Annotated in this window: 56 protein-coding genes and 1 pseudogene (1 of these 57 cut by a window edge); 27 read left to right on the top strand and 30 right to left on the bottom strand. The window is 66.6% G+C overall.

The genetic code is table 11. The annotated features are described in order from the left end of the window. Positions 1-205: the beginning of an MFS transporter gene (locus ABFP37_RS19790; protein ID WP_078028458.1), read on the bottom strand. Its footprint begins 1,187 nt before the window's first position; only the first 205 of its 1,392 coding nucleotides appear in the window; the start codon lies at positions 203-205; its stop codon lies beyond the left edge, outside the window. A 138-nt stretch (positions 206-343) separates the two neighbouring features. On the opposite strand from ABFP37_RS19790, the gene ABFP37_RS19785 reads away from it, so the two are divergent. After that, positions 344-1,030 (top strand): DUF2848 domain-containing protein, encoded by a 687-nt coding sequence (locus tag ABFP37_RS19785; RefSeq protein ID WP_078028278.1) that lies wholly within the window; start codon positions 344-346, stop codon positions 1,028-1,030. A 124-nt stretch (positions 1,031-1,154) separates the two neighbouring features. On the opposite strand, the gene ABFP37_RS19780 is transcribed toward ABFP37_RS19785, so the two are convergent. The 3 genes from ABFP37_RS19780 to ABFP37_RS19770 form a co-directional block, all read right to left on the bottom strand. Next, positions 1,155-1,982: a sulfurtransferase gene (locus ABFP37_RS19780; RefSeq protein WP_347034657.1), complete on the bottom strand. Its 828-nt coding sequence runs from the start codon at positions 1,980-1,982 to the stop codon at positions 1,155-1,157. Between the two features lie 99 nt (positions 1,983-2,081). Continuing rightward, complete coding sequence (locus ABFP37_RS19775) at positions 2,082-3,356, bottom strand: pyridoxal phosphate-dependent aminotransferase (protein WP_347034656.1); 1,275 nt, start codon at positions 3,354-3,356, stop codon at positions 2,082-2,084. 50 nt (positions 3,357-3,406) lie between these two features. Next, positions 3,407-4,126 (bottom strand): matrixin family metalloprotease, encoded by a 720-nt coding sequence (locus ABFP37_RS19770; RefSeq protein WP_260681100.1) that lies wholly within the window; start codon positions 4,124-4,126, stop codon positions 3,407-3,409. Between the two features lie 552 nt (positions 4,127-4,678). On the opposite strand from ABFP37_RS19770, the gene ABFP37_RS19765 reads away from it, so the two are divergent. Both ABFP37_RS19765 and ABFP37_RS19760 read left to right on the top strand, forming a co-directional pair. Continuing rightward, the gene (locus ABFP37_RS19765; RefSeq protein WP_347034655.1) at positions 4,679-4,894 is read left to right on the top strand and encodes a hypothetical protein; all 216 of its coding nucleotides are present in this window, start codon (positions 4,679-4,681) and stop codon (positions 4,892-4,894) included. Positions 4,895-5,390: 496 nt separating this feature from the next. Next, the gene (locus ABFP37_RS19760) at positions 5,391-5,657 is read left to right on the top strand and encodes a hypothetical protein (protein WP_347034654.1); all 267 of its coding nucleotides are present in this window, start codon (positions 5,391-5,393) and stop codon (positions 5,655-5,657) included. Between the two features lie 78 nt (positions 5,658-5,735). Here the strand turns inward: ABFP37_RS19760 and ABFP37_RS19755 are convergent, their stop codons facing one another. Beyond that, positions 5,736-6,377: an NAD(P)-binding domain-containing protein gene (locus ABFP37_RS19755; protein WP_347034653.1), complete on the bottom strand. Its 642-nt coding sequence runs from the start codon at positions 6,375-6,377 to the stop codon at positions 5,736-5,738. Between the two features lie 143 nt (positions 6,378-6,520). Between ABFP37_RS19755 and ABFP37_RS19750 the strand changes: the two genes are divergently transcribed. The 3 genes from ABFP37_RS19750 (at position 6,521) to ABFP37_RS19740 (ending at position 9,284) form a co-directional block, all read left to right on the top strand. Then, positions 6,521-7,057: a GNAT family N-acetyltransferase gene (locus tag ABFP37_RS19750; RefSeq protein WP_347034663.1), complete on the top strand. Its 537-nt coding sequence runs from the start codon at positions 6,521-6,523 to the stop codon at positions 7,055-7,057. A 732-nt stretch (positions 7,058-7,789) separates the two neighbouring features. Then, entirely contained in the window at positions 7,790-8,395 is a 606-nt protein-coding gene (locus tag ABFP37_RS19745) for a DUF1992 domain-containing protein (protein ID WP_347034652.1), read from the top strand. A 28-nt stretch (positions 8,396-8,423) separates the two neighbouring features. Then, positions 8,424-9,284: an HNH endonuclease gene (locus ABFP37_RS19740; RefSeq protein ID WP_078028271.1), complete on the top strand. Its 861-nt coding sequence runs from the start codon at positions 8,424-8,426 to the stop codon at positions 9,282-9,284. 63 nt (positions 9,285-9,347) lie between these two features. Here ABFP37_RS19740 and ABFP37_RS19735 read toward each other — a convergent pair whose 3' ends face one another. Genes ABFP37_RS19735 through ABFP37_RS19725 form a run of 3 tightly spaced genes read right to left on the bottom strand, consistent with a single transcriptional unit; the run spans position 9,348 to position 12,469 of the window. After that, positions 9,348-9,671 carry a DUF6221 family protein gene (locus ABFP37_RS19735; RefSeq protein ID WP_078028270.1) on the bottom strand — a complete coding sequence of 108 codons (324 nt, stop codon included), beginning with the start codon at positions 9,669-9,671 and terminating at the stop codon, positions 9,348-9,350. Positions 9,672-9,722: 51 nt separating this feature from the next. Further along, positions 9,723-10,646, bottom strand: a complete 924-nt coding sequence (locus ABFP37_RS19730) for an NUDIX domain-containing protein (RefSeq protein ID WP_347034651.1) — start codon at positions 10,644-10,646, stop codon at positions 9,723-9,725. Further along, entirely contained in the window at positions 10,643-12,469 is a 1,827-nt protein-coding gene (locus tag ABFP37_RS19725) for an ABC transporter ATP-binding protein (protein ID WP_078028268.1), read from the bottom strand. Before ABFP37_RS19725 ends, ABFP37_RS19730 begins: the two co-directional genes overlap by 4 nt. Positions 12,470-12,782: 313 nt before the next feature. On the opposite strand from ABFP37_RS19725, the gene ABFP37_RS19720 reads away from it, so the two are divergent. Continuing rightward, a complete protein-coding gene (locus tag ABFP37_RS19720; protein WP_078028267.1) occupies positions 12,783-13,118 on the top strand; it encodes a hypothetical protein in 336 nt (111 codons plus the stop codon). Between the two features lie 68 nt (positions 13,119-13,186). On the opposite strand, the gene ABFP37_RS19715 is transcribed toward ABFP37_RS19720, so the two are convergent. Further along, the gene (locus ABFP37_RS19715; protein ID WP_078028266.1) at positions 13,187-13,486 is read right to left on the bottom strand and encodes an antibiotic biosynthesis monooxygenase family protein; all 300 of its coding nucleotides are present in this window, start codon (positions 13,484-13,486) and stop codon (positions 13,187-13,189) included. A 124-nt stretch (positions 13,487-13,610) separates the two neighbouring features. On the opposite strand from ABFP37_RS19715, the gene ABFP37_RS19710 reads away from it, so the two are divergent. Further along, entirely contained in the window at positions 13,611-14,666 is a 1,056-nt protein-coding gene (locus ABFP37_RS19710) for an LLM class flavin-dependent oxidoreductase (RefSeq protein ID WP_347034650.1), read from the top strand. Positions 14,667-14,713: 47 nt separating this feature from the next. Here the strand turns inward: ABFP37_RS19710 and ABFP37_RS19705 are convergent, their stop codons facing one another. From ABFP37_RS19705 to ABFP37_RS19695, 3 genes are all read right to left on the bottom strand, one after another. Next, a complete protein-coding gene (locus tag ABFP37_RS19705) occupies positions 14,714-14,932 on the bottom strand; it encodes a hypothetical protein (RefSeq protein ID WP_078028264.1) in 219 nt (72 codons plus the stop codon). A 146-nt stretch (positions 14,933-15,078) separates the two neighbouring features. Then, positions 15,079-16,944 (bottom strand): Na+/H+ antiporter, encoded by a 1,866-nt coding sequence (locus tag ABFP37_RS19700; RefSeq protein WP_347034649.1) that lies wholly within the window; start codon positions 16,942-16,944, stop codon positions 15,079-15,081. 122 nt (positions 16,945-17,066) lie between these two features. Beyond that, complete coding sequence (locus ABFP37_RS19695) at positions 17,067-17,210, bottom strand: hypothetical protein (RefSeq protein WP_347034648.1); 144 nt, start codon at positions 17,208-17,210, stop codon at positions 17,067-17,069. Positions 17,211-17,448: 238 nt separating this feature from the next. Between ABFP37_RS19695 and ABFP37_RS19690 the strand changes: the two genes are divergently transcribed. Continuing rightward, positions 17,449-18,060, top strand: coding sequence for an NADPH-dependent FMN reductase (locus ABFP37_RS19690; RefSeq protein WP_078028262.1), 612 nt, complete (start codon positions 17,449-17,451; stop codon positions 18,058-18,060). 55 nt (positions 18,061-18,115) lie between these two features. Here ABFP37_RS19690 and ABFP37_RS19685 read toward each other — a convergent pair whose 3' ends face one another. The 3 genes from ABFP37_RS19685 to ABFP37_RS19675 form a co-directional block, all read right to left on the bottom strand. Continuing rightward, on the bottom strand, positions 18,116-19,648 hold the full coding sequence (locus tag ABFP37_RS19685) for a carboxyl transferase domain-containing protein (protein ID WP_347034647.1): 1,533 nt from the start codon (positions 19,646-19,648) through the stop codon (positions 18,116-18,118). A 2-nt stretch (positions 19,649-19,650) separates the two neighbouring features. Further along, the gene (locus ABFP37_RS19680) at positions 19,651-20,910 is read right to left on the bottom strand and encodes a CoA transferase (RefSeq protein ID WP_078028260.1); all 1,260 of its coding nucleotides are present in this window, start codon (positions 20,908-20,910) and stop codon (positions 19,651-19,653) included. Positions 20,911-20,978: 68 nt separating this feature from the next. Further along, positions 20,979-22,370, bottom strand: a complete 1,392-nt coding sequence (locus tag ABFP37_RS19675; protein WP_078028259.1) for an SLC13 family permease — start codon at positions 22,368-22,370, stop codon at positions 20,979-20,981. Positions 22,371-22,503: 133 nt separating this feature from the next. Between ABFP37_RS19675 and ABFP37_RS19670 the strand changes: the two genes are divergently transcribed. After that, on the top strand, positions 22,504-23,205 hold the full coding sequence (locus ABFP37_RS19670; protein ID WP_078028258.1) for an FCD domain-containing protein: 702 nt from the start codon (positions 22,504-22,506) through the stop codon (positions 23,203-23,205). A gap of 4 nt (positions 23,206-23,209) precedes the next feature. Further along, positions 23,210-23,941, top strand: a complete 732-nt coding sequence (locus ABFP37_RS19665; RefSeq protein ID WP_078028257.1) for a glutamine amidotransferase — start codon at positions 23,210-23,212, stop codon at positions 23,939-23,941. 61 nt (positions 23,942-24,002) lie between these two features. On the opposite strand, the gene ABFP37_RS19660 is transcribed toward ABFP37_RS19665, so the two are convergent. From ABFP37_RS19660 to ABFP37_RS19650, 3 genes are all read right to left on the bottom strand, one after another. Then, on the bottom strand, positions 24,003-25,169 hold the full coding sequence (locus ABFP37_RS19660; protein WP_347034662.1) for a cyclase family protein: 1,167 nt from the start codon (positions 25,167-25,169) through the stop codon (positions 24,003-24,005). Between the two features lie 5 nt (positions 25,170-25,174). Beyond that, complete coding sequence (locus ABFP37_RS19655) at positions 25,175-26,827, bottom strand: cytosine permease (protein WP_347034646.1); 1,653 nt, start codon at positions 26,825-26,827, stop codon at positions 25,175-25,177. A 300-nt stretch (positions 26,828-27,127) separates the two neighbouring features. Beyond that, entirely contained in the window at positions 27,128-28,129 is a 1,002-nt protein-coding gene (locus ABFP37_RS19650) for a DUF6454 family protein (RefSeq protein ID WP_347034645.1), read from the bottom strand. Positions 28,130-28,460: 331 nt separating this feature from the next. On the opposite strand from ABFP37_RS19650, the gene ABFP37_RS19645 reads away from it, so the two are divergent. After that, positions 28,461-28,859, top strand: coding sequence for a cupin domain-containing protein (locus tag ABFP37_RS19645; RefSeq protein ID WP_078028254.1), 399 nt, complete (start codon positions 28,461-28,463; stop codon positions 28,857-28,859). A 51-nt stretch (positions 28,860-28,910) separates the two neighbouring features. Here the strand turns inward: ABFP37_RS19645 and ABFP37_RS19640 are convergent, their stop codons facing one another. After that, a complete protein-coding gene (locus ABFP37_RS19640) occupies positions 28,911-30,887 on the bottom strand; it encodes an amino acid transporter (protein ID WP_078028253.1) in 1,977 nt (658 codons plus the stop codon). 146 nt (positions 30,888-31,033) lie between these two features. Beyond that, positions 31,034-31,651, bottom strand: a complete 618-nt coding sequence (locus ABFP37_RS19635) for a hypothetical protein (protein ID WP_139362818.1) — start codon at positions 31,649-31,651, stop codon at positions 31,034-31,036. 260 nt (positions 31,652-31,911) lie between these two features. On the opposite strand from ABFP37_RS19635, the gene ABFP37_RS19630 reads away from it, so the two are divergent. Together ABFP37_RS19630 and ABFP37_RS19625 are read left to right on the top strand one after the other, a co-directional pair. Continuing rightward, complete coding sequence (locus tag ABFP37_RS19630; RefSeq protein ID WP_347034644.1) at positions 31,912-32,928, top strand: magnesium and cobalt transport protein CorA; 1,017 nt, start codon at positions 31,912-31,914, stop codon at positions 32,926-32,928. 656 nt (positions 32,929-33,584) lie between these two features. Continuing rightward, positions 33,585-35,666 (top strand): Ig-like domain-containing protein, encoded by a 2,082-nt coding sequence (locus ABFP37_RS19625; RefSeq protein WP_347034643.1) that lies wholly within the window; start codon positions 33,585-33,587, stop codon positions 35,664-35,666. Between the two features lie 100 nt (positions 35,667-35,766). On the opposite strand, the gene ABFP37_RS19620 is transcribed toward ABFP37_RS19625, so the two are convergent. Together ABFP37_RS19620 and ABFP37_RS19615 are read right to left on the bottom strand one after the other, a co-directional pair. Then, positions 35,767-36,261: a hypothetical protein gene (locus ABFP37_RS19620; protein WP_139362817.1), complete on the bottom strand. Its 495-nt coding sequence runs from the start codon at positions 36,259-36,261 to the stop codon at positions 35,767-35,769. 346 nt (positions 36,262-36,607) lie between these two features. After that, positions 36,608-37,444: an alpha/beta hydrolase gene (locus ABFP37_RS19615; RefSeq protein WP_078028248.1), complete on the bottom strand. Its 837-nt coding sequence runs from the start codon at positions 37,442-37,444 to the stop codon at positions 36,608-36,610. Positions 37,445-37,610: 166 nt separating this feature from the next. Between ABFP37_RS19615 and ABFP37_RS19610 the strand changes: the two genes are divergently transcribed. Beyond that, the gene (locus tag ABFP37_RS19610; protein ID WP_078028456.1) at positions 37,611-38,666 is read left to right on the top strand and encodes an LLM class flavin-dependent oxidoreductase; all 1,056 of its coding nucleotides are present in this window, start codon (positions 37,611-37,613) and stop codon (positions 38,664-38,666) included. A gap of 88 nt (positions 38,667-38,754) precedes the next feature. Then, positions 38,755-39,447, top strand: a complete 693-nt coding sequence (locus ABFP37_RS19605; RefSeq protein ID WP_347034642.1) for a hypothetical protein — start codon at positions 38,755-38,757, stop codon at positions 39,445-39,447. Between the two features lie 332 nt (positions 39,448-39,779). On the opposite strand, the gene ABFP37_RS19600 is transcribed toward ABFP37_RS19605, so the two are convergent. The 3 genes from ABFP37_RS19600 to ABFP37_RS19590 form a co-directional block, all read right to left on the bottom strand. Beyond that, the gene (locus ABFP37_RS19600; protein WP_347034641.1) at positions 39,780-40,445 is read right to left on the bottom strand and encodes a nucleoside/nucleotide kinase family protein; all 666 of its coding nucleotides are present in this window, start codon (positions 40,443-40,445) and stop codon (positions 39,780-39,782) included. A gap of 95 nt (positions 40,446-40,540) precedes the next feature. Next, the gene (locus ABFP37_RS19595) at positions 40,541-40,984 is read right to left on the bottom strand and encodes an ATP-binding protein (RefSeq protein WP_347034640.1); all 444 of its coding nucleotides are present in this window, start codon (positions 40,982-40,984) and stop codon (positions 40,541-40,543) included. 167 nt (positions 40,985-41,151) lie between these two features. Then, positions 41,152-41,388 (bottom strand): hypothetical protein, encoded by a 237-nt coding sequence (locus ABFP37_RS19590; RefSeq protein WP_078029201.1) that lies wholly within the window; start codon positions 41,386-41,388, stop codon positions 41,152-41,154. A 164-nt stretch (positions 41,389-41,552) separates the two neighbouring features. Between ABFP37_RS19590 and ABFP37_RS19585 the strand changes: the two genes are divergently transcribed. Beyond that, on the top strand, positions 41,553-42,167 hold the full coding sequence (locus ABFP37_RS19585) for a TetR/AcrR family transcriptional regulator (protein WP_078029202.1): 615 nt from the start codon (positions 41,553-41,555) through the stop codon (positions 42,165-42,167). A 29-nt stretch (positions 42,168-42,196) separates the two neighbouring features. On the opposite strand, the gene ABFP37_RS19580 is transcribed toward ABFP37_RS19585, so the two are convergent. The 3 genes from ABFP37_RS19580 to ABFP37_RS19570 form a co-directional block, all read right to left on the bottom strand. Next, entirely contained in the window at positions 42,197-42,691 is a 495-nt protein-coding gene (locus ABFP37_RS19580) for a hypothetical protein (RefSeq protein ID WP_078029203.1), read from the bottom strand. Positions 42,692-42,854: 163 nt separating this feature from the next. Beyond that, positions 42,855-43,307 (bottom strand): hypothetical protein, encoded by a 453-nt coding sequence (locus ABFP37_RS19575; protein WP_139362879.1) that lies wholly within the window; start codon positions 43,305-43,307, stop codon positions 42,855-42,857. Continuing rightward, on the bottom strand, positions 43,297-43,770 hold the full coding sequence (locus ABFP37_RS19570; RefSeq protein ID WP_347034639.1) for a hypothetical protein: 474 nt from the start codon (positions 43,768-43,770) through the stop codon (positions 43,297-43,299). The genes ABFP37_RS19575 and ABFP37_RS19570 overlap by 11 nt, the downstream gene beginning before the upstream one ends. A 338-nt stretch (positions 43,771-44,108) precedes the next feature. On the opposite strand from ABFP37_RS19570, the gene ABFP37_RS19565 reads away from it, so the two are divergent. Next, a complete protein-coding gene (locus ABFP37_RS19565; protein WP_078029206.1) occupies positions 44,109-44,561 on the top strand; it encodes an Hsp20/alpha crystallin family protein in 453 nt (150 codons plus the stop codon). Positions 44,562-44,594: 33 nt separating this feature from the next. Here the strand turns inward: ABFP37_RS19565 and ABFP37_RS19560 are convergent, their stop codons facing one another. Then, positions 44,595-45,338 (bottom strand): GAF and ANTAR domain-containing protein, encoded by a 744-nt coding sequence (locus tag ABFP37_RS19560; protein ID WP_078029207.1) that lies wholly within the window; start codon positions 45,336-45,338, stop codon positions 44,595-44,597. Between the two features lie 370 nt (positions 45,339-45,708). On the opposite strand from ABFP37_RS19560, the gene ABFP37_RS19555 reads away from it, so the two are divergent. Further along, positions 45,709-46,581: an NAD(P)-dependent oxidoreductase gene (locus ABFP37_RS19555; protein WP_078029208.1), complete on the top strand. Its 873-nt coding sequence runs from the start codon at positions 45,709-45,711 to the stop codon at positions 46,579-46,581. Positions 46,582-46,656: 75 nt separating this feature from the next. Beyond that, a complete protein-coding gene (locus ABFP37_RS19550; protein WP_347034638.1) occupies positions 46,657-47,688 on the top strand; it encodes an aldo/keto reductase in 1,032 nt (343 codons plus the stop codon). 81 nt (positions 47,689-47,769) lie between these two features. Here ABFP37_RS19550 and ABFP37_RS19545 read toward each other — a convergent pair whose 3' ends face one another. Then, positions 47,770-48,519: an FCD domain-containing protein gene (locus ABFP37_RS19545; RefSeq protein ID WP_078029210.1), complete on the bottom strand. Its 750-nt coding sequence runs from the start codon at positions 48,517-48,519 to the stop codon at positions 47,770-47,772. Positions 48,520-48,653: 134 nt separating this feature from the next. Between ABFP37_RS19545 and ABFP37_RS19540 the strand changes: the two genes are divergently transcribed. The 7 genes and pseudogenes from ABFP37_RS19540 to ABFP37_RS19510 all read left to right on the top strand — a co-directional run. Next, the gene (locus ABFP37_RS19540; protein ID WP_078029211.1) at positions 48,654-49,934 is read left to right on the top strand and encodes a sugar ABC transporter substrate-binding protein; all 1,281 of its coding nucleotides are present in this window, start codon (positions 48,654-48,656) and stop codon (positions 49,932-49,934) included. A 91-nt stretch (positions 49,935-50,025) separates the two neighbouring features. Next, positions 50,026-50,964 (top strand): sugar ABC transporter permease, encoded by a 939-nt coding sequence (locus ABFP37_RS19535; RefSeq protein ID WP_347034637.1) that lies wholly within the window; start codon positions 50,026-50,028, stop codon positions 50,962-50,964. After that, the gene (locus ABFP37_RS19530; protein ID WP_078029213.1) at positions 50,961-51,842 is read left to right on the top strand and encodes a carbohydrate ABC transporter permease; all 882 of its coding nucleotides are present in this window, start codon (positions 50,961-50,963) and stop codon (positions 51,840-51,842) included. Before ABFP37_RS19535 ends, ABFP37_RS19530 begins: the two co-directional genes overlap by 4 nt. 9 nt (positions 51,843-51,851) lie before the next feature. Beyond that, on the top strand, positions 51,852-53,000 hold the full coding sequence (gene dgoD, locus ABFP37_RS19525; RefSeq protein WP_078029214.1) for a galactonate dehydratase: 1,149 nt from the start codon (positions 51,852-51,854) through the stop codon (positions 52,998-53,000). Between the two features lie 53 nt (positions 53,001-53,053). Then, positions 53,054-53,743, top strand: a complete 690-nt coding sequence (locus ABFP37_RS19520; protein ID WP_078029215.1) for a bifunctional 4-hydroxy-2-oxoglutarate aldolase/2-dehydro-3-deoxy-phosphogluconate aldolase — start codon at positions 53,054-53,056, stop codon at positions 53,741-53,743. Beyond that, a complete protein-coding gene (locus ABFP37_RS19515; RefSeq protein WP_347034636.1) occupies positions 53,740-54,756 on the top strand; it encodes a sugar kinase in 1,017 nt (338 codons plus the stop codon). Before ABFP37_RS19520 ends, ABFP37_RS19515 begins: the two co-directional genes overlap by 4 nt. A gap of 79 nt (positions 54,757-54,835) precedes the next feature. Then, a pseudogene (locus tag ABFP37_RS19510) lies at positions 54,836-55,117 on the top strand (hypothetical protein); the annotation flags it as partial.

Raw genomic sequence — 55,117 nt, 5'->3', positions numbered from 1 at the left:
GGATGGTGCCGGTCAGGGGATCGGATGACGGGAAGAAGACGACGGGAAATACGACGGCGGCCGCCGCCGAGTAGACGGCGAAGTCGTACCACTCGAGCGCGGTGCCCGTGAGGCTGGCGGCGAAGGCCTTGAACAGGCCCTTGGGATGAATCGGCTTGTCCGGATGCGGCGTAGTGCCGGAAGCCGGAACTGGGACGTTTGCCATGGTGTTGTCCTCCACGAGTCTTTTATGGTGACGCCTGTCACGCTGGCGTTAAATGTATACATTACGCATACTGGATGTACATTGGCGACTGTTTCAGGTTTCCGGTTTGTAATTTTTCAGCAAAAGGATGGATCCACCATGACGACTCTGAGCTTCGAACTTCCCGACGGCAGCACCAAGGACGTACAGGTAAAGCGCCTCCTGAACGCGGGCTACGCAGGGCGGGAGCAGGATGAAGTGCAAGCCCACATTGCCGAACTGGCTGAACTTGGCGTTCCCGGTCCCACCACCACGCCGGCCCTATATCCAGTGTCCCCCTATCTGGCCCAGCAGGTATCGGAAGTGAGCGTGCAGCATGGACGAACTTCCGGCGAGGCCGAGTGGGCGATGGTGATCACCGACGACGGCGTGCTGCTCACCGTCGCCTGCGACCATACGGACCGCGAACTGGAGGTCCACGGCGTGGCCTGGAGCAAGAATGCCAGCCCGGATGTGCTGGGGCGGAAGGCCTGGCGCCTGGACGACGTGCGGGACCATCTGGACCAGATCACGCTGAAGGGCTGGGTGGGGGAGGGCGACACCGCCGACACCCTGATCCAGGACAGCTCGCTGGCCGCCCTGCTGACCCCGGACTACTGGCTGGACGTCCTCACGGAACGCGGGCTGAACGCGCCCGGAACCGTCCTTATTTCCGGCACGGTGGCCATGACCCACGGCGTGAACCAGTTCGCCCGCAGCTGGAAGGTCGAGATGACAGATCCCGTCACGGGCGCCTCGGTGGATGCCCAGTATGTGGTGGAGCAGATGCCCGAGCCGATCGGCTGATTCGGCCCCTGAGCGGCGAACGGAAGCGGACGACGGCGGGAGGTTCCCGCCGTCGTCCGTTCTGCGTTGGGGAGGTGCCCGGACCGGCGGTCAGCACGCCAGCCAGCCGCGGGAAGATGCCAGGTTAGACGGTTTCGACAGGCCTGTCCGTGGCGTGTCCATACTGGGACCAGCCGCCGACGAACAGTCTGCCTTTGCCTTTTCCGAGTTGCTCCAGAACCAGCAGGTTGTGGCAGGCGGTCACTCCGGATCCGCAATATGCAATGGTGTTCTGGGCGGAGACGATGCCGGCCCGCTCGAAATTCTCGCGTAGCTGTTCCTCTGGGATCAGTCTTCCCGAGGAGTCGAGGTTCTCGCGGCAGGGGACATCTACGGCGCCGGGTATGTGCCCTGGGCGGGGGTCAACAGGGTCTCGGCGCCCCTCGAAGCGGTCACGATTCCTCGCGTCCACGACCCTGAATTGATCGGAAGACGCCTCGGCGATACCGGCAAGCAGGCTTTCAGGCCAGACCTGGGCTGAGAAGTCTCCTTCCAGCCTTTGCCGGGACTCGGTAGCGAGCTCTCCCGGGTAACTGGCGATGCCGCCGTTCAGGATCGCGGCGCTGCGGCCCGTCGATCGGAGCATCCACACCATTCGGGCCGCGATGACTCCACCTGCGTCGTCATAGGCGATCACGACGTCAGAGTCACTGATTCCGGCTTCCTGCATCCCCTGGGCAAACACTTCAGGATCGGGCAGCGGGTTCCTCCCGGCTTTCTTCGAAGCCGCCCCCGAGAGCCACCGATCCATGTCGACGAAGACGGCATCCGGGATATGACCAGCGTTGTAGGCGTCCCTTCCCGAGGTCCCATCCAGATACCAGCGGGTATCCACCAGAACGAACCGCCCCAAGTTGCCCGCGCACCAGGTCCAGTCAACAAACGGCTGCAAGTCCGACTCGCTATTACTCATAATCCGGAGTCTAAAGCGAGGATCCGTATGTTGAGATGTCCATCTCAACATACGAACCCGAGCGTCCGGGAATCGGCGTTCCGCTCCGGGGCCCTGAATCTATTGGGGTGACAGGTCCGGCAGGACCGGCGCGGGCTGCGCGGCGCGGGTGCGGCCCGCCCGGGCGCGGTAGGCGGCCAGGAAGGTGGCGATGCGGCGTACGGCCTCCCGGATTTCGTCCACGGGCGGCAGGATGACGAACCTGAAGTGATCGGGGGAGGGCCAGTGGAACGCCGAGCCGTGGGAGACCAGGATCTTCTGCTCCTGCAGCAGGTCAAGCACGAACTGCTCATCGTCCGCGAAGGGGTACATCTCCGGGTCCATCTTCGGGAACAGGTACATCGCCCCGGCCGCGGGCACGCAGGTGATTCCCGGAATCTCATTGAGCAGCCGCAATGCGAGGTCGCGCTGTTCGCGCAGCCGGCCGCCGGGTTTGATCAGGTCTTCGATGCTCTGGTAGCCGCCCAGTGACGTCTGGATGGCGTGCTGTGCCGGAACGTTCGGGCAGAGCCGGAGCGAGGCCAGCAGTTCGAGGGATTCCCGGTACGCCGCGGTGGCCGAGCGCTGTCCGGTGACGGCAACCCAGCCGGCCCGGTAGCCAGGCATCCGGTAGGCCTTGGACAGGCCCGAGAAGGTCAGCACGGGCAGGTCGCCGGCCACGGAGGCGGTGTGGATGTGGAGGGCGTCCTCAAACGTGATTTTTTCGTAGATCTCATCGGAGAACAGCACCAGATCGTGCCGCCGGGCGATCTCGACGAACCCGGCCAGGATGTGGCGCGGATAGACGGCCCCGGTCGGGTTGTTGGGGTTGATGATGACGATGGCACGGGTGCGGTCGGTGATCTTCGCCTCGACGTCGGCCATGTCCGGCCACCAGTTGTTCTGCTCGTCGCAGGCGTAGTGCACGGCTTCGCCGCCGCTGAGGACCGTCGCTGCCGTCCAGAGCGGGTAATCGGGCGAGGGGATCAGCACCTCGTCGCCGTTTTCCAGGAAGGCCTGGAGGGTCATGGAGATCAGCTCGCTGACCCCGTTGCCGATGAAGATATCCTCGACGCCGATCTGCATCAGGCCCTTGGTCTGGTAGTACTGCGAGATGGCGGTCCGGGCGGAGAAGATGCCCTTGGAGTCGCTGTACCCCTGCGCCTCGCGCAGATGGTGGATCATGTCCACCACGATGGACTCGGGGGCGTGCAGCCCGAACGGCGCCGGATCGCCGAGGTTCATGCGCAGGATGCTGTGGCCCTCCCCTTCCAGCTTCTTCGCGGCATGCTGCACCGGGCCCCGGAGGTCGTACCGGACATCTTGCAATCGGCTGGAATTCTGCATGGCGCGCATGAGGCATATTTTCATAGCCGCACTGCCGGAAACAACGTGGGCCGGTTCCGTCACAGCTCCGGGACGCACTGACCCGTGCCGAGCAGCGCCAGGCCGGCGAGGTCGCCGGCGGCGAACTCCGTGACGTCGGTGCCCTCAGGGTGCATCAGCTGGGTCGGATCGTCCACATGGTCCAGTCCCACCACATGGCCGAGTTCATGCATGATCACTGCGCGCACATAGTCCGGTCCGTCCGGCCAGTGCATCATCTCGGTCAGATCGGGAGCGTCCAGTGCCACCTGCCCGGCCACGAGGACGTAAGGGCGCCCGGTGGTGTACGCGTACGAGCTGCCGCCCAGGCCGTCCACGTCCCCGGCCAGGTCCGGACTCTCCTGGGGCGTGGACCACGCGATGAGGACCGGCGCCCACCTCTTGCCGTAACGGTCCGGCTGGTAGCTCTCCCGTTCGTCGCGGGGAGCCTCCGACGTGTAGCCGTCGAAGACGAACCGCAGACCGGTGGCAGCCGAAACCTTGGCGACGGCCTGTTCCATGAGCTGGTCGGCGCCCGGCGGCGCATTGTAGGGACGGACCACGTAATGCACCGGACGGCAGGGATCATAGGCGGCGAACGGCTGGCCGGGGTCGGGAGATTCCTGCAGCGCGTAGGCCTTGGAGCCGGTGCCGCCCGGCGGGTGCCCCAGCGGGGTGTCCGATGCCTCGAACCCGGGCGGCGGCACGGGAGCTCCCGGAAGGTAGGGCAGGACCGCCGGGAGCACGAAACGTTCGAACACAGCGGGAACGGAGTAGAGGCTGGCGAGCAGTGCAATGCCCGCAGCGATGGCCCACTTCCTGCCACCGCCTATTCCGCCACGCCTTTTGCCACCAGGCTGCGGATACCAGATCTGAGGGGAAGCGTGCCCTGGCGGCTGCGGAGGAAATGCTGCCTCGGAACGCCATGGAGCGGCGCCCTCCGCTGTCCCCATGGCCTCATCAATTGCCCACTGCGGAATGCGCCCGCTGGCAGAGCGTCGGACACCCGGCGGCAGGTCCTCGTCCGTCATCGGCAAACGCTCTGCAGGCGGATCGTCCCGCCAATTAGATGTCGAACGCAACAGTGTCCCCCAACAGTGTCCCTCTGGTTGCCACGCCATCTTGAGTGATGGACCACCCCAGCATAGGGGACGACGGCGGTGTCTTCCCGCCGTCGTCCCCCGCCTTGGCTGTGACTGTCGACATCTGGAGCCGGCTCCGGACTAAGCTGCCCTTCTCCGGTTATTATTTGGGTAATTTCAAGGGCCCGCAGAGCTGGCCCAAAGGCAGGATCCCGGAAGGTGGAGATAGGAATGAACAGGGCCGCGAACAAGGTGCACGCTCGGGAGGCATTTAGCCGCGCGGAGAAGCGACTCCGGTCGGGCGGGCGGGCCTCCAGGACAGCGTGGCTGGTCCTCGGTATTTTGGCGGCCGCCGTCACCGGATCGGTGATCGTGTGGCAGGTCCTGGAGCGCGGCGAAGAACCGAACAGTGCACCCGATGAAGAACCCCGCACGGAAAACATGTGACGGGCTAGCCCTTCCGGAGGCGGCGACGGCGGAACCTCCCGCTGTCGCCGCCTCCGGCAGTTCAGCGTCAGGATGTGACACCGCCGCGTCCTCCGTAACCGCAGGTAGGCCGTTATTTTGAGTCAGTCAAAATAACGGGTATAGTTGGTCATGCCAGCTCAATAGCGAGCTGCCGGGCTCAGCCCGGGCAATCCGCGGAATCCCTTCCGCCTCCGCCGGCCTGGTCGAGTGCTTCAGACTCGCCAAGGCGGCCCTCCTCAAAGCGCCGGGTGGGTAACAACCACCGCCACACTCCATGTGTGAGCCGCGCGGAAAACCAGAGACATCGACTGCGTCGTCGCAGCGGCCCCCGCCTTACCATCCGATCCTCAGGGGTCCGCTGGTTCATGCCGCCGTGCCGTCTACGCCGCTTGCCCGGACCCGCTGGCCCGGAGACACCTGCCCAAAAACCACCGCCTACCTGCCACACCGCAGGCACCAACGAGGAGAACAAACCATGACTTTGCAGACTGAACGATTCACGCCCCGCAGCGCCGCAACCGCCGCCGCAACCATCCTTCGGACACCCCGCGGCGGCAGCTACGTGACGCCGACCAGCCACGCGGCGCCCGGCGGCAACCGCGGTGCCGGGCGCACCGAAGGGTCCTACATCACCACTCCCGGTGGCGGCCACGGTAACGGCAACCGCGTCCAGGGACGCTATGTCACGCTCGCTGGCGGGTACCCGGACGACACCGAGGGAAGCTACGTCACCGGCAGCTGACAACATCCGGAGAAACTCCAGAGGACGACGGCGGGAACCTCCCGCCGTCGTCCTCTTGTGTCCCGGCATGGGCAGCCGTCAGGTGGTGCGCGGCGCTTTGGCGAGGTTCTCGGCCAGCTGGGCCGCGTTTTGCCGCACGACGTAGGCGGGGCGGTCCCGTTCCGCGCGCCAGCTTTCGGACAGCGGGCCGATGTTGACGGTATCGAAGCCGAACTCGTCATAGAGCTTCGTCACCAGGGCGCTCGCTTCCGCGTAATCACTGGCGGTGGCCAGCGCCCTGCGGTTGGGCGTGCCCGCAGGGGTGCCGTCGGTGGTGATCTGCCTGGCCATGATGTGGTTGAAGCCCTTGGCCACCTTCGACGCGGGCAGGTGTTCCTGCAGTAGCCCCGACGTGGTGGCTTCGCCGCTGTCCAGGGCCGGGAAGCGGCCGTCGCGCTCCCAGTAGTAGTTGTTTGTGTCGATCACGACCTTGCCGGCCAGTGGCTCCACGGGGATGTCCCGGTAGTTCCTGAGCGGGACGGTGACGACGGCGAAATCACCCGTCGCTGCCGCTTCGGCCGGCGTCGCGGCGCGCGCCCGCGGCCCCAGTTCCGCCACCAGCTCCGCCAGGGTTTCCGGTCCCCTGGAGTTGCTGATGACCACGTCATAGCCGAGCTGCACCGCCTTGCGCGCAACCTGGCTGCCAATGTGTCCTGCACCGATGATTCCAATTGTTGTCATGTCCGGGCCAACAGCGCCGCCGGTGCAGATATTTCGTGCGTTGCGCCGGAGGACGGCGGCGGATCCCGCCGCCGCCCGCCCTGCCGCCCGCCCCGCCGGTTGAAGCCTCCCCGTGCGGTCAGTAGAGTCGCCCGGTGACTTCAATGCTGCATTCCCTGGTTGGCGACGTCGGCGTGAGACTGCTGCATTCCTCTGATGCGGACGCCCAGGCGGCGGCGTACCGGCGCAACCGTGAGCACCTCGCCCCATGGGAGCCGGTCAGGCCGGAGGACTTTTTCACGGTGGCGGGCCAGCACCAGGAAATCGAGACCAGGCTCGCCCAGTACGACTCCGGCCTGTCGGTCCCGTGGGCTCTCGTCGACGGCAGTGGCCGAATCGTTGGAAACATCACCCTGAGCCGCATTGTCCGCGGGCCGCTGCTCAGCGCGCACCTGGGCTACTGGGTGGACCGGGAGGTCAACGGCCGCGGAATCGCCTCCGCCGCCGTGGCGTTCGCGCTCGCCTCCGCACGGGACGGCTACGGGCTGCACCGGGTCCAGGCCGGGACTCTCGTCCATAACGCGGCCTCCCAGAAAGTGCTGGCCCGCGCGGGCTTTGAGAAGATCGGCCACGCCGCGTCGTACCTCAGGATTGCCGGCCGCTGGCAGGACCACATACTCTTCCAGCGCATTCTGGACTGATGTGCCGGTCCCGAGTGGACAAGTAGCCAGCGTAGAAAAAACTCGGGTAATTGATACGGATGCTTCTGCCGCTCGGCGGCCATAGTGTTATTGCATTGGGTGGTTGTGAGGGCAGGGACATGCACGATGGGCCTGCACCGCTGGGCTGGGACGGCCGCCACGGTCGCTGTCGGAGTGGCAAATCCAGGTCTGCTTCTCCGGCACCACGATGATCGACGCCGCCAATTGGGCCGGCCGGTTGCAGCGCTGCACCAGCCCGCCCGCATGACGGCACGGACATCGTTCACGAGTCCCATGGTTCCGGCTTTCAGTGGCCGACGATATGCGAGGGTACCTATGAATCTTCCGAGGTCTGAGCTTGCAGCCGCCTCTGAACCCGTGCACACGCCGCCCAGCGGGGTCGCGCCTGGCCCCGGCGGCCCAGCCTCACCCGTGTCCGTCGGCCCGGCAACGCCCGAAGCTGAAGGCCCGTCCCGTCCCGGCGCACCTGCCGCCGGGGATGCCCCCGGCCCTGCCGCCCCGGTCCGCGCGGCCATCGGAAACTGGCCTGACCCGATGTAAGCAAACGCAGGGTTACGACGGCGGGAGGCTCCCGCCGTCGTACCCTGCCGTCCCGTTCGGCGGCAGTCGGTTTCCCCGGTGCGCGCTGGGCCGGGGCGGTTGAAGAGCAACGCCCCCGGCGGAATACTGGAAATCGGGTTTATGGATTCCAGACGGGCAAAGGCGTGGTGGATGATGGGCAGCGGGGCGGCGGGCGAGTTCAAACGGCGGATGGAACGGGGCGCGGAACTCCGCGCCGTCCTGGCCTCCGGCGGAACGGCCCAGGAAGATGCGGAGCTTGCCGCGGCCGAGGAGGAAGACCGGCAGAAACGCAAGAAAATCGATGACGCCGCCCGCGTTGAGTACCTGATCCGGGACGCCATGGCGCAGGGGAAGTTCGACAACCTGAAGTACGCCGGCAAGCCGATTCCTGGGCTGGGGGAGGGCTACGATCCTGATTGGTGGGTCAAGGGCCTGATTCAGCGTGAACACCTCACCGGGCTGGGGCCGAAGGCAATTCTCCTGCGCACCGAGGACGCCGAGCTCGACTCCAGGCTCGATGCCCAGCACTCCGAGAAGCAGGTGCGGGACCTGGTGGCGGACTTCAATGCACGGGTGATTGATGCGCGGCGCCAGCTCCAAGGCGGTCCGCCCGTGATCACCAAAACCCGCGACGCCGACGCCGAAGTGCAGCGCTGGAAGGAGCGGCGGGCAGCCAGGGCCGCTGCTGCCCCGCCGGAGCCTGAGCCGGAACCCACCCGCCGGTGGTGGCGGCACCTCTGGAGCGGGTCCACCTGAACGGCCCCGCAGGTGGCACCATAAAGACATGGTGGCTGTATTGCTCGGATGGAACCCGGGCGCCGGTACTACGTGGCCGGAGTATTCGAGGGTTGTCGACGAGCTCGCCGCGGCCGGGGTCCATCGCCGCCCGTGGCGGATCCTCAACAGCGCAAGCGTCTTGCCCGGTGCGGATGCCTGGCTGCTCCTGGTCGGTAAGGCAGGCCGCGGACTGATCGGCCACGGTGTTACCGCTTCGCATCCCTACCGGCCCGCCCGCGAGGAGCAAACCGGCGCATCCGGCACGGTCATTGATGTCGACTTTGACGCCCTGCTTCCGGTGGGCGACCAGATTCCCGTGGACTTCCTCCTTGAAAGGGCACCGCGGGCCGGGTGGAACACCGTTAAAGCAGCTGGCCGGCGGATCCCGGAGGAGGAGGAACGGGCGGTCCGCGCCATCTGGGCGGAGCGCCTGCCGGCCGACGGGATCGATCCGATCCTTCCCGTGCCCGGGACTGCACCGCAGGATGCCCTGACCCGGGTCGGCATGAACCGGTATGAGCGCAGCCCCCAGGCCCGGCGGATCTGCCTGGCACACCACGGCACGTCCTGCGCTGCCTGCGGATTCTCCTTCGAAGCCGTCTACGGTCCCGAAGGGGAAGGGTTCATCCACGTCCATCACCTGACGCCCGTCTCCCAGCTGGGGCCCGGCTACGAGCTGGACCCCATCGGCGACCTGGTCCCGCTGTGCCCGAACTGCCACTACATGGCTCACCGCCGGCCCGTGCCCTACACCCCCGCGGAGCTCAGGGCGATGATGTCAGGAGCCGGACACATTGCAGGCTCGGTCTTGTCCCCGCAGGAACTGGAGGCGCAGGCCGCCGCCCAGAGGATCCTCGACAGCAGGTGACCGGCCGGGTCACGGGGAGGCTGACTAGTCACGGGACTGGCTAGTCACGGTGTGGCTGTCCCGTCACGGTGACCACAGCCAGTCCCGTTCGAAGTCCGGATGGTCGGAGTAGGGCAGCGCCAGGGCATTCAGGGACAGCCCGGTCCATTCCAGGGCGCCCGGGATCCAATGGGTGTCCTCGCCGAACGGGTCGCTGACAAGCGTTGCCAGGGCGGTCTGCCGGGCGGCTTCGATGATGCCGATGAGCCTTCTTTTGGCCTCGCATTCGAGCAGCAGGCGGCGTTCGTACCACTTGCCCGCTTCGGAGGTGGTCCGGTCACCGAGGAGCTTGCGCGCAACCGCCTCATCTTCCGCGATGCGATCGGACAGAAATTCCACAATGTCCACAAAGTGAGCCTACGCCCGGGAAATCATCCGGCAATAGCGCCCGGCCCCCGGCTATGGCGTGGCGACGAGGTCCGCCGCAGGCAGCGGGAGGTAGTAGGCGGAGTGGTAGCGGCTGTCATCGCCGGTGAGGACCCAGGCGGATCCTTTCCGGACGCGGAACCGCTTGTTCAGGACCGTGCGGTCATGGCGGATCAGGTGGTCCAGGACGCCTTCCATGACGCCCTCGTGCGTGCACAGGACCGTTCCGGTCCCGCGGGCCTGCGCAACGAGGCGGAGGGCAGCTTCGATGCTGCCTCCCGTCAGGTGGTCTGAACGTTCCACCTCAAGGGACTCCCGCCGCGCCAGCGCGGCTACGGTCTCGACACAGCGGACCGTAGGGGCGGACAGGACGCGTTCTATTTTGAAAACCGCGCCCAGCGCGGCGAGTGATCGCGCGGCGTGTTCAACTTCCTCACCCGGCGACCAGACGTCATCCGAAAGTTCCCGCTCGCTTCGCTTGGTGACCTGGGCGCCGCGGACCAGCAACAGCATCTTTTCCCGCTCGGGCGCGGGACGCACTCCGAGCTGCAGGTGGAGCTGCGTGCCCAGGGCGACGATGGCGGGCCGGTCCCGCGGCTCTGTCACGGTGCGCAGGGCTGCGGGGAGGGAGAGCCACCTCGCCGCGTCCACCTCGGCATTGGCGCGGAAATGGCCCGACTCTGCGGCTGCAGCCCAGTAGCGGATCGTCTTGATCCTGTTCCTGCTGTCCTCGTACCTGATCCTGGGGAGTTCCGCGCCGAGACGGCAGTCGAAGCCGGTCTCCTCCCGTACTTCCCGTGCCGCACATTCCCGGCCCGACTCTCCGGGCTCGGCCTTGCCCTTGGGGATGGACCAGTCGCCATGCGCCGGCCGGTGAATGAGGAGTACTTCGAGGGCGCCCTTGCTTCCGATGCGCCACGGCAGTGCACCATAGGTGGCGGGCTTGATCTTACTCATGTGCTTGACTCCGTCGGCACCAGGGCCAAGGCCGGCACGGGCGTGTCCTTGGCGTGCTGGAGCTGGTCCAGGCGGCTGTAGAGGCCGCCGGCTGCGACAAGCTCGCCGTGCCGGCCGCTCTCGATCACCCGTCCGTGGTCCATGACGTAAATCCGGTCAGCGCGTTTGAGCGTCGAAAGCCGGTGGGCAATGACGATGACCGTGCGTCCGGCCATCAGCCGTTCGAGGCCACGCATGACGTACTGCTCCGAGATCGCATCCAGGCCCGATGTGGGTTCATCGAGGATGACGATGGGTGTGTCCCGGACCAGCGCCCGGGCGATGGCGATGCGCTGGCGCTGTCCGCCGGAGAGGGTTACGCCCCTCTCCGCTACCGGCGTGTCATATCCCAGCGGCAGCTTCCCGACGAATTCGTCCACGTAGGCCGCCTCTGCGGCCGCAAGCACCTGCTCCCTGCTCGCCCCCTCGGAGCCGTACGCGATGTTGTCGTAGATCGTTCCGCGGAAGAGGATGGACTCCTGCAGCACCATCGAGATCTGCCTGCGCACGGTGGCGACCTGCATGTCCTTCACGTCCATGCCGTCGAGCAGGACGGCACCCTGCGTTGCGTCGTAAAGGCGCGGAATCAGACTGACGACGGACGATTTGCCGGCTCCCGTGGGCCCGGTGATAGCCACGACGCTGCCCGGTTCGGCTGTGAGGTCGATTCCGTGGAGGACATTGCGATCCCCCTGGTAACCGAAGCTGACTCCGCGCAATTCGACTGCACCGGCCAGCCTTGGGGCAGGCGCGGCCCCCGGTTTGTCGGAGATGGCCGGAGCCGTATCCAGGATTTCCTGGATGCGCTCGGCGCTGGCCTGCCCGCGGCTAATCACGGTTGTCAGTTTCGCCAGCGATTTCATCGGTGAATAGAGCGCCTTGAGGTAGGCGAGGAATACAAGCAACATTCCCAGGGTCATGGTTCCGTCCAGCACCCGTTGGGCGCCGATCCAGAGCACCAGGACCGTGCCCATGGTCGCGATGACGTCAACCAGGGGCGAGAACATGGACTGCAGCCGGATGACCCTCAGCCCGGCATCCCGCCGTCCGTTGTTGCGTGTGCGGAAGTCGTCCTCATGGCGCGCTTCGCTCGTATATGTCTGCATCACCCGGACAGACGCGAATGTCTCGGACATGGCTGCTGCTATGTCGCTGTCCTTGCTGCGGGCCTCCCGGGAGGCCGACTTTATCCGGCGCCGGTAGAGCAGCACCGTGACGAACAGCAGCGGCGCCACCGCAAGGCCGATCAGGGCAAATGTGGGATCGACGATCACGCAAATGGTGGTGACGAAACCCAGGATGAACACGTTGGGAAGCAGTACCGAAAGCATCGACACCATCAGCGCGCGCACATAGTCGACATCCGTGGTGGTTCGTGTGACCAGATCGCCCAGCCGCTGTTTGTCGTGGAATGACAGGGACAGCCGTTGCAGATGGGCGAAGACGTCGGCACGGATGGTGGCCATGGTCTTCTCGCCGACGCTGTTCAGCAACCGGGTCCCCAGATAGTCGGCGGCGGCGTTCATTACTGTCATGGCGAGCAGCGCCCCTGCGGCAAGGAGGAGCAGCTGAAGGGGCCGGAGCGCGGCCAGCCCCGGGAAGTCCGGCGTGCCGTGTTGAGCGGGTTGGCCCAACGGCTGCAGGACGTCGTCGACGATGATTTTCATGGGCCAGGGCAATGCAACTTCCATTGCGGCAACGAAAATGACCAGCAACGCACCTCCGCCCATCGCCCCGGCGTGGGCTGCGATCGCGCTGCGGAACCGCCAAAAGGTTAGAAACATCTTTTCCCCCAAATCCCTAGTGCCGCTCACTATCTCTGGCCGAGCTTTGGGAAAGGTCTGCCAGAGGTTGGAGAAACCTTGCTGATAGGGGCAGCGGGGGAGGCGGGATGTGCACCAAAGCAGGGGTTTCGGACCTTCAGGCCGTGCGGAACCGCTCCGGAGACAGCCGGAATCACGGTGCGGGGCACCAGAAGCGGGGAGCTGCGCCCAACGGTGCGGAAGTGGCTTTCTGGGGGCTTACATTCGGGCCGTCACGGGCTACCGTTTTGCTTGTGGGCAGTTCCTGCCGCGCATGGCGAGCAAAGGAGTTCCAATGGGTGACGTGTGGATCCGCACGATCAGCCAGAGCCTGGTCCGTGCGGACAGGGTCACGGAAATTGCAACCTCCCGCGGATCCGTCCATGACGATCAGGGATACTCACTCAAGGTCATTGCGGACGGAAAAGCCTCCATCCTGATCGACAACAGCGACCTCGCGGGCACCACGGGCGAACGGCTGGAGCACGCGCGGCGCATGGAAGACGCGCTGCTCCTCGCGATGGATGCCGCCAGCAGCACCAATTCATCCGTGGTGATCAGCTACGAACAGGATGGCGAACGCTGGATCCTCAGGCCCGCGTCGGAGCTGGCCGGCGAGATCGCACCCTGAATGGGGCGCCGGCGGGCACGCCGTCAGAAACGGCATCGAGGGCTCGCGCCCGGCGCTGGAGGTCAGTGTTAGACGGTCGCGGCCAGCTCGTAATCCGCCCCGCGCATGTCCTCGCACAGTGCCACGCAGGCGCCGATGCGGGCCTTGAACTCGGGTTCCTGCTTCCACGCGTTCCGGGAAGCCTCGTCGGTCCATTCGGAAAACGAAATGTAGCGCCCGGCCGTCCCGCTATCGCGGAGAAGTTTCGCCACCACCAGGGCCGGGTAGTTTTCCCGTGACCACTGCAGGAACTCCTTCCACCGCTCCACAAACTCGTCGTCGTTGCCAAGTTTGACCTGCCAGACCCCGGAAGCGTAATGCTCTGCCATCGGTCTCACACCCTTTCGCGCGTGCTCAGATAGCACAATCTTAGGACCGGACCCGCACGCGGGGGAGTGCCGATCGCTGGCCGCCCCGCCGTCGTGCCCGGCGGCGGGGAATGGAACCCACTACTTGAACGTTCAACAAAACATGGACTTTGGCATCTTCACCTTTGGCGAGCTATCCCGAAACATCAACACCGGCGCGGCGCTGTCCCCGCAGCAGCGCCTCAAGGAAATCATCGAGCTAGCCAAGCTGGCTGATCAGGCCGGCCTCAGTTTCCTCGGCCTGGGGGAGCACCACCGGCGGGACTTTGCCCTGTCCGCCCCGGAGATCGTCCTGGCGGCCATTGCCCGGGAAACCACGAACCTTCGGCTCGCCACCGCAGTCACCGTGCTCTCCACGCAGGACCCCGTGCGCCTCTTCGAACAGTTCGCCACCCTGGACCTGATCTCCGACGGCCGGGCCGAGATCATCGCCGGCCGCGGAGCCTTCGTGGAGTCGTATCCGCTGTTCGGCCACGAGCTTGGCGACTATGACGCCCTCTTTGATGAAAAGCTGCGCCTCCTGCTGGAACTCCGGGACGCTGCGGTGGTGACCTGGCAGGGAAGCCTTACCCAGAGCATTCCCGGAATGGACATCGCACCGCGGCCCGTCCAGGACAAGCTCCCTGTCTGGGTGGGCGTGGGCGGCACCCCGGCGAGCTTCGCGCGGGCCGGGCGCCTGGGGCTTCCGCTCTTCATCGCCCTGCTCTCCGGACCGGCCAGGTTCCGCCGGCTCGTGGAACTCTACCGCCAGAGCGCGGCCGACGCCGGGCACGATTCCGCCGCCCTTCCGGTAGGGGCGGGCGGGCACTTTTACGTGGCGCCCACCTCGCAGCAGGCGCGGGACACGTTCTACCCCCATTACCGGGCCTATTTCGAACAGAACATGCCCCGTCCGGTGGACCACTTTCCGCGGCCCACCTTCGACGACTGGACCGAACCCGGCGGCGGACTCCTCGTGGGCAGCCCCCAACAGGTCACCGAGAAGCTCCTGGACATCCATGAGAACCTCGGCACCAGCCGGTACCTGGCCCAGATCGGTTTAGGCGGCCTCCCGTTCGCCGAAACGGCTCGCTCCATAGAGTTGCTGGCCACCGAAATCATGCCCGCGGTGAACAAGGAAATCGGCGTCCCGGCGAACTGAGCCACCGGGCCCGTCACGTCACCGGGTCCGCTAAGTCACCGGGCCCGCTAAGTCACCAGGCCCTTGGCGTCGTCGGGGCCGACAAAATCGCAGGATCCAGCGTGGCGCTCGGGCAGGATGCACGTGCGCCCGGTAGCCAGATGAACGTTGCCGCAGCGCCCAGTGCGCGCCACGTCTTCGCGGACGTGCAGGCTCCTCAGATCCGGCCGTTCGCTGTGCGGTTGCAGGTGGAAGGTATCGGACGTGCCGTTTTCATGACTGTTCATGCCTTGATACTCCTCATCGAGTGGCTGCCCCCAGTAGCAAAAGGCCAGTCGTTTGGACCCCGAGACTTAAGTCTCGCCCCGCGGGATTAACGGCGGGTTACGGCCATGTTAGATCCGGACGCGCCGTATGTCAGCCAGCAAATGTTTCAGCCCAGCAAATCGTCGACGTAGCACCAACGCCAGTCCTCGCCCGGTTCAATGCTGCGCATGGCGGGATGGCCTGTCGCCTCGAAATGCTTTGACGCGTGGGTGCCGGGCGAGGAATCACAGCAGGCCACGTTGCCGCATTCCAAGCACATCCGGAGGTGGACGGTCGTGGTGCCGTCGCGGACGCACGCGAGGCAGTAGGCGTCCTGCGGGACGGCCGGATCCGGTGCCGATTCAAGGTGCTCGCACCCGCCGCCGGGCCGGGGAGTCCTTCCCGTCCCGGAGACGTCGGCTTCGTCAAGGGCGGCATCGAGCATCGACTCCTCGATGTCGAGCCTCTCCAGCACGTCGCTGAGCACCTCGTGGGCGTACTCGCCTCCGCGGCGAAGTTCCAGCACCCGGGCCCGTTCAGCGTCCAGCATGGCCAGCCGCAGCCAGGCGTAGCGCTGGCTGGGAGTGGCGGCCTCCGCCGTCGGACGGCCCAACCTTTCCCACGCCGCGAGTCCGCGTTCCTGCGTCCGCCGCTTCAGCATGGCCACGACCTCCGGAGGATCGTTGTCAGTCCGCAGTTCGTGCAGCCGTTCAACGCCTGCCGCCGTGGCCAGATGCATCAACGCGGCCTTGCTGAGCGCGTCTTCGCGCGGATCCGGGCCCCGCACGCGGAGCAGCCGCACCAGCGGCGGAAGGGTGAAGCCCTGGATTGCCAGCGTGCCCGCCACCACCACCATGGCCGCCAGGATGAGCACGGACCGGTGCTCCAGGTCCTGGGGGAGCGTCAAGACCGCCGCAAGGGTCACCACGCCGCGCATCCCGGCCCACGAAACGATGGCCGTGTCCTGCCACGGCGGCGCGGGATCCTTGCGGGATACGGCGGGAATGAGCCGGGGCAGGTAGGTGGCGGGAAACACCCAGAGCGGCCGGAGCGCCAGCACGGCCAGCAAAATCACCGCGCAGCCCGCCCAGATCCGTCCCGGGCCCAGTGGATCGTCCTGGATGCCGTCGATGATGGTCCGCACCTGCAGGCCGATGAGCAGGAACACCGAATTCTCCAGCAGGAACTGTACGGTGTCCCAGTTGCTCCGCTGGCTCAGCCGCGCTGCGCCGTTGGGCATGGACGGTGCTTTGGTGCCCATGATCAGGCCGGTGACCACCACGGCCAGCACCCCGGAGGCGTGAATCCCCTCCGCGGGCAGGTAGGCCACGAAAGGTGCCATCAGCGACGTCGACGTGTTGATCGCAACATTGTGGATTCTCAAGCGGAGCTGCGTGAGGAGATAGGCCGCAGCGAGGCCCACAGCCAGGCCGCCGCCCGCCGCCAACAGGAACTCGCCGCCGATCTCCGCCGCGGAGACTGCTCCTGCAATCGCGGCGATGGCACCGCGCAGGCACACCAGGGCCGTGGCGTCATTGACCAGTGATTCGCCCTCCAGGATGCTCACGATCCTGCGCGGCATCCCCACCTTCCGGGCGATTGCGGTGGCGGCCACGGCATCCGGCGGGGCCACCACGGCACCCAGTGCGATGGCCGCAGCGAGTGGTATTTCCGGGAAAAGCCAATGAACCACCGCTCCCACCGCGATGGTGGCAAAGATGACGTAACCCACCGAAAGCAGTCCGATGGTCCGAACGTTGGAGCGGAAGTCGAACAGCGAGGTCCGCAGCGCGGCGGCATACAGGAGCGGGGGAAGCAGCCCCACAAGCACCAATTCGGGGTTCAGCTCAAGTGGCGGAACGAACGGCAGGAATGAGCCCGCGACGCCGGCGAGGACCAGGAGCAGCGGAACGGAAACATTGATTTTCCGGCCGAGCGCGCTGCCTGCGCACACCACAGCCGCCAGCACCACCAGTCCCAGAGCGACGTCCATGCCGCTATTCTTTCAGCTCGGCTCGTTCAGTTCAGTGTGCCGGTGCGGTCTGGTGTTGTTGCTGGGCCGTGCCCGACGACGGCGGCTCACCCAAGCGTGGCTATGGCACCGCGCGTGCGGGTCTATTTCCCGCTCGCGTCATCGGGAATGTCGGCGCCTTCGGCAGGCTCCTGGGAATGGACGCGGATGTCAGTGGGGTCGGCCAATTCGTCCCCTTCGGCCGGGGCCTCGCTGTGGATCCGCTGCACCGTTGGGTATTCACTCATGACCGCTCCTCTGCCGCCGTTGTGTGCTGTTGGCCATCACCTAATGTTCATCTAGCTCCTGCTTTCGTGGACTGTCAAGAACATTCCAGCCGCTATGGCCGTGCAACTTGTTGTGTGTTGGACTGTGAGTTGAGTTCCGCCTGCGCCGCCCATTGCGGCCCCGCAGCAGCCCGCCACGCACCGCTTCAAGCACCGTCGGAAAGCCGGTTTCGCTCCGGCTGTAGGAAGGATCAACCTCATGGCAACGTACAAGATCGGATACTTCGTCGGGAGCCTGGCCAGCGGCTCCATAAACCGCACCCTCGCCAACGCCCTCATTAGGCTTGCCCCGGACGATCTGGAGTTCACGGAGATCCCCATCAAGGATCTTCCGCTGTACAGCTACGACTACGATGCCGACTTCCCGGCGGAAGGACGGGCCCTGAAGGACGCCATTGAAGGCTCCGACGGCATCCTCTTTGTGTCCCCTGAATACAACCGGTCCATCCCGGGAGCGCTGAAGAATGCCATCGACTGGGGATCACGCCCCTGGGGCACCAATTCCTTTGCCCGCAAGCCGACGGGCATCATTGGTGCCTCGCCGGGCAGCATCGGCACGGCCGTGATGCAGTCCTCCATGCGTGCCGTGCTGAGCTTCCTTGACGCGCCCCAGCTCAACGCCCCGGAAGCCTACGTCAAGTTCAATCCCGGCGTCTTCGCCGACGACGGAACGGTCAGCGACGACGGCACCGCCAAGTTCCTGCGCCATTACATGGAGGAATACGGTGCGTTCGTGGAACGGGTGCTGGCCGCCAACGCGCCCGGACACATCGGCGACCCCAAGCCAGACGCCGAAAAGCTGTCCCGCTAGGGTCTGCGACGGACTTGTGGCCGGACTGCTTCCGGCGGGCCGGCCCGCCGTCCGGCTAGGCCGGGCTGGCGGCCTCCGCAACGAGTCCGCCGAGGCGGCGGTATTTTTCGATCCGCTGCGGCAGCAGTTCGCCGGTTCCGGCCGAGGACAGCGCGGCCAGTTCGTACTCGATCGCCTGTCCCATGCGCTGGCAGAAGGCCCTTCCCTCCAGCGCGGCGTCCGGGCGTTCGTCCACGATGTGCTCCACCATTCCGTTGGCGTACAGCGACGCGATGTTGACGCCCTGCGCTGCGGACATGGCCGGGGCAAAGTCCGTGCTCCGGTGGACGATCGCGCTGGCGCCTTCGGGCGGCAGCGGTGAGAGCCAGGCGTGCTGTGCCGCGATGGTCCGGTCGGCCGGCATCAGGGCCAGCGCCCCGCCGCCCGCTCCCTGCCCCAGCAGCACGGACACTGTGGGTGAGTTGAGGCCGATGAGATCGTGCAGGGACCTCGCGATCTCGCCGGCCAGGCCGCCTTCTTCCGCTTCCTTGGACAGGGCAGCGCCGCCGGTGTCGATGACCGTCAGCAGCGGCAGCCCGAGCTCCTCGGCCAGCCGCATGCCGCGGCGTGCCTCGCGGAGCGAGGCCGGCCCCATCGCCGTCTGCTGCGACGGCCGCGGCCGGGTGTGGCCGATCACCACGCAGGACTTCTGCCCGAACCGTGCCAGCGCCAGCAGCAGGCCGGGGTCCTTTTCCCCTTGGCCGGTGCCGTTGAGCGGAAGCACGTCGCGGGCGCCGTAGGCGAGCAGCTGGCGCAGGTCCGGGCGGCGCGGATTCCGTGAGATTTCGATTGATTCCCAGGCTCCGGCGTCGGACGGCTTCACGGCGAGCGTGCGCGGCGGAGCGACGCGGGGGTGCGGGCCGGTGACCAGAATACTCAGGGCGCGGTCGACGACGTCGGACAGCTGCCAGGGCGGCACCACCGCATCGATGAGCCCCTTGTCGAAGAGGTTCTCGGCGACCTGGACGTTCTCTGGAAACGGCGTGCCGTAGAGGGCCTCGTAGACGCGGGGCCCGAGGAAGCCGAGCAGGGCACCGGGCTCCGCCACCGTGATGTGCCCGAGCGATCCCCACGACGCCATGACGCCGCCGGTGGTGGGGTGCCGCAGGTACACCAGGTACGGCAGGCCGGCCTGCCGGTGCGCCCGCACGGCGGCGCTGATTTTTACCATGGAAAGGAACGCTATGGTGCCTTCCTGCATGCGCGTGCCGCCCGACGCCGGGCCCGCCAGGAGCGGCAGGCCTTCCCGGGTGGCGCGCTCGACGGCGTTCACGATCCGTTCCGCCGCGGCGAGCCCGATGGAGCCGGCCAGGAAACGGAACTCGCTGACGATGACAGCCACCCGGCGGCCGCGGATGAGGCCCTCGCCGGTCAGCACGGACTCGTCAACGCCGGTCTTCGCCCGTGCGCCGGCCAGTTCTTGCCGGTACTCGGGACTAGGATCAGGATCCGTGACCGGGGCATCCCAGCTCCGGAAGGAGCCGGGGTCAAGCACGGCGGCGATCAGCTCGGCGGCGTCCAGGTGCCGGACGTTCTGCTGGGTGAGCATGCTCAGTTGCCCTCCCCGCCGGTGCCCGGGCTTTTGCCGGACGCGCCGGTGCCGGCGGCGTCGGCGGGGGTCAGCCCCAGCCACTGCCGGATCTGGCTGCCGTCCTGGTCCAGCAGCGGCGGAGCCGTGTGCGTCTTGAGGGTTGTCTCGGCGGTGTCGGCGGCGCTGAAGAACCGCAGGGGCGGCCCGGGCAGGCTGACGTTGCCGAGGATCCTGTGGTCCACGTCGATCACCAGGCCCTGGGAGTGGACCTGCTCCCATGCGTAGACCTCGTCCAGCGTCCGCACCTTGCCGGCCGGGATCCCGGCCTCATTCAGCTTGGCGAGCAGCGGCTCGGCTTCGAAGTCGGAGAACACGCGCTCCACCTCTTCGATGACCTTTTCCCGGTTCCGCACCCGGTCCGCGTTGCTGGCGAACTCGGGCCTGGTGTTATCGATCCCGAAGGTCGAGGCAAAGGTGGCCCAGAGCTTCTCGCTGCCCACGCTGATCTGGACCCGGCCTTGCCGGCAGTGGAACAGCCCGTAGGGCGCGATGGACGGATGGTGGTTGCCCTGGGCCTTCGGCATCTCCCCGGCGACGGTGGCCCGTGTGCCTTGGAAGGCGTGGACACCGATGAGCGCTGCGAGCAGGGAGGTACGGACGATCTGCCCCTGGCCGGTCCGCTCGCGCTGCAGCAGGGCCGCGAGCGTGCCGAACGCCCCGTACATGCCGGACAGCAGGTCAGCGATGGGGACGCCGACACGCTGTGGGTCGTCCGGCCCGGACCCGGTCAGGGACATCAGCCCGGCCTCGCCCTGGAGGATCTGGTCGTAGCCGCTGCGCCTGGATTCGGGCCCGTCGTGGCCGAATCCGGTGATGGACAGGACCACGAGCGCGGGGTTCAGCGCATGCATCTCGGCCGCCGAGAACCCGAGCCGGTCCAGCACGCCGGGGCGGAAGTTCTCGATCACGACGTCGGCGCGTTCCAGCAGTTCGCGCAGGACCGTCCGCCCGTCGTCGCTCTTCAGGTCCAGGGCGATGGATTCCTTGTTGCGGTTGCAGGACAGGAAGTAGGTGGCCTGGGGATCATCCTCGGGGCCCACGAACGGCGGGCCCCAGCCGCGCGTGTCGTCGCCGGTGCCCGGGTTCTCGACCTTGATGACCCGGGCACCGAGGTCCGCCAGCATCATTCCCGCGTGCGGGCCGGCGAGGGCGCGGCTCAGGTCCACCACGACGTAGCCCGAGAGGGGGCCTTCGGCCCGGGGCGTGGATTCAGTGCTCATGAAGGCTGTTCCTTTTCTTGCTGTGCGGGGGTCTGCCGAGGGGCAGGTATTGCGGTGCTGGGGGCGGGCTACATCCAGCCCGGGACCACCATGACCAGCCAGGCGATGCCCGGGCCGACGGCGACGACGATGCCGCTGTAGGCGAGGATCTGCTTGTAGAACCTGTCCTTGTCCACGTCCTCCGGGGCGTTGGCCAGCACCAGCGCCCCGTTGGTGGAGAACGGCGAAACGTCGACGATCGTGGAGGCGACGGCCAGGGCCGCGATCACCCCGACGGCACCGACTTCGCCCGTGGCCAGGAACGGGACGGCCAGCGGGATGAGGGCTGCGAGGATGGCGGTGGAGGAGGCAAAGGCGGAGACGACGGCGCCGATGTAGCAGATCAGCAGGGCGGCCACGAGCGGCATGCCGAGGTGGGCCACGCCGTCGGAAACGAATTTGATGGTGCCGGCTTCCTCGAGGACGCCTACGAAGGTCAGCATGCCGCAGATGAGCAGGACGGTGGACCAGCTGATCTTGTTGACCGCGCCCTTCTGTGCGGCCGGGGAGACGAGGGCCAGGATGATGGCGATGGTGATGGAGACGAATCCGACGTCCACCTTGAAGCCCAGCGAGATGACGGCGAGGGCGATCAGGCCCAGGACGGTGATGAGCTGGGGAACATTGGCGCGGGCGCCGTTCGACGCTTCCTGCGGGGCGGCAGCCGCGGAGGAGCCGGAGGTCCCCTTAGCGGAGACGCCGGAGGGCGAAATGTCCGAACCGGAGCCCTGAAGGGTGACGCCAGCCGCCCGGGCGCCGACGCTGACGGCCATCCGCGACTCGGCAGCTTTCTCTACCAGACGGCCGGTCTTGGTGCTGAGCAGCTTGCTGCCGCCCAGGACCACGAAGAGCACCACGGCGATGGCCAGGTTGAAGAAGAAGCTGGCCAGGAAGATGGCCATCGGGCTGGCCTCGAGGTCGGTCTTGGCAATGATGCCGTTGACCGTGACGCCGTAGACGGCGATGGGGGAGAAGCCGCCGGCCTGGGCGCCGTGGACCACCATCATGCCCATCATCAGCGGATTGATCTTGTGCTTGGCGGCAAAGCTCAGCGCGATCGGCGCAATGATGGCGACGGCGGCCGGGGACAGTGCGCCCACCGCGGTGATCACAGCCGTGATGGCGAACATGACCCAGGGGATGAGTGCCACTTTGCTGCCCACCAGGCGGACAGCGCCCCGTACCAGCAGGTCAATGGTGCCGTTGTTCTGCGCGATGGCGAAGAGGTAGGTGACACCGACGATCGTCAAGAACAGGCCGCCGGGGAAGTTGGCCAGAATGTCGTTGGTGGACATCCCGAGGACTACGGCGCCCAGCAGGAACGCTCCCACGAAGGCCAGGGCGCCCATGTTGAGGGGCAGCACCGTGGCAAGCAGGAACATCACCGCCAGGATGATGATGGACAGGACGGGAGCGGACATCTTTGTTCCTCCGGATCAAGAGATTGGTGTGATGTGGATTACTGGCTCACTGGCCTAGCCTCCTAGACACTAGGTGACTTTGTCAATAGTTCTCCGCTAAGCTAGTGCCGACGACGTCGCCGGAAGGACTTGCATGCCCAAGAAGACAGCAACGCAGCAGATTTCCCGCGTCTCGCGGCCGCGCCTCTATGAGCAGCTGGTGGAGCAGCTCATGGATTTCATTGAGGCCGCGGAGCTGGGACCGGGGGACACGCTGCCCGCGGAGCGGGACCTGGCCGAACGGCTGGGCGTCTCGCGGGCCACGCTGGCCCAGGCGTTGGTTGCGCTGGAAGTCCTTGGCGTCATCGACGTCCAGCACGGGACCGGAGCGGTGCTGGTCTACCGGCCGAATGTTCCGTCCGTGATCAAGGGCCTGCGCGAGCACAGCAGCAGGCTCCCCGAGATTGTTGAAGCCCGCAGCACGCTGGAGGTCAAGCTTGCCGAGCTGGCTGCCGCAAGGCGGACCGACGCGGACATGAAAGCCATCGACAAGGCGCTCGACGCGATGGCCGAGGAAGTGGCCTCGGGCGCCAAGGGAGCGCACGGTGACGAACTTTTCCACCAGGCTGTCACCGCAGCGGCGCACTCCTCGGTGCTGGCCCAGCTCATGTCCTTCATTGCCGGGATGATCCTGGAAACCCGCCTCGAGTCGCTCGGCCAGCCCGGCCGGCCGGAGCAGTCGCTGGCCTCGCACCGCAAGATTGCGGACGCCATCAGGGCCCGGGATGCCGACGCCGCCGCGGCGGCCATGCTGGACCACATCACCCTTGTCTCCGACGTCGCACTGCTGAAGTAAGCCCGTGAAACCGTTTCTGTTGCTCGCGTCGCGGGCCGAGGACACCGCGGCGGACGAAGAGTACGAGGCCTACCTGCGCTTTGGCGGGCTGGACGCGAGCCAGCTGAGGCGGATCCGGATGGAGCAGGCCCCGCTGCCTGAGCTGGAGCTGGACGACTACTCCGGGGTGATCGTGGGCGGCAGCCCGTTCACGTCCAGCGATCCGCCCGAAAAGAAGACTGAAACCCAGCACCGCGTGGAGCGGGAATTGTCCAAGCTGCTGGACCGGATCGTTGCGACGGACTTCCCCTTCTTCGGTGCCTGCTACGGCGTGGGCACGCTGGGGCTGCATCAGGGGGCGGTCATCGACCGGACCTACGGCGAGCAGCTGGGCGGCGTGACCATCACCCTGACCCCGGAAGGCCTGGACGATCCGCTGCTGGCGGGCATGCCCGCCGAATTCACAGCCTTCACCGGCCACAAGGAAGCGTGCACGGTGCTGCCCCCGAACGCCGTGCTGCTCGCGAGCTCGGCCGCGTGCCCGGTGCACATGTTCCGGATCAAGAAGAACCTGTACGCCACCCAGTTCCATCCTGAACTCGACGCCGAAGGGCTGGTGACCAGGATCGACATCTACCGTCACGCAGGGTACTTCCCGCCGGAATCCGCCGAAGAACTGATGGAGGCCGCCCGGACGTTCACGGCAACAGAGCCGATGAAGATCCTGCGGAACTTCGTGAAGGTCTACGGCAAGTAGTCCCGGACGGAAAGGAACGACGGCGGTGCGTCCCGCCGTCGTCCGCTTGCGTTCCCGGCGGCTATCCCGGCAGGGCCGGGTCCGCGGAAGGGCCCGGAACTGCCGAGAGGTGCTCGTGGACGGCAACCACCTCGCCGCCGCCGGTCCGGGTGAACACAATGGTCTCCCGTTCGTCAGTGGACAGGGTGCTGCCGTCCGGGCCAGTCCGGACCACCGTGGCCACCCGGTGCGTGAAGACGGCAGCGGAGCCAAGCAACTGGATGTTCTGCTCGCTGCTGCGGCAATCGAGCACCTTCCACCCCGAGCCGACCCACATGTCCCAAAGTTGCCGGTACTCGCTCCGGGAACCCAGTGCCTCCGGCTCGGGATGGAAAATGAACGTGGCTGACGGGCTGAAGGCGGCGAAGTAGCGTTCCGTGTCCGTCGCGGCGAAGGCTGCGATCAGCCCGTCCGCGGCCTCCTGGACCTCCGCCCGGCTCAGGTCCCGGCTCTCCGGCTGCCGGGACGGCGCACCGGGCTGCCGGGACGGCGCTTCGTGCCCGAAGCTGGCCGGTCCGGTCCGCGCCATGGCCCGGACCGGTGCCCCGTCGGCGTCGGGGATGCTGAGCGGGAAGAGGAAAACCTCGACGCCGGTGCCGCTGGCCAGCGCCCGCTGGACCTGGTCCAGCCCGGTGAGGTTCTCGGCGATGACGCAACCGTTGCCGGCGAGGATGTGATGGGCCGGAAAAGCCTGGTCTTCGGCGAGGCTCCCGGTTCTGTCCACGCTCAGGGCATCCACTCCGACGGTTCGGTAGCCGCGGTCCACGATCAGCTGGGCGGCGGAGGCGTCGAGCCACGGGTGGTCCAGGTAGGCGGGGGAGCCCCAGAACTCTGCGAACCCCGTCCGGAGCAGCAGGATCCTGTCGGGCTGACCGGGCCGGTCGTTCCCGGCCGTTGCCGGCGCGAGCCCGGACAGGTGTTTCGCGGTGATGGCGCCGCCGGCACCGGCGCTACGCACGTCAACCAGCTCCACGGGCCCGCTGAACTGCGCCGGCGGCAGCACGTCGAGTGCCGCCAGCGAATTCCGGACGTGGAACGGCGCGTCAACATGCGTCCCCGAGTGGGAGCCGATGGCGAGAGACAACACGTTGGCGCCGTCGCCGTCGGCTGTCAGCGCCGGCGAGATCCGCACTTCCGGGTCGCCGGGAAAGACGGGCATCCCCGTCCGGAGCGGGACGCTCAGATCCATCCATGTCACGACCGGACCGCCGAGCTCGTAAGCGCCCGGTCGTCCTCCGCCGGCGTCGGCTGCTCCTGCAGTCCCGGGTCCGGCTGCCCCGGCGCAACGGCGCGCCCGGCGCTGTCCATCACCGGCGGCACGGCAACGTTCCGGCTGGGAATCCAGCGCGGACCGGCCTCCGGAAACACGGCGCGGGGTTCGGGGAAGATCCACAGCATCGCCACGTAGAGCACCGCGGCAAGGACGAGGGAGGCCGGGAGGCTGATATCCACGCCGCCGGCGAGGTTGCCCAGCGGGCCCTGGAACTGTCCCGGCATATTGACCAGGCACAGGCCTGCCGCGGCGCTGAGCAGCCACGCCAGCATTCCGCGCAGGTTCCAGCCATGATTGAACCAGTAGCGGCCGCCTGTTTGGCGGCGGTTGAAGACCTGCAGGGCGTCGGCGTCGTACCAGCCCCGGCGGGTGATGAAGCCGATGATCATCACCACCATCCAGGGGGCCGTGCACGTGACAATCAGCGTGGCGAAGGTGGAGATGCTCTGGACGAGGTTGAAGGCGAAGCGGCCCACGAATATGAACGCGATGGCGAGTACGCCGATGAACACAGTGGCCTGCACGCGGTTGAAGCGCGGGAAGACACTGCTGAAATCCAGTCCGGTTCCGTACAGCGAGGAGGCGCCCGTGGACATGCCGCCGATCAGGGCGATGGCGCAGAGCGGGACGAAGTACCAGGCGGGGGACACGGCCAGGAGCCCGCCCACATAGTTGGGGGCCGCCGGATCCATGAACTCCGGTGCCTTGGTGGCGATGATCGAGGCGGTGGCGAGCCCGAAGACAAACGGCACAAGGGTGGCCAGCTGCGCGAGGAGGGCGGCACCCATGACCTTGCGCTTGGGCGTGTTCGTGGGAATGTACCGAGCCCAGTCGCCGAGGAAGGCGCCAAAGGAAATCGGGTTGGACATCACGATGAGGGCGGCGCCGAAGAAGGCAGGAATGAAACCGGCTACGCCGAGGCCGTCCAGGCCCACCCCGAAGGAGCCGGCAAAATTCAGGTCCAGGTCCCCTGCGAACGCGATGTATCCGATCACGAACAGAAGGGTGGCCGCCGTTACCGCGATCTTGTTCACGAGAAGCATGAACCGGAACCCGTAGATGCAGACGGCCAGCACCAGAACTCCGAAGAGCCCGTAGGCCACGGCAAAGGAGCCCATGTCCTGGGGCAGGCCAACCAGGCGGTTAAGGCCTCCCACCAGCGCGTCGCCGGAGCTCCATACCGAGATGGAGAAGAAGGCCGTGGCGGTCAGGAGCGAAAGGAACGAGCCCACGACCCGGCCGTGGACGCCCAGATGGGCCGAGGACGATACCGCGTTGTTCGTGCCGTTCGTGGGTCCGAAGACGGCCATCGGCGCCAGCAGGAGCGCGCCCACCACCAGGCCGAGGACTGTCGCTGCCAGACCCTGCCAGAACGAGAGGCCGAAGAGGATGGGGAACGCTCCGAGGAACGCTGTGGAAAACGTGTTAGCGCCGCCGAACGAGACCCTGAACAGGTCAAAGGGGCTTGCGTTCCGGTCCTTCTCCGGAATTTGTTCGATGCCGAACGCTTCCACCTCGGTCACCTTGACGCGGCCGGTTCGGCCGGCTTTGGCCTTTTGCTGCACATTTTTCACACTTGTCTCCGTCTGGCTGATCCATCCTGTGTTGCCAAGAGGGCATCACAAGTTGTTGATTAGGCTACATTTGTCACGAGGCTACGGTGTGAAGCGGCTCACATCAAAGATTTCGTCATCATGACGCGCCCCCACGGACAACGGCAGACCTGTCGGCGCCGCACGCACGGAAGCGGGCAAACGGAAGCGGGCAAACGGAAGCGGGGGGCGGCGGGGGGGGGCCGCCCGCGGGCGCCCGCTTCTGTTTGGGCCAGTCCCCTGGGAAAAGGGGGCCCAAGTGTTCGTTCGCGCTGCCTGCGGTTAGCGGGCGGGCGTCACAGTCGCCTCATAGGTGAGGATCTCGGTGGCCATGCCGGCATTGTCCGGTGCGACGCGCATGGTCAGGTGGTTGCCGGCGGCGGTCATCTTGAACGGATTGCGCGATGCCACGTGGCCGTCGGCGGACCACTGCTGGAACGGGACGCTGTGCAGCGTGGCGTGCGTCCTGCTGTCAATCAGGGCGATGCCGCCCAGATCGTACTTCGCGGCTGGACCGCCCGCGGCGGGCATCTGCGGAAGGCTGGCCACGCCGGCGCAGAGCATCTTGGAGTCCGCCGCGTACTGGCAGTCCTGGTAGTCGATGAAGTTGTCCGGGTTCTGCCAGCTGCTCAGCTCCTTGCCCTTCAGGGTCCACTCGGCGAAACGCCGTGAGCCCCACGTGTTGCCGATGAGGTGGCCGGACTGCTTGTCCATGACAATGCCGCCGAAGTGGTCCTTGACTTCGAACTGCTTCCGCACGTCCAGGGACTTTGCGTCCACCCGGTAGACGATGGAGCTGCTGTTGGGCCGGTACTGTGCCACGGCGACCCACACGTTGGTGCCGTCGAAGTCGATGCCGCCCGGGTGGTACATGTCGCCTTCGCCCAGCACGATGTCTTTCTGGAGCTTGCCCGCCTTGTCCATGACGAACAGGTGGCCCTTGCCTTTGCCGGCCGTACGGTCGTAGCCGCCCTGCGGGCTGGGGAACTTCACCGTTGGCTCGAGGATTTCCACAGAGGACAGGAAGATGTGGTCCTCCGAGAAGGCGATGCCTTCGGTGTGGAAGGTGGGGAAGTCCAGCTTGAGCCTGCTGGTGAGCTGCCAGGCCGTGTTGCGGTCGACGGCGGTGAATGCGTCTGCGACGGTGGTGTCCGCCGTGCGGTGGTCACCACCGTTTCCGGTGTCCCGGGACGCCTGTGCGACTGCGGCGCCGCCGATGGCTGTCGCTGCAATGGCCGCCGCGATGACGGCTTTGGCCAGGCTGCGGGTGCGGAGTGATTTCATGGGGATGGCCCTCTCGTTGGTTCGGACCGGTGTGACGGTACGGGCCGGTCATGAACCGGGAGCGACGGGCGGCTTAACGCGGTTCGGCAGTTGCCTGCTCCCCGCAGCGGCGGGGGCCCCATTTGCCCATTGACTTCGGCCGGAGGACGGCTAACGTTGAACTACGTCAACACGGATCTGTTGTACGCACGTGCGCTGAGGGGGCTGCGGCGCAATTGCAGATTGTTCGCACACACAGGCCTCGGTCGGCAGCCGCAACTCCTCAAGCTGGTTCACGCCAGCGCCCTCATGTCTTGATTCCAGGTCTCACCCTAGCCCCAGGTGCCGTCCCATGACCGCTAATATCGTCACCGCCTTTGCCGTCAAGTCCTTCGATGTCCCCGACAAGAAGCGTTACCCGGACAAGGCCGAAGTGGACCTTGTCAGCGTGAACGACTATTCCGTTGCGCGGCTCATCCTCGCCCCCGGCTGGCGGTGGTCCGAGTGCTCTAAACCCACCGAAAAAACACCATTCTGCCAGCACAACCACCTCGGCTTCTGCGTGTCCGGGGTGATGGAGGTCGAAACGCCGGAAGGTGTCCGCTCGTCGATCCACGCCAACGACACGTACGCCATCCCGCCGGGCCACAATGAATGGGTGGTGGGTTCCGAGCCGTTCGTGGCCGTGGAATTCCTGGGCGCGGCGTCGTTTGGCCGGCCGGTCAGCCGCGGCCAGCACGCCAAGATCTGACTCGGATCAGCCGACCTCGGATCAGTCGCGCGGACCCAGTGCGGCGGGCGGTCAGCCCACGTGGACCCAGGGCCGCCTCGACACGTCAGGCTCGGCTTCGCGCAGCACTTCGCGGGTGACCGGTGCGATCTCGCCTTCGCCCAGGAACAGGAAGCGCAGCAGGTTCACCACTGGATTTCCCTCGGTCCAGCGGAAATAGATGTGCGGCATGAGCCCCGTGACGTCCCGGATGTGCAGCAGCACGGAGGCGATGGTGTTGGGCACCACGGGTCCGTGCACTTCCAGGATCTGGTAGCCGTGCCGGGTCACCCCGGTGACCTCCAAGGCTGTTTCAAAATCGGAGGAATCGTCCACGATGACTTCCAGGAACAGCGCCTGGTAGTCCACCGGGAGATGGCTGACCTCGATGGCCGACGTCAGCTTGTCCCGGTAGGCCTGCGCGCTGAGTCGGAGCGGTTCGTGGGCAATGATGGAGATGGGTCCCTCCAGGTTCGAGGACATGAATTCCAGCGCCTGCCGGTCAAGGTGGACGTGGGTGGCATGCAGCTCGAAGGAACGGAGGATACGGGAGAGCAGGGAGATCCCGATGATGCCCAGGATGAAGAACGACGCGATCCGGAGGCCTTCGGGCCGTTCAAAGACATTGGCGACTGTCGTGTAGATGAAAACCACTGCGATGATCCCGAAGCCGACGGTCCGCCGGTGCTGCTGCTGACGCCGGGCCGACAGTGTCACGGCAACCGCTGCGGAAGTCATCAGCACCAGGACGCCCGTGGCGTAGGCGCCGCCCTGGGCATCGACGTCGGCGTTGAAAAGATACGTGATCAGGAACCCGATCGCCGTGAACACCAGCACCAACGGGCGGACAGCCCGGGCCCATTCGGGCGCCATGCCGTACCGGGGCAGGTACCGCGGGACGAGGTTCAGCAGTCCCGCCATCGCGGAGGCGCCGGCGAACCAGAGGATGCCAATGGTGCTGACATCGTAGACGGTGCCGAAGCCATTCCCCAGGTATTCATGGGCCAAGAACGCCAGGGCGCGGCCGTTCGCCTGCCCGCCGGGCTCGAATTCCTGCGCCGGGATCAGGATCACGGTGGTGAGGCTCGTGGTCACCAGGAACGAACTCATGATGACGGCGGCCGTGGTCAGCAGTTTCCGGGTTCCCTCGATCCTGCCTGCCGGGTACTCGTCCGTGTCGCCGGGCCGGCCCTGGATCTGCGGCATCACCGCGACGCCCGTCTCGAAGCCGGACAGGCCAAGGGCGAGTTTGGGAAATACCAGCAGAGCAATGCCGACCACCATGAAGGGGCTTCCGTGCGAGGTTGTCAGGGCTTGCCACCAGTCCCCGACAGCCGTCGGGTGGGCTGCTGCCTCGAATACCGTGGCGGCGACGACGATCACGTTCAGTCCCAGATAGAGTGCCACCAACGCGACGGCGACGCCGATAGCCTCCTTGAATCCGCGCAGGAACACCGCTCCGAGCAGGGCAAGGAGGAACAGGGTGACAACAATGTTTTGTCCCTGCAGCCAGCCGGGCGCAAAGGGGTTCTGGATCGCGTGTGCTGTGGCGTCGGCGGCCGACAACGTCATGGTGATCATGAAGTCCGTCGCCGCGAAGCCCAGAAGGACCAGGACGAGGAGCTTGCCGCCCCAGCGGGGCAGCAGCCGCTCAAGCATGGCGATGGATCCTTCGCCGCGGTGGCTTTCGCCCGCAACCCTGCGGTAGACGGGCAGGGCGCCGAACAGGGTGACGGCCACCAGCACCAGCGTGGCCAGCGGGGAGATCACCCCGGCGGCAAGCGCGGCGATCGCCGGCTGGTAACCGAGGGTCGAGAAGTAGTCGACGCCTGTCAGGCACATCACCTGCCACCACGAATGCTTCTTGAGGTGCGCGTCGCCCACAGCGCCGGGACCCTGGTGGGTGCCCTTGGCATCCTGAAGGCCGAACAGCAGCCAGCTCCGGAATCTGTCCCTGGCCCCGGGCCGTGCGGCGGACGGATCAGCCGGAGGCCTGCTCAGCGTGGTCATGTCTGCCTCTCCGCGATGCGCAGCACCGCTCCATTGCCGACGATAACAGCGGCCGGCCGCCGTGCTCCCGGTGCCTCCGCAATCCTGACGCATCCTTAACGTGGCGGTGGCGCCAACGGGGCGTGGGCGTCGGGTCCGGCCAGGCGCTATGCGGGAACTTCGCCGGGCGGCGGGGTTTCAACGTAGACGATCAACGTTGCCGCGGCAGGCAGGTACCAGTGCCGGCGGTGCAGCACCGGCCGGTAGGCGCGGCCGTAGGGGTCCCGCACGCGGGCCTGCTCCAGGCGGATCTGACGGGAGAGCCGGCGGTCGACTTCCCGCAGGTCGTGCAGGCGCGTGGTGACACCCCCGAACTCCAGGGTCCATTGTCCGGCCGCGGGGTCGGCGCCCTGTTCGAGGAGGAGAATTTCGAAAAGGTCCCGCAGCAGCTGGTCACGGGTGCCGGGGTGGAAGCGACGAAGCCGGTGCCGCTCGACGTGCAGGTTCTGGGCAGCCTGCCACGCCTGGCCGAGCCAATGGAATTCCACCGGACCGAGTGCCGGTCCGAGGACCAGGCGGCGGTCCGGATCCATAACCAGAAGATAGTCATTGCCCCTGCGGTCGATGACGCTCCTGGCCTCGCCGGAATATTCAAATGCCGCGAGCAGCTCGTGAGCTGACCGGTGATAGCCAAAGTCGCCGGTATCGTCGACAGTGACGTAGTCCCCGCCGGCAGGGGGCGGGCCATCCGGAGGATGCGGCTGGAGCCGGGACGTGGAATTCATTTCGCATGCTCCATCGGAGGATTCGGCCGCGACCTCCGTGGCCGCGGGTCCCACGGTTCCATGACACCACCGGCAGGGCCGTTTCCGGGACTGTTTTAACGCTTTCCATATGCCGCGGGGAATGAAATTAGCGTTCTCTTAACGCGCGGCTACCGCTCGGGTGCTGCGCCCTCCCGGATACACCGGCAGGTGTTGGCACAGCGGCGGGGAAGGGCTAACGTCACAGCCAGGAGGCCCGATTCAACGAAGGAGTCGCTGCCATGACCATTGTCGACAATGCCGTGTATGTGGCAGGCCGCCGGACGGCGGATCCGGAGGGCCTGGAGGAAACGTACTTCCTCCTGCGGCAGCGGCAGGGGATGGCATGGATCGGGCTCTACCGGCCGGATGCGCGGGAGCTGCGCTCTGTGGCTGACGAGTTTGACCTGAGCTCGCTGGCAGTCGAGGATGCCTTGACCGGACACCAGCGGGCGAAGGTCGAGCACTACGGCGACACCCTCTTCATGGTGCTGCGCCCCGCCCGGTACCTCGACGATGTGGAAAAGGTGGAGTTCGGTGAGATCCACATCTTCATCGGCCCCGACTTCGTGGTCACCGTCCGCCACGCCGAGTCCCCGGACCTGGCCAAGGTCCGCCGGCGCATGGAGTCCGAGCCCGAGTTCCTCGCGCTGGGGCCCGACGCGGTCCTGTACGCCATCCTCGACCAGGTGGTGGACGAATATGAGCCCGTGGCCGCCGGCCTCGAGAACGACATCGATGAGATCGAAGACGAGCTCTTCGGTGCGGATCCGGAGGTCTCGCGCCGGATTTACGAGCTCTCCCGCCAGGTCATTACGGTCCAGCGCGCTACCGGGCCGCTGGCCGGGATCCTACAGGCCCTCATGACAGGAACGCCTGACCACCATCCCGACGCGGAGTTGCAGGACCATCTCAGGGACGTCCTGGACCACGTCCTGCGGCTGAATGACCGGATCGCGTCATTCCGCGCCCTGCTGCAGAATGCCCTTGCGGTCAATGCTGCCCTCGTGGCCCAGCGCCAGAACGATGAAATGCGCCGCCTCACCGAATCGAGTTTCGCCCAGAACGAGCAGGTCAAGAGGATTTCCTCGTGGGCAGCCATCCTCTTCGCACCGACGCTCATCGGCACGATCTACGGCATGAACTTCCACACCATGCCCGAACTCGACTGGGTGTTCGGCTACCCCATGGCCATCAGCCTGATGGTCGGCATGGGACTGATCCTGTACGCCACGTTCAAGCACAATAACTGGATCTAGCCCGCCGGACGGCGTTGAGCGCGCCGCCGGCACTCCTGAGCGCGAATGCCCCGGGGGCGTGGCCGTCAACGCCCAATTTGGGTGGGCAGCGAGCCGAAACGGCACGTGCTCCAAGGTTTTTTGGAGCCGCCCCGCTGATGATGGGGCTGTTCCTTCCTCATTGCGGCAGTGGTGCAGATGACCGGGTCCGGACATGCGTTCCAAAGGCATCCGGGTGACCCTCGGGATCTGCGTTTCAGGGGAAAGGCAGGCCTGTGGCCCGTTCGGCCACAGGCCTGCCTCTTTATCCACATGACCGAAAATCTGGAGAAGACAATGGCGTCCAGCAGGGAAATGCTCAGGCTTGGTTTGATGGGGCAGCGGCAATGACAGCGCCCGCGGTCCACCGCCCGGGATTCCCGGCGGGAACTGGCATGAATGAGCCCGCCCAGCGCAGGATTACGCCAGCTTTTCCCCAGCGTCCGAAGGTTCACCGAAGGTTATGGACAGCCGGGGGACTTCCCGGGACGACCGAAAATACACTGGAACTAGCCAGATTCCGGCTTCCGTTCGCCGGTCCTCACACCCGAAGGAACCCCAAAATTCGTGCCCTGTCCGCTCTCCGTCCCGCACTGGCATCGCTGCTGCTGACCGCCCTGGCCGCCACCTCCGCCGGAGTGGCGCCCGGCGCCGCATCGCCGGCCGCCACGAACTCCGAAGCAGCAGCACCCGGCGGCGCAACTGCCCGGTACCTGGTGCGGTACGCCGCCGGCACTGATGTTCCGTCCGAGGTGAGTAGCCTGCGTTCCCGGAACATCGCCGTCGGCCGCACGTTCTCCAAGGCGCTGCGCGGTGCGGTGGTGACGGCGACGCCGGCCCAGGCTGCAGAGCTGAAGCGCTCGGCGCGGGTGGCCGCCGTCGAGATCGATGCGCGGGTGACAGCCGCGGAAACCCAGCAGCCCGCGCCGTGGGGACTGGACCGCATCGACCAGCGCGCGTTGCCGCTGTCCGGCTCCTTCACCTCGGCGTCGTCGGGGGCGGGGGTGAGCGCGTACGTGATCGACTCCGGCGTGCTGGCTGCCCACACGGAATTCGGCGGCCGCGTTGCCGCAGGATGGACTGCCGTGTCGGACGGCCTGGGAACGGGCGACTGCAACGGCCACGGCACGCATGTCGCCGGAACCATTGCCGGCAAGACCTACGGCGTGGCCAAGGCGGCCACCATTGTTCCTGTGCGCGTCCTGGACTGCACCGGCTCGGGCTTCAACTCGGACGTGGTGGCAGGCCTGGAGTGGGTGGCCTCGCAGCACCAGGCGGGGACGCCGGCCGTCGCAAACCTGAGCCTCGGCAGCGTCACCAGCGCGGCGGTGGACGCTGCCGTGCAGGGCCTCGTCAACGACGGCGTCACCACAGTCGTCGCCGCCGGAAACGCTGCCGCCGACGCGTGCAACAGTTCCCCGGCCCGGGTGCCGGACGCACTGACCGTCGCCGCGAGCGACTCCTCTGACAGGCAGGCGTCGTTTTCCAACTTCGGAACCTGCGTTGACCTGTACGCTCCCGGCGTGGGCATCACCTCCGCCAGCTCCGCTTCGACGACGGCGACTGCCTCCATGAGCGGAACGTCCATGGCGACTCCGCATGTGGCCGGCGCCGCTGCCGCGGTGCTGTCGAGGTCGCCAGAGCTCACGCCCGCTGCCGTGGCGTCTAAGCTGCTCTCCGCTTCCACCCCCGGCGTGGTCACGGCCTCCGGTGCAGGCACCCCGAACCGGCTGCTGTTTTCGGATCCGTCCGCGGGAATCCTCACCGCGCCGGTGGTAACGGGCAACAGCCCGGCCGCCAATGCCGCAGGCGCCGCAGTGGCCGGCAGCGTGTCCGCCACGTTCAGCAGGAACGTCCAAGGGGTCAGCGGTTCCACCTTCGTCCTGAAGAACGCCGCCGGAACCGCCGTCCCGGCCGCCGTCACCTACGACGCGGCAACGCGGACCGCGACGCTGAAGCCGTCGTCCCTCCTGGCCGCATCCCAGAAATACGCGGCGACACTGACGGGCGGGACGGCAGCCATCCGTGACACCACGGGCACGCCGCTGGTCACGACGGGCTGGAGCTTCACCACGGCGGCGGCCCCCACCGTGACCGCCCGGGCGCCCGGCGCGAACGCCACCGGCGTGGCCGCAGGGAGCAACGTCACCGCCACCTTCAACAGCGCAGTCCAGGGCCTGGACGCCGGCACGTTCCTCCTGCGGGGCCCCGGCGGTGCCGCGGTCCCCGCGGCGGTCAGCTACAACGCCACCACCCGGACGGCCACCCTCAATCCGGCGGCCAACCTCGCCAACGACACCAAGTACACCGCCACCCTGACCGGCGGAGCGGCTGCCGTCCGCGACGCCGCAGGAACCCCGCTGGCCACATCGAGCTGGACGTTCACCACCGGGCCGGCCCCGGTCATCACGGCCATGACGCCGCGGCCGGGGGCCACCCTGGTGAGGCGCGCGAACAACGTGGCGGTGACATTCAGCGAAGCGGTCCAGGGCGCAGGTACAGGCACCGTCGTCCTGAAGGCCACGGCCACCGGCGCGAAGATAGCCGCCACCGTGTCACGCGTCGGCACCACCAACCAGTGGATCCTCGACCCCACCGCGACGCTGGCCGCCAGGACCGGTTACACCGTGACCGTCACCGGCGGCACAGCGGCCATCCGGGACCTCGCAGGGAACAGTCTGGCGTCCTCCAGCTGGGCATTCACCACCGGGTCCCTCTGACTCAGGTGGCTGTTGGCAAACAGAGGCCGACGGCGGCACTTTCGTGCCGCCGCCGGCGTCCCAGTCGTTAAACACTCAGTTGCATGGCCATTCCAGACTGTTACCTGTGGTTGTTCGAAACCCAGATGGTGACGGTGTTGCTCCTGTCAAAATCGGACGACCCGTTCCTGTGACCGCCCCGGTCGTCCTGCACACGGATCCTGACGGTGTGGTACACCGTTACCGACCTTTCGCCCCGGTCGGCAGTCACCCTCTCGACATTGACGATTCTGTCGTGACCGGAAACCCATACGGTGTCCCAGGCATTCCCGATTTCTTCGGTGTCCCAACGGTCGTGCTTCTGGAACATCCTTTGGTTGTAACGAACCTGGGCGTCCTTGTCGCAGTGAATCCTGAACGGGAAACTAACCCTCACGGATTTGCGGTTACCGTTGCGGGGATCGCCCCTCATGGCTTCCCTGCCGTGGTTAGAAGCGTAGGGGTCGAGAGCCGTGACGGTACAATCGGCTTTTCTGGAATGATTGGGCATTGCCGTGGCTGGCCCGGCCATGGCGATTGGGCCGGCAAGCAGCCCCAGTGAAACTGTGGAAACCATCGCGACCCTTGCCGCTAGGGAACGACGGGGCCGTGTTGGCGGAGTCATAGTCATTTTTCCTCCCGCGATTGTGCGTTTCGGGCAGCCCTGGCCGATCACGTTGCGTTTGGCAGGCTTAGTCAGCCACTTCCGCCCGTATTAAAAAAGGCTCCCGTGATGAGCGGGAGACCTGGAGCCGGATTCGTTTTCGAGGCATTTCCTTGGATCCGGTACCTCACTATCTTACGCCTCGGGTCCGGTTGTGTGCCCTTTTTTCCACCGATTTTGGTTGTTTTGGCCACTCGGCACGGCAAAGGGCGGCCGACGGCGGCAAGTACCGCCGCCGGCCGCCCTTCGGACTGCCGGGCTACTTCCGGAGGAAGCCGAGCAGGACCTCGTTGACTTCGGCGGCGTGCGTCCAGAGCAGGCCGTGCGGGGCGCCGTCGATCTCCACGTACTCCGCATCCGGAAGGGCCTTGCTGAATTCCCGGCCGGTGGCGTCGATCGGCAGGATGTTGTCGGCCGTGCCGTGGACGATCAGCGACGGGACGTCGATTTTGGGGATGTCGGCGCGGAAGTCGGTGATCCAGGTGGGCTGGGCGGCGACCGAGGCGAAGGCCCCGGCGCCTGCGGCAAGGTTCCAGCTGGCCCGGACGGCTTCCTCGCTGAGGCGGGGCGTTCCCAGGAAGGTATCGCTGTTGTAGAAGTTCTTGAAGAACTCGGTGAAGAAGGCGTAGCGGTCGGCCGTGACCGCGTCCTTGAGGCCGTCGAACACCGACTGCGGCACGCCCGTGGGGTTGTCGCCGGTCTGCAGGAGGTACGGCTCCAGGGACCCCAGGAAGGCGGCCTTGGCCACGCGGGCCGAACCGAAGGTAGAGATGTACCGGGCAACTTCTCCGGTTCCCATAGAGAACCCGACCAGCACGACGTCGTTCAGGTCCAGGGTGTTCAGGACCGTGTCGAGGTCGGCGGCGAAGGTGTCGTAGTCATACCCGGTGGTCGGCTTGCTGGACTTCCCGAAACCGCGCCGGTCGTACGTGATGACGCGGTAGCCGGCCTCCAGCAGGGCGGCCGTCTGCTTCTCCCAGGAGGAGCCGTCCAAGGGATAGCCGTGGATGAGGACGGCCGCCTGGCCGGTCCCGTGGTCTTCGTAGTAAAGCTCGATGTCGGTGCTGTTTTCCTGTCCAACGGTGATGTACGCCATGTCAGCAGTCCCTCCGGGCTCGTGAGAACGGTCGTCCTCTGGTGGTGGTACCAACCTATCGGGATTGTCCGCCGGGCGGACCGGCCGGCGGCAACTTCCCTGCGGCAACGTCCCTGCGGAAACGTCCCCCCGGAATGGCAGCAGCCGCGGGAGCGTTGTGGACGGCATGAAACGAATTGGCTTCCTGTCCTTCGGCCACTGGGGCCCGGTGCGGGGTTCGCACACCAGGACGGCGCGGGACGCGCTGCTGCAGGGCATCGACCTGGCCGTGGCGGCCGAGGAAATCGGCATAGACGGCGCGTTCTTCCGGGTGCACCATTTCGCCCGGCAGCAGGCCTCGCCGTTCCCGCTGCTTGCGGCCATCGCCGCCCGCACGAGCCGGATTGAGTTGGGCACCGCCGTGGTGGACATGCGCTACGAGAACCCGCTGTACATGGCCGAGGAAGCCGCCGCGACGGACCTCATCAGCGGCGGCCGCCTCCAGCTCGGGATCAGCCGGGGTTCACCCGAACCCGCCAGGAACGGCGCCTCCGCCTTCGGGCACGTGCCGCGCGACGGGGAGACGGACGCGGACATGGCACGCAGGCACGCCGACGAGTTCCGCCGCGCGGTGGCCGGTGCCGGCATCGTGGAAGCTGATCCCAGGTACGCCGGCGGAGCCACCGGCCTGCTGCCCGTCCAGCCGCGCTCCGAGGGGCTGGGGCAGCGGATCTGGTGGGGTGCCGGAACCCGGGGCACGGCCGTGTGGGCGGCCGGGCAGGGCATGAACCTGATGAGCTCAACGCTGCTGACGGAGGACACCGGAGTGCCGTTCGACCAGCTCCAGGCCGAACAGATCGCGATGTTCCGGGAAGCCTGGAAGGCAGCCGGCCACAGCCACGAACCGCGGGTCTCCGTCAGCCGCAGCGTCCTGCCCCTGGCCGACGACGAGGACCGGCAGTACTTCGGGCTGAGCGCCCTGCGCGAGAGCCGGGACCAGGTGGGAGCCCTCGACGGCGCCCTGGCCCGCTTCGGCAAAAGCTACATAGGCGAGCCCGACGCCGTCGCCGCGGACCTCGCTGCCGATGCCGCAGTGCAAGCCGCAGACACCGTCCTGGTCACCGTTCCCAACCAGCTGGGCGTGGAGTACAACGCCAAACTCCTGGGGAACATCGCCCGGTACGTCGCGCCGGCCCTCGGGTGGGAACCGGCGCGGGGCATGCCGGAAGCGCGTCGCGGCTAGCCCCGGGAGCCGCCCGGCCAATGGTTTGTTGGGTCCAACGGGCGTAACCTACTGGCATCGTGCGGTTCCTGCGAGCGGGGCGATTTCCATGAAAGAGAATCAGTACGACGACGGCGCGCACCGTGGACACAGGCGTCCGGCCATGGATTCGGGGACGGACGCTGCCCGGGAGGGTGACCCGCAAACTGGTGACCCTCGAACCGCCGGACCGCAGGCATTGGACGGGGCGCCGTACCGGCTGGCCGCCACCCTTCTCTTTTCCGGCGTGGTGGTTTCCCTCGTGGCCGGGATCCTGCATCCGGAGCGGGCCAACGCGAATGACCACGTGGCCGCCTTCACCGAGTATGCGGGCAGTGAACTCTGGATTGGCGTGCACCTGGGCCACTTCGCGGGCATGGCCATCCTCACTGCGGGCTTGTATGTTCTGGGGTCGGCGCTCGCCGGCGTGACCGGCCGGTCGGCGTGGGCGGCGCGGCTCGGCAAGTTGGCCGCGGCTGCCGCCCTTGCACTCTACGGCTGCCTGCAGGCTGTGGACGGAGTAGCCCTCAAACACTCCGTCGATGCGTGGGCAGCTGCCGACGACGCCGAGAAAGCCGTGCGCTTCGCCGCGGCGGAGGACACGCGCTGGCTGGAGTGGGGCATGCGGAGCTACCAGAGCTTCGTGCTGGGTGCCGCCCTGATCCTGTTCGGCGTCGCGGTGGGAACGGCGCGGGGATACCGCGCGCGGTCGGCTACCTCATGGGCCTGTCCGGGGTGTCGTATCTCGTGCAGGGCTGGGTGATCGGGACGGAAGGATTTTCGGGCAGCAACACCGTGCCGACGCTCGCGGGCATTGTGCTCATCCTGGTCTGGACCATCTGGCTGCTCGGAAGCTCCTGGCGCAGGTTCTAGCCAGACCGGATCCGGGCACTCGACCACTGGCGTGCATAGACGGGGAGCTCGCTCGGCCTGCGGAGCCGGAACTGCGCAGTCAGCAGGCCGGCGGGACCGTGCCGGCGGGCTATGTGGGGAGCGGCGCGCCGGACAACGGCCACAAACCGGAAGAAGCCGCGGATGACTCCGGTCTGTGGGACGCGGAGGACCGGTAGGGGCCCAGGGCCGCAGCTGCCCGCCTCAGCCCCAGCGGATGATCCGGTCCGCCCGGTAGCGGGTGGCCTCGATCAGCCGGGCATTGGCTTCGTCGGACCCCGTGGCCCAAGCCTCGGCGGCGGGCCGGTCCATGCCGAAGAGCATGTGCCGTTCCACGAGGCGGGTCAGCCGAAGCTCCCGGGGAGTGTCAACAAACCAGACCTCGTCCAGCTGGGACCTCACCTGCTGCCACTGCGGGCCGTCGGCCAGCAGGTAGTTTCCCTCGGTGATGACCAGCGGCACGTCGGCCGGCACGGCAATCGACGCGGCCACAGGCTCGTCGATGGAGCGGCGGAAGTCCGGTGCGTAGACAACTTCCTCGTCCCGCTGCGCGAGCCGCCGCAGCAGCGAAAGGTAGCCGCCGACGTCGAACGTGTCCGGAGCGCCCTTGCGCTGCTTTAGCGGGGTGCCGTCAACGATGGCATTCCCCAGATGGAACCCGTCCATCGGGACCACGAGGGCAGATCCGGGGCTCAGGGCTTCCGCCAGGCAGGCAGAGAACGTGGACTTTCCGGAGCCCGGTGCGCCGGCTACGCCGAGGAGTACCCGGCTCCCGGTGGCTAGTCTGCTGCGCAGCCCGGCAAGGGCCTGCTGAGTGTCCGGGGATTCAAAGGCCCGGACCGCCAGGGGCCGGACGTCGCGAACTGTCATGAAAGCATCCTAGGCGAGTCCGCCCGGCGTGCACCGTGCGTGTCCGGCGCCGGCAGCGAATCAGCCTGCTCCGCGGGGAGCGTCCTGGTGCAAGTTCAGTCCAGCGGGATGGTGACGGTGACTGCGGTGCCACTGCCGGGAGTGGAGTCGATGGCCATGGTTCCGCCGGCTTCCTGAACCGCGGCGGACATGGTGCGGAGCCCCCCGCCCCCGAATCCGGTGCCGTTGTCAGCGACGGTCAGGCGGATCCCGTGGAACACCGCGCACAGGCGGACTGTCACGTCGGTGGCATGCGCGTTCCTGAAGGTGTTACTCAGGGCCTCTTGCGCGGTCCGGTACAGCAGCGATGCAGAGCTGGAGGAGATCTCGAGGCCGTGGTGCGGCGTCTCCCAGTGAACGCACGTTCCCTGCCTGCGCAACGGCGCCGTCAGCCTGTCGATGCATCCGGCAAGCCCCAGCCGGTGGAAGTCCACGGGCTGGTGATCCGTGATCACGCCACCGACGTCGGTGACTTCTTCGAGAGTTGCTGCCGTGGTCATGGCACTTCCCGCTTCCTGGCCGCTCTTGCATGCTTTCTCCGGAAGGATCGCTCCCCCCACGGGCTGATGCACTTAAGAGTGGCGCGGGCAGATCAGGCTTACCGCGGCTTTTCCTCAGGATCCGATCAAGTTTCCCGCGCGGGGCCCTTGCCGCATGGTGCGGATTACTAGGCCACAGACCAAGGTTGAAGCGCTTGCCGCGGGTACATGACGGCATCGGCTGCGTCCAGGACCTCCAGCGCAGTCATGTGGGCCGCTGCGGCCACGTCGCGGATCGGCTTCCCGTGGGTCACGGCTGCCGCCACCGCGGTCTGCAGGCTGATCGCCGCAGGCTCGTGCTCTTCGCTTGCGGATTCCAGGGTCGCCACGGCTTCCTCCACAGCGCGGATGTCGTCATCGTCCATCGGTGCACTCCCATCTCTGCTCCATTGCAGTAACCTCTGCTCCATTGCAGTAGCGCCAGCGACGCCGGGGACTGCCTGTCCCCGAAGTTGCGTGCGTCTTGTTGATAAAAAGAATAGGACAGACAAGTCTGTCTCTGCCAGTCCCAAGGTAGACTATTTCCTTAATGAGTGCACCTGATTCGACCGGGGACGCCTTACTGCCTAGCGAGGTGCGTACCGGCCATAGCGAACCAGTGGACCGGATACTTTCCACTGCCTACGAGCTGTTCTCCCGCCGCGGTATTCGCGACGTCGGGATCAACGAGCTAATCGATCGATCAGGTGTGGCCAAGTCGACTTTCTACCGTCATTTTCCGTCCAAGGATGCGCTGGTTCTTGCCTTCCTGGCGCTCCGCGACCAGGTCTGGACGGTGGACCTCATCGTGTCGGAAGCCAGGCGCCGTGGAAACACGCCGGCGGAACAGCTGCTGGCCGTTTTTGACGTGTTCGGAGACTGGTTCCAGCGTGACGACTTCGAGGCCTGCACCTTCATCAACGTCCTCCTGGAAATGGGCCCGGAGCATCCGCTCGGGGAAGCCAGCATCGGCTACCTCGCAAGGATCCGCGGGCACATCAAGGCGCTCGCCGAAGAAGCTGGCCTTCAGCGCACCGACGACTTTGCCCGCTCCTGGCACATCCTGATGAAGGGCTCCATCATCTCCGCGACGGAAGGTGACTTCCTGGCGTCCAAGCGGGCCCAGCAGATGGCCGGCTGGCTGATCGACCACCACCGGAACTAGGGCCGGCCGGCTTGTGCGCGGTGGTCGTCCTACCCGCCGCCCTTGCCCTTGTTGGAGCCCTTGGCCTTGCTTTCGCCGCCGGGCCGCTTGTTAACAGCGGGCAGGGGCGCCGTGGCAGGTGCCTGAGTGACGACGTCGGCTGCTGCGGCAGCGCTCTCAGCCGCGGCTTTCGCAGTCGCCTCCCGGGCCGCCGCCGCCTTCGCCGCTGTGGCCCGTTCTGCTGCGGCTTTGGCTGCCGCTGCCTTCGCGGCCTGGGCCGCCAAAAGGTCGGCGCGCACCGCCTCTACTGCTTTCATGATGCTTTGGTGGCGCTTGAAGGACACCTCGCCATTGGCGGCGGCGCCGGTCACATGGCCGACCAGCTCATCGAGGGACCGCAGCCCCGCAGCGGGGTCCTGCGCGGCCGCCGCCGCGCTGACTACAAGCACCTGCGCCTGCAGCTCCTTGCCGGTCTTGGAATCCAAATCCGGGGCTGACTGCGCGCAGCCCGCCAGGGCGGCGGCGAGGCATCCAGCAATAAGCATGGTGCCGGTTCCGCGCCCCCGGCCCGGCCTTCCGCCTAGCAAAACCAACGTTCCTCCAAGCTTTTACCGGGTGACGCACCGGCACCGTGTCAGGTGCCAGTGCCGCCGTCGTACAACGGCAACCCATAGATCATAAGCCTACTTAGCTTCATTCGGGGAGCGCTCATTCCGGGAGTCCGAACAGGTCCGTCCGCGAACCGGCGCATTCCCGGAGATGGCCGCCGGGGCTCCAGCCCCCGAACGCATCTGCGCTCCGGGCGTCGGAGCTCTCGGCCGGGGTGAAACCGGGCACGGTTGAAAGCCGGGCGTTCTCCCTCAAGTGGGAGAGGAGTGCCTGTTCGGGGCAGCCCGGATGGGCGGCAAGGTGGCGCAGCAGCCTCAGCCGCACCTCGGACTCCTGATCGGTGGCGCCAAGGATATCGAGGATGACTTCGACCACCTGGTGGCGCATCACTGTCCGTTCGGTGACGCCCAGCCAAGCGAAGAACGCGGAGGGGCTCTTGAAGGCATCGGCGTCGGGGGCGGTGGCGTCGAATCCGTCGAGGGCGGGCGCTCGGACGGCCGGGGCGCCTGCCGGCATTGCAGGGTCCTGCGGGCCCTGGAAATCAGTTGGCATGGCGGCCGCCGTGGTGTCCGCTGCGGCTGTCTTCGGACTTCCCGTTCTGCCTGCTCCGCCCTCGGCCCCGCGAGCCGCCGTCGTCCCCGGCCTCGTGACTGCTGATGACGATCTCGGCGGCCGGTACCAAGACCGTGACCCGGTCCAGGGATCCTGCATCCAAGAGCTCCGGTGGCACCGCCGACGGTTCTTGAACGGCGGAGGGGGCAGCCGCACGGGTCACCGCCGGGCCCTTCGCCGTGGTCTTCGCTGCGGGCTTGAACGTTGTGCTTGAGACGCTCTTCGCTGCGGCGGCTTCGGGGATCTCTGCCCCCCGCACGTCCGCTGCGAGGTCAGGGCCCCCGCCGTCCCCGACTACCACGCCCGGGCCCCGGAAATTGGCCGGCTCCGCCACCGCCTGACTCCAAACATTGAGCCCTGCGAGTGTAACCAGCGGAATACCAAGGAGTAACAACTTTTTCATCAGGGCTCCTCATAAGACGGCTCGAATGTCTGCACTCCGCCACTATCCTGTGCGTCTCCTGTGAAAACCTCGCTTTGCGAACCCCTCGTTCCGGTGAGGAAGGTGGGTAATGGGGGGCTGGTGTGACGGATAGGCCGCCGCAGCCCCCGCGGGCAGGGATTCCACCAGAAAGTTCCGGGGTTTTCATAGGAAAACCCACAGGTCCCAAACGCTCGCATGGTTGCTTCGCGGCCTTAACAACATGGTGGCGGGGGCGTAGCTTTGGTGGTGTTGGAAGCCATCCCCGGCCCCGGGCGAATCGGCCAAAAAGGGCCGGAAGCAATCAGGAGGTAACAGCGATGACCAACATTCTTCGCCGCGCGGGCGTCGACTTTCCGGAGCCTTTCCGGCGCTTCCTGGAAGGCGATCTGGACACCTGGCTCCGAGTGGAGGAATACCGTGAGGCCGGGTTCCTGGTGGTCAAGGCCGAGGTCCCGGGCCTTGATCCGGACAGGGACGTTGACATCACCCTGGCGGGTAATCAGCTTCAGATCAGTGTGCGGCGCGAAGAACGCTCCGAGCACAAGGACAAAGAGGGTTACCGCTCCGAGTTCCGTTATGGCACCTTTGCCCGGACCGTGAGCCTCCCCGCTCCCGTAAACCAGGACGACATCCGTGCTTCGTACACGGACGGCATCCTCGAAGTCCGCGTCCCGCTCCCGGAAGAACCCGCCGCCGGATCAAGGAAGATCCATGTCTCCCGCGGATCGGGGTTCACGGGGTCAGCCGGTCAACAGGCGCCCGGTCAGTAATCAGGCAGCAATAGCCCGCTCAGCGGGTGTTCTTCACCCTTCGTAGTGGGTCCTCGCCGGTCCCTGGCCCAACGAGGCAACGATTGACGCAGCCACGCTGTGCAGCTTGGTGTTGCGGGTACTGGATGCGGTCCTCAGCAGCTCGAAGGCCTCCTTCTGGCTGCACCTGTTCTGCGCCATGATGACCCCCACGGCGACGTCGATCACGGTTCGTGTTTCCAGGGTGGCTTTCAGGTTCGCCGCGGCGTCACTGTAATGGGCGAAACGGACAGCCAGCCGCAGCGCCATCGAAGTCTGGCTGACAAAATCCTGGGCCAGTTCCAGGACCCGCCCCTCGAACCGGCCCGGCCTGTGCGAGTAGAGGTTCAGGGCTGCCCGCGTATCGCCTTCGAGCCGGAAGGGAACGGCCAGGATGGACCGGACGCCGTGGCCGAGGACCGTCGCCGAGTATTGCGGCCAGCGTTCGTTGTCTTCGAGGTCCGTGATGTGGACGGTCGCCTGCTCCCGCGATGCCGTCATGCAGGGGCCGTCACCGAAGTCGTACTGGATCTCGTCCATGGCCTGGGCCGCGGGGCTGCTGCTGGCCACGGTGGCGGCCTTCCGGTGCCGCAGCAGCGTGATCCCACATAGGACTTCGTCCCCCGGTTCGGACAGGCTGCGGGCGGACACCCGGGCCAGCTCGTGGAGGAATTCCTCCACATCGGCGCTGGCAAGCACCGTTTCATTCAGGTGCTCTGTGATGGACGTTTCAGATTTTGCGGTCGACTCGCTGGCCACGATTCCCGGTACCGTTTCGCTCAGGTCAAGACGAGCCGGCGGACGCAGCGCAGATTGCCCGGGACCGGGACGGGTAGCGGCAGCAAGAAGCCGGATCGAACAACTATCCAACGGCCTTCTGCTAAACCGTACCGGGAAATTATATACATCTGTTCGGGGGCATTATGACAGCAAGTCCGAACAATGAACATGGCTGGCATTCTGCCCGGGCAGCCCGAGTGGCTCCGGTTTTCCTAGGACTCGGAGGGCCTGCCAAAAGGGCTGCGCAGTCCGCCTGCCGCCCCTAGGCTGGACAAGGACGTTGCGGGCGGTGCGCGCCTACAGCCCGCTGCAGTCAGGCAGGCTGCCAAACCAACCAGAGGAGACCACCATGAGGATTGCCGTAACCGGCGGGAGCGGAAAGCTTGGACGCCACGTGGTCCGCAGGCTGGTTGAGGACGGCCACGCCGTCCTCAACCTTGACCGAACGGGGGAGAGAAGCGCTCAACTGGCGGTCGTGGACCTGCGCAACTACGGGCAGGTGCTGGACGTCATTTTGGGCCTGGATGACAGGCATAAGGGCTTCGACGCCGTCGTCCACCTGGGCGCCATTCCGGCTCCGGGCCTCGTGCCGGACGCCGCCACGTTCGAGAACAACATGCTCTCCACCTACAACGTGTTCCAAGCGGCCCGCAGGGCCGGCATCAAGAAAATCGTGTACGCCTCGAGTGAGACGGTGCTGGGGCTTCCGTTCGACGTCGACCCTCCCTACATCCCGGTGGACGAGGAATATCCGGCCAGGCCGGAAAGCACGTACTCCCTCGTGAAGCACCTGGAGGAACAGATGGCGATCGAAATGACACGGTGGGACCCCGAGCTCAGCATCACAGGCCTGCGGTTCTCGAACGTCATGGATGCCGGCGACTACGAGAACTTTCCGTCCTTTGACGCCGACGCGACGCTGCGCAAATGGAACCTCTGGGGCTACATCGACGGACGCGATGGTGCCCAGGCGGTGGCGCGTGCCCTGGAGCTCGGCAAACCGGGATTTGAGGCCTTCATCATCGCCAATGAGGACACCGTGATGAGCCGCTCCAGCGCCAGCCTGGCCGCCGAGGTGTTCCCCGGCGTCAAGGTGACCAAGGAACTAGGGGAGCACGAGACCATGCTCTCTATCGACAAGGCCAAGCGGCTCCTCGGATTCGCACCCGAGCACAGCTGGCGGACCTACCACTCGAACCGCACCACGCCCACCGAAGACTGAAATCGAGGACTGACAGCCGAAGACTGAAATCGACGACTGACAGCCGAAGACTGACCCCAACGACTGAGGAGAACCATGCAATACCGCACACTGGGAAACAGCGGTGCCGTCGTGTCCAACTACGCGCTGGGCACCATGACTTTCGGCGCCGAGGCCACCGAGGAAACCTCCCACGCCATCCTGGATGACTACGTAGCGGCGGGCGGCAACCTCATCGACACAGCCGACGTCTACAGCGCGGGTGTCTCCGAGGAAATCATCGGGCGCTGGCTCGCGAAGCGGCCGGAAGCCAAGGATCGGGTGGTCCTGGCCACCAAGGGCCGCTTCCCGATGGGGAAGGGCCCCAATGACCTCGGCACCTCCCGCCGCCACCTCACCAAGTCCCTGGACGATTCATTGCGGAGGCTCGGCGTGGAGCAGGTGGACCTCTACCAGATGCACGCGTGGGACCCCGTCACCCCGCTCGAGGAGACCCTCCGTTTCCTCAACGACGCCGTCAGCAGCGGAAAGATCGCGTACTACGGTTTTTCGAACTTCCTGGGCTGGCAGCTGACCAAGGCCGTCCACCTGGCGAAGGCGCACGGCTGGAGCCCGCCGGTGACGCTTCAGCCGCAGTACAGCCTGCTGGTGCGCGAGATCGAGTCGGAGATCGTGCCCGCCTCGCTGGACGCGGGCGTCGGGCTGCTGCCGTGGTCGCCGCTGGGCGGCGGCTGGCTGTCCGGCAAGTACAAGCGGGACGAGCCGCCGGCCGGAGCCACCCGCCTGGGCGAAAACCCGACGCGGGGCATGGAGGCCTGGCAGGCCAGGAACGACGACGACCGCACCTGGCAGGTGATCGGCGCCGTCGAGAAAATCGCCGCGGACCACGGCGTGACAGCCTCCCAGGTTGCGCTGGCGTGGCTCGCCGGCCGCCCGGCCGTCACGTCGGTCATCCTTGGTGCCCGGACCACGGAGCAGCTGGCGGATAACCTGGCCGCGGCGGACCTCGAACTCACCCCGGAGGAGACCGGGCGGCTCACCGAAGCCAGCCAGCCGCGCGTCGGCGTTTATCCGTACGGGCCGATGGCGCAGGAGCAGCGCAGCAGGAAGATCGCCGGCGGCCGCTAGCCGCGACCCGGCGCGAACGGACACTTGCGGCCTTTGCCGCCGCCCCTTGGGTTCTAGCCCTGTTGGGCGGCGGGTGGGGGCTTAAGTGTCCGTTTGCGCGGAAGGGCCCTGGTAGTTCTGGGACCAGATATCGCCCATTTCCTCCGTGGACTGCTCCACGATCCGGCTCATCGCGGCGTGGGCCGCCTCGGCTTCGCCCCGCTGGATGGCGCTGGCCACGTCCACGTGCAGCTGGAGTGCCTCGTGGTGCGGGAGGTGCGGCATCAGGCCGTGTTCGGTGCGGCCGGTAAGGACTTCCCTGACCAGGTTGTGCAGTTGCGAGAACATCGGATTGCCGGAGGCCTTGAGCACGGACGCGTGGAAATCGATGTCCAGGAGCAGGAACTGTTCGCGATTTCCTGCCTGGCCCGCCGCCCACAGCCGCGCCGCCTGGAAAACCAGGTCGCTCCCGGCGTCCAGCGAAATCCGGTTGGCCGCGAGCCGGGCGGCCTGCGGCTCGATCGCGCCGCGCAGTTCGTTCAATGCCCGCAGCTGGTCAAGCCGCCCGGACGTAGCCAGGCGCCAGCGGATCACCTGCGGATCGTAGAGATTCCAGCAGTCCTCTTCCTGGACCACCGTCCCGAGGCGCCTCCGGGACTCGAGCATCCCCATCGAGCAGAGCACCCGCACGGCTTCCCGCACCACGGATCGGGAAACATTGTGCTGGGCTTCCAGTTCATCGAGCCTGAGGATGCTGTTCGGCGCCAGCGTGCCGTCGGCTATGGCCAGGCCGAGCCGGTGCAAGAGCGATGCGTGCAGGTTCGCCGGGTGCTCCGCCTTTGGAGATTTCATAAATAAATCATACTGGTGGGGCACAAGGGTTGTTTAAGTCTGCTTTATTTACCTATGATCGCTTCCGGAGCAGATGCAACGATGCGTTTGCGGGCGGCCGGGGATGATCCGGCCATGATTTTTAGGGAGTCGTAATGAAGCGACGTTCAGTAGTGAAGTATGCGGCCGTCGCCGCGGCCCTCTCGCTGGGTCTGACCGCCTGCGGAGGTGGAAGCAGCGAGTCCAAGGGTTCGGATACCGTCCGGGTCACCCTTGCCAACCATGTGTGGACCGAAGGCATCAAGGCAGCAATTCCGGAGTTCGAAAAGTCCACCGGGCTGAAGGTGGAGCTCACCCAGCTCGGCGAAGACCAGCTCTCGGACCAGTACAACGTCAAGCTCAACGCGGGCAGCGACGAGATCGACGTCATGATGTACCGCCCGCTGCAGGAAGGCAAGGCGTTTGCCCGCAACGGGTACCTCGCGGACCTGACCAGCAAAGTCGCAGAAGACGCCAGCTGGAACTGGAAGGACTACCAGGACGGCCCCGTCAAAGCCACCACCTACGAGGACAAGGTGACGGGCGTCCCCATCATCACCGAACGCGAAGTGCTCTACTACCGCAAGGACCTGCTGAAGGCCGCCGGCATCGAAGTTCCCAAGACCATGGAGGAGCTCGAAGCCGCCGCCAAGAAGCTTTCCTCCGCGGACACCGCAGGGTTCGTCGCCCGCACCGGCAAGTCGGCAGCGGTCACGCAGTTCTCCAGCTTCCTGTACAGCTTCGGCGGCGACTTCACCGACGAAAACGGCAAGTCCACCGTCGGCACCGAGGAAGCTAAGAAGGCCTACGCCTTCTATGGCGGCCTGATCAAGAACTACGGCCCCAAGAACGTCAGCACGGACATGAGCTGGCCCGAGGCAATGGCCATCTTCACCCAGGGCAAGGCCGCCTTTTACACCGAAGCGGATTCCCTCTACAAGAACGCCACGGATCCGGCCAAGTCAAAGGTGGCCGACACCGTCGGGTTCGCCCCGCTGCCCGCCGGACCCGCCGGTTCCAAGCCGTACAACATCCCGTCCTGGGGCCTCGCGGTCAACAAGGCCTCGGCCAACCAGGACAACGCGTGGAAGTTCATTAAGTGGGCCACCAGCAAGGAGCGCACCCTGGAAGCGCAGAAGGCCGGCGTACCCGGGCCGCGCGCCTCGGTCTGGTCCGACCCCGCCGGAACCTCCACCTACCCGAAGGACCTCGCCGCCGCCATCGCGGTGAGCGCTGAAAACGGCGTGGGCCACGACCGCCCGCAGGTCCTCACCGTGGGCAAGGCCCGCGAGATCGTCGGCGGCCCGATTGTCGCCTCCATCACCGGTGCCGACGCTTCAGCAGCCGCGGACACGGCCAACACCGCGTTCCAGAAGTTCCTGGACGACGAAAAGTAAGTAACCAAAGCGCGACGGCGGGACACCCGCCAGGCTGTTGTCCCGCCGTCGTCCGCTGAAGATTTTTCACCCCCAACTTCTTAGGTGAACCATGTCTGTACTGACCCCTGCCCGGACCTCCGGTCGACCGGCTAGCGCCCAGGTGAATTTCTCCGCCTGGGCCAACCGCCACCGGAAGTGGCTGTTCGCAGCGCCCGCCATGATCTTCGTGGGCGTCCTCATCATCTTTCCGCTCGCCTGGACCCTGTACCTGAGCCTGACCGACTCCCAGGGGTCGGTGCGCGCGGCGTCGGACTTCGTGGGCCTCGAGAACTACTTCACGGTCCTCACCGATACCGAGCGCTTCTGGCCCGCCGTGGGCCGAACGCTCTCGTTCACGCTCGTGGCGCTCGCCTGCGAAATTATTCTCGGCATGTGCATCGCCTTGCTGCTGTGGCGTCCGTTCCGCGGCGAAAAATGGGTCCGCGTGGCAATTCTGTTGCCACTTGTGGCCACCCCCGTGGCGGTCGGCATGATGTGGCGGCTGATCTTCGACCCGAACATCGGCTTCGCCAACCAGCTGCTCGGCCTCGTGGGCATTCCGCCGCAGCCGTGGCTGTCCGGGCAGGACTCCGCCCTGCCCACCACCATCTTCATGGACGTCTGGCAGTGGACCCCCATGGTGGTCCTCATTCTCCTGGCCGGCCTCACCTCCCTCTCCGAGGAGCCGGATGAAGCCGCACGGATGGACGGGGCCACCGCGGTCCAGCGTTTCTTCTACGTCACCCTGCCGTTGATGATGCCCACGGTCATCGTGGCCATCCTGCTCCGCGGCATCGATGCCCTGAAGACCTTCGACATCCTCTACGCCACCAAGGGCAAGGGCGGCGGTTCCTTCCACGAGGTGGAGACCCTGAACGTCTACGCCTACGGACTGAGCTTCGACTACAACCAGTACGGGCTGTCCTCGGCCGTGCTGATCCTGTTCTTCATGATCATCGTTGGCTCCATGTGGCTGCTGACCATGCGCAAGAAAGCGGTAAGCAAATGACCCTCCTGACTGAACCCCAGGCACCGGCCCGGCACCGGCCGCAGGTGGCACGCCGCAAGAAGCCGCTGCGCAGCCGTGCCTACAAGACCTTCCGCGTAGCAGCCCTGGTGGCGGTGGTGCTGTTCCTCGTCGCGCCGCTGTTCTGGATGCTGCTTGCCTCCTTCAAGACCAACGTGGACATCTACGACGCCGGCAAGTCTTTCCTGTTCACACCCACCGGCGAGAACTACGCCAACGTGCTGCAGCGCAACAACTACTTCGTCTTCATCTTCAACAGCTTCTGGGTGGCGTTCGTGTCCACGGCACTGTCGCTGATCCTGGGCGTCCCGGCCGCCTACGCTATGAGCCGGTTCACCATGCACCGCTCGGCGCTGGTGGTCCTGATGGCCCGCGTCATCCCGGGCGTCTCCCTGCTGGTGCCCTGGTACTACGTCTTCTCCAACCTGAAGATGGTGGGCGGCTTTGAGGTGCTGATCCTCAGCCACATGTTTGTCGCCCTGCCGCTGATCGTGTACATCATGATGAGCTACTTCGATTCCCTGCCGCTGGAACTCGAGGAGTCGGCGCAGGTGGACGGACTGACGCCGATCGGCGCGTTCCGCCGCATCACCCTGCCGCTGTCCGTGGCCGGCATGGCCACCGCCGGGATCCTGTCCTTCATCTTCTCGTGGAACAACTTCATGTTTGCCCTGGTCCTGTCCGGTTCGAAGACGAAGACGCTGCCTGTGGCCATCTTCGACTTCGTCTCCTACGCCAGCATCGACTGGGGCGGACTGATGGCCGCCGCCACCGTGGTGACCATCCCGATCATGATCATTGCGCTCTTCACGCAGAAATACATCGTGTCCGGCATGACCGCCGGCGCCACCAAGGGCTAGGGGCACACCGTGACTCGCATCAGCAGAATAGAAACCTTCCTGGTCCCGCCGCGCTGGCTGTTCGTCCGCATCGAGACGGACAGCGGGATCGTCGGCTGGGGAGAAGCGTCCTGCGAGGGGCGCAGCGAAACCGTCCGCACCGCCGTCGACCAGCTCTCCGAGCTGTTGCTCGGACAAGACGCCCTGCGGATCGAGGACCACTGGCAGGTCATGACCAAGGGCTCCTTCTACCGCGGCGGCCCCATCCTGGCCAGTGCCGTGTCCGGACTGGACCAGGCGCTGTGGGACATCGCCGGCAAGCACTTCAATGCGCCCGTCCACCAGCTGCTCGGCGGCCCTGTCCGCGACCGGATCCGGATGTACGGCTGGGTGGGCGGCGACGAGCCCAACGAGGTGGCCGACCAGATCAGCGCCCAGCTGGACGTCGGACTCACCGCGGTCAAGATGAACGCCAGCGGCCGGATGAGCCCGGTTGCGTCGGTGGCAGAGCTCGACGGCGTGGTCCGCCGGGTGGCAGCCGCCCGCGAAGTCCTGGGGGACCACCGGGACGTGGCCGTGGACTTCCACGGCCGCTTCAGCCTCGCCAACGCACGCCGTGTGGCGCCGCTCCTCGAGCCGTACCGGCCGTTCTTCCTCGAGGAGCCGGTGGTTCCGGAGAACACCCACCTGCTGCGCGAATTCACCTCCTCCACCACGACGCCGGTGTCCACCGGCGAGCGGCTCTACAGCCGGCAGGAGTTCCTTCCCGCGCTGCAGGCCGGAATCGCCGTGGCGCAGCCTGACCTTTCGCACGCCGGCGGCATCACGGAGGTCCGCAAGATCGCCTCCCTGGCCGAAATCTACGAGGTCCAGCTGGCGCCGCACTGCCCGCTGGGTCCGCTGGCACTGGCCGCCTGCCTGCAGGTGGGCTTCGCGACGCCCAACTTCCTGATCCAGGAACAGAGCATCGGCATCCACTACAACCAGGGCGCGGAAGTCCTCGACTACGTGGTGGACAAGTCGCCCCTGAAGTTCGTCAACGGCCACATCGAGCGGCTCACCGGGCCCGGGCTGGGCATCGAGATCGACGAAGCGGTGGTCCGGGCGGCGGACAAACGGGGACACGCATGGCGCGGACCCGTGTGGCGGCACCCCGACGGTGCTTTCGCAGAGTGGTGAGCCCCGGAACGGTGACCCCGGACCAGAACGCCCCGACAAAGGAGAACCCTGACATGGAGAACACCCCCACGCCCGGATCGCTGACCCCTGAATCGTTGCTCGCCGGCATCCGGGAGACCCGGTTGGTGGCAATCGTGCGCGGCACGGACGGAACGGCTGCCGCGAAGGCGGCCCTGGCCGCGATGGCGGAGGGTTTCCGGTACGTCGAGATCGCCCTGACCACGCCCGGCGCCCTGGAGGCAATCCGCGAGGTCCGGGCTGCGGCACCTGCGGACTGCTTCGTCGGGGCGGGAACCGTGCTGACCGCCCAGGACGTGGGCCGGGTCGCCGAGGCGGGCGGCCAATTCATGGTGACCCCTGCGCTGGCGGAGTCCATTGACGAGTCGGCGCGCCGGGGGATACCGGTGCTCGCCGGAGCCCTCACCCCCAGCGAAGCTTACGACGCCATGAACCGCGGGGCCACCGCGGTCAAGCTCTTTCCCGCCTCCATCGGCGGCCCGGGCTACCTCAAGGCGCTCCGCGATCCGTTCCCCGGCATCCCGTTCATCGCGGTGGGCGGAGTGGGGCTCGACGAAGCGGCGGGCTACTGGGAAGCCGGCGCCATCGCCGTCGGGCTCGGCGGGCCGCTGTTCGGCGACGCCGGCTCCGGAGGGAACCTGGCCCCCGTGCGGGAGCGTGCCCGCAGCTTCGTTGGACTGGCCGCCGATTTCGGCCGCCGGACCGTTGAGGCAGGTTCCCGGTGACGGCCGCCGTCGACCTCCTGACCCTGGGCGAATCCATGGTTTCGCTCAGATCGGGCGGCCCGCTGTCCGCCGGCGGCAGCCTGGCGATGCATGTGGCCGGTGCCGAGTCCAACGTTGCGGTGGGCGTGGCACGCCTGGGCCACGGAGTGTCGTGGGCGGGCGTGGTGGGAGGTGACCCGCATGGCCAGTTCATCGTGCGGCAGCTGCGCTCGGAAGGCATCGGGCTGCACCACCGCGAAGACGCCGCGCGCAGCACCGGGGTGATGTTCCTGGAGCAGCGGACCGCAGATGTGAGCCGCGCATATTATTACCGGTCGGGGTCGGCCGGGTCCACGCTCAGCATTCCGGACGTGGATGCAGCGCTGCGGGACGGCGCCAGGGTGCTCCACCTGACCGGAATCACCGCCGCCCTCAGCCCTGAGGCCCGGCGCGCAGTGGAGTATGCCGCCGAGCGCGCCGCGGGGGAAGGCATCCTGGTTTCGCTGGACGTCAACTACCGGGCCAAGCTCTGGTCACGGGACGAGGCACGTGCCGCTCTGGCCCCGATCGTCCGGCACGCCACCATCGTGATCGCCTCGGAGGACGAACTGGACCTGGTGGCGTCCTCGATTGTGGCTGCGGGCGCCGAACCGATTTTGGACCCGGCTGCGGCCCCGGCAGCGGGACTATCCGAAGCTGCCGAGGCCCTCCTGGCGAAACGGTTGCTGGAACTGGGCGTACGGGAGGTGGTGGTCAAGCGCGGTGCCGCCGGTGCCGGCGCCTACACGGCCGACGGCCAGTGGGAAGTGCCGGCCGTGCAGGTGACCAGTATCGATACCGTCGGCGCCGGTGATGCCTTCACCGCCGGCTACCTCTCAGCGCTGCTCGACGGCGACGACGTGGCCGGGCGGCTGCGGCGCGGCGCCCTCGCGGGAGCCTTCGCCGTCAGCACCGCCGGTGACTGGGAAGGCCTCCCGAGCACCGCGGAACTCGCACTGCTCGGCAACCACGTTGCCGGAAGCACGCAACGCTAACCCGACCCCGCACCCACCGCCTGTGCCGGCCGGGACGCCGGAACGTTCACTGTTGACCGAAAGAAAGCCTGGACCTGTTGTGAAAATCATTGCTGCGGAAGTCTTCGTGACGAGCCCGTCCCGTAACTTCGTGACCCTGCGGATCACCACGGAGGACGGCGTGACCGGCATCGGTGATGCCACCCTGAACGGCCGTGAGCTCGCGGTGGCCGCGTACCTCAAGGAGCATGTGGCGCAGCTGCTGATCGGGAAGGACCCGCACCGGATCGAGGACACCTGGCAGTTCCTGTACCGGTCCTCCTACTGGCGCCGGGGGCCGGTGACGATGGCCGCGATCGCCGCGGTGGACATGGCGCTCTGG

It is taken from the genome of Burkholderia sp. RS01, from assembly GCF_039748055.1.
Lineage (GTDB): Bacteria > Actinomycetota > Actinomycetes > Actinomycetales > Micrococcaceae > Arthrobacter.
This window is presented reverse-complemented; position numbering and strand designations above follow the sequence as displayed.

Coding starts and splice junctions, on each gene's coding strand:
- ABFP37_RS19585 (WP_078029202.1), top strand. CDS start 41,553: ATGAGTGCACCTGATTCGACCGGGGACGCCTTACTGCCTAGCGAGGTG.
- ABFP37_RS19705 (WP_078028264.1), bottom strand. CDS start 14,932: ATGAACAGTCATGAAAACGGCACGTCCGATACCTTCCACCTGCAACCG.
- ABFP37_RS19555 (WP_078029208.1), top strand. CDS start 45,709: ATGAGGATTGCCGTAACCGGCGGGAGCGGAAAGCTTGGACGCCACGTG.
- ABFP37_RS19635 (WP_139362818.1), bottom strand. CDS start 31,651: ATGAATTCCACGTCCCGGCTCCAGCCGCATCCTCCGGATGGCCCGCCC.
- ABFP37_RS19530 (WP_078029213.1), top strand. CDS start 50,961: ATGACCCTCCTGACTGAACCCCAGGCACCGGCCCGGCACCGGCCGCAG.
- ABFP37_RS19520 (WP_078029215.1), top strand. CDS start 53,054: ATGGAGAACACCCCCACGCCCGGATCGCTGACCCCTGAATCGTTGCTC.
- ABFP37_RS19570 (WP_347034639.1), bottom strand. CDS start 43,770: ATGAAAAAGTTGTTACTCCTTGGTATTCCGCTGGTTACACTCGCAGGG.
- ABFP37_RS19730 (WP_347034651.1), bottom strand. CDS start 10,646: ATGAGTAAGATCAAGCCCGCCACCTATGGTGCACTGCCGTGGCGCATC.
- ABFP37_RS19575 (WP_139362879.1), bottom strand. CDS start 43,307: ATGCCAACTGATTTCCAGGGCCCGCAGGACCCTGCAATGCCGGCAGGC.
- ABFP37_RS19680 (WP_078028260.1), bottom strand. CDS start 20,910: ATGAGCACTGAATCCACGCCCCGGGCCGAAGGCCCCCTCTCGGGCTAC.
- ABFP37_RS19630 (WP_347034644.1), top strand. CDS start 31,912: ATGACCATTGTCGACAATGCCGTGTATGTGGCAGGCCGCCGGACGGCG.
- ABFP37_RS19610 (WP_078028456.1), top strand. CDS start 37,611: ATGAAACGAATTGGCTTCCTGTCCTTCGGCCACTGGGGCCCGGTGCGG.
- ABFP37_RS19725 (WP_078028268.1), bottom strand. CDS start 12,469: ATGTTTCTAACCTTTTGGCGGTTCCGCAGCGCGATCGCAGCCCACGCC.
- ABFP37_RS19700 (WP_347034649.1), bottom strand. CDS start 16,944: ATGGACGTCGCTCTGGGACTGGTGGTGCTGGCGGCTGTGGTGTGCGCA.
- ABFP37_RS19650 (WP_347034645.1), bottom strand. CDS start 28,129: ATGAAATCACTCCGCACCCGCAGCCTGGCCAAAGCCGTCATCGCGGCG.
- ABFP37_RS19765 (WP_347034655.1), top strand. CDS start 4,679: ATGAACAGGGCCGCGAACAAGGTGCACGCTCGGGAGGCATTTAGCCGC.
- ABFP37_RS19720 (WP_078028267.1), top strand. CDS start 12,783: ATGGGTGACGTGTGGATCCGCACGATCAGCCAGAGCCTGGTCCGTGCG.
- ABFP37_RS19540 (WP_078029211.1), top strand. CDS start 48,654: ATGAAGCGACGTTCAGTAGTGAAGTATGCGGCCGTCGCCGCGGCCCTC.
- ABFP37_RS19595 (WP_347034640.1), bottom strand. CDS start 40,984: ATGACCACGGCAGCAACTCTCGAAGAAGTCACCGACGTCGGTGGCGTG.
- ABFP37_RS19715 (WP_078028266.1), bottom strand. CDS start 13,486: ATGGCAGAGCATTACGCTTCCGGGGTCTGGCAGGTCAAACTTGGCAAC.
- ABFP37_RS19760 (WP_347034654.1), top strand. CDS start 5,391: ATGACTTTGCAGACTGAACGATTCACGCCCCGCAGCGCCGCAACCGCC.
- ABFP37_RS19660 (WP_347034662.1), bottom strand. CDS start 25,169: ATGGATCTGAGCGTCCCGCTCCGGACGGGGATGCCCGTCTTTCCCGGC.
- ABFP37_RS19780 (WP_347034657.1), bottom strand. CDS start 1,982: ATGAGTAATAGCGAGTCGGACTTGCAGCCGTTTGTTGACTGGACCTGG.
- ABFP37_RS19750 (WP_347034663.1), top strand. CDS start 6,521: ATGCTGCATTCCCTGGTTGGCGACGTCGGCGTGAGACTGCTGCATTCC.
- ABFP37_RS19620 (WP_139362817.1), bottom strand. CDS start 36,261: ATGGTTTCCACAGTTTCACTGGGGCTGCTTGCCGGCCCAATCGCCATG.
- ABFP37_RS19580 (WP_078029203.1), bottom strand. CDS start 42,691: ATGCTTATTGCTGGATGCCTCGCCGCCGCCCTGGCGGGCTGCGCGCAG.
- ABFP37_RS19775 (WP_347034656.1), bottom strand. CDS start 3,356: ATGCGCGCCATGCAGAATTCCAGCCGATTGCAAGATGTCCGGTACGAC.
- ABFP37_RS19745 (WP_347034652.1), top strand. CDS start 7,790: ATGATGGGCAGCGGGGCGGCGGGCGAGTTCAAACGGCGGATGGAACGG.
- ABFP37_RS19615 (WP_078028248.1), bottom strand. CDS start 37,444: ATGGCGTACATCACCGTTGGACAGGAAAACAGCACCGACATCGAGCTT.
- ABFP37_RS19690 (WP_078028262.1), top strand. CDS start 17,449: ATGGCAACGTACAAGATCGGATACTTCGTCGGGAGCCTGGCCAGCGGC.
- ABFP37_RS19545 (WP_078029210.1), bottom strand. CDS start 48,519: ATGAAATCTCCAAAGGCGGAGCACCCGGCGAACCTGCACGCATCGCTC.
- ABFP37_RS19550 (WP_347034638.1), top strand. CDS start 46,657: ATGCAATACCGCACACTGGGAAACAGCGGTGCCGTCGTGTCCAACTAC.
- ABFP37_RS19565 (WP_078029206.1), top strand. CDS start 44,109: ATGACCAACATTCTTCGCCGCGCGGGCGTCGACTTTCCGGAGCCTTTC.
- ABFP37_RS19640 (WP_078028253.1), bottom strand. CDS start 30,887: ATGACCACGCTGAGCAGGCCTCCGGCTGATCCGTCCGCCGCACGGCCC.
- ABFP37_RS19645 (WP_078028254.1), top strand. CDS start 28,461: ATGACCGCTAATATCGTCACCGCCTTTGCCGTCAAGTCCTTCGATGTC.
- ABFP37_RS19685 (WP_347034647.1), bottom strand. CDS start 19,648: ATGCTCACCCAGCAGAACGTCCGGCACCTGGACGCCGCCGAGCTGATC.
- ABFP37_RS19670 (WP_078028258.1), top strand. CDS start 22,504: ATGCCCAAGAAGACAGCAACGCAGCAGATTTCCCGCGTCTCGCGGCCG.
- ABFP37_RS19535 (WP_347034637.1), top strand. CDS start 50,026: ATGTCTGTACTGACCCCTGCCCGGACCTCCGGTCGACCGGCTAGCGCC.
- ABFP37_RS19740 (WP_078028271.1), top strand. CDS start 8,424: ATGGTGGCTGTATTGCTCGGATGGAACCCGGGCGCCGGTACTACGTGG.
- ABFP37_RS19785 (WP_078028278.1), top strand. CDS start 344: ATGACGACTCTGAGCTTCGAACTTCCCGACGGCAGCACCAAGGACGTA.
- ABFP37_RS19755 (WP_347034653.1), bottom strand. CDS start 6,377: ATGACAACAATTGGAATCATCGGTGCAGGACACATTGGCAGCCAGGTT.
- ABFP37_RS19600 (WP_347034641.1), bottom strand. CDS start 40,445: ATGACAGTTCGCGACGTCCGGCCCCTGGCGGTCCGGGCCTTTGAATCC.
- ABFP37_RS19590 (WP_078029201.1), bottom strand. CDS start 41,388: ATGGACGATGACGACATCCGCGCTGTGGAGGAAGCCGTGGCGACCCTG.
- ABFP37_RS19675 (WP_078028259.1), bottom strand. CDS start 22,370: ATGTCCGCTCCCGTCCTGTCCATCATCATCCTGGCGGTGATGTTCCTG.
- ABFP37_RS19695 (WP_347034648.1), bottom strand. CDS start 17,210: ATGAGTGAATACCCAACGGTGCAGCGGATCCACAGCGAGGCCCCGGCC.
- ABFP37_RS19605 (WP_347034642.1), top strand. CDS start 38,755: ATGAAAGAGAATCAGTACGACGACGGCGCGCACCGTGGACACAGGCGT.